Source organism: Nocardioides panacisoli, from assembly GCF_039537325.1.
Lineage (GTDB): Bacteria > Actinomycetota > Actinomycetes > Propionibacteriales > Nocardioidaceae > Nocardioides > Nocardioides panacisoli.
Genome location: NZ_BAABAH010000015.1, coordinates 1 through 55386, shown reverse-complemented (window position 1 = coordinate 55386; position 55386 = coordinate 1). Strand labels below are relative to the sequence as shown.

At 72.3% G+C, this 55386-nt stretch carries 54 protein-coding genes and 1 tRNA gene (1 of these 55 only partly in view); 31 read left to right on the top strand and 24 right to left on the bottom strand.

The genetic code is table 11. The features are described 5' to 3' along the window. Together ABD709_RS17505 and ABD709_RS17500 are read left to right on the top strand one after the other, a co-directional pair. Positions 1-784, top strand: the 3' portion of a protein-coding gene (locus tag ABD709_RS17505) for a dihydrolipoamide acetyltransferase family protein (protein WP_344777787.1). 632 nt of this gene lie to the left of the window's left edge; 784 of the gene's 1416 nt are visible here — the last part of the coding sequence; its start codon lies beyond the left edge, outside the window; the stop codon is at positions 782-784. A gap of 64 nt (positions 785-848) precedes the next feature. Next, entirely contained in the window at positions 849-1913 is a 1065-nt protein-coding gene (locus tag ABD709_RS17500) for a serine/threonine-protein kinase (protein ID WP_344777785.1), read from the top strand. A gap of 10 nt (positions 1914-1923) precedes the next feature. On the opposite strand, the gene ABD709_RS17495 is transcribed toward ABD709_RS17500, so the two are convergent. Then, positions 1924-3435 carry a hypothetical protein gene (locus tag ABD709_RS17495; RefSeq protein WP_344777783.1) on the bottom strand — a complete coding sequence of 504 codons (1512 nt, stop codon included), beginning with the start codon at positions 3433-3435 and terminating at the stop codon, positions 1924-1926. A gap of 217 nt (positions 3436-3652) precedes the next feature. Here ABD709_RS17495 and ABD709_RS17490 point away from each other — a divergent pair, with 217 nt between their 5' ends. The 11 genes from ABD709_RS17490 (at position 3653) to ABD709_RS17440 (ending at position 17462) form a co-directional block, all read left to right on the top strand. Continuing rightward, a complete protein-coding gene (locus tag ABD709_RS17490; protein ID WP_344777781.1) occupies positions 3653-4909 on the top strand; it encodes a choice-of-anchor P family protein in 1257 nt (418 codons plus the stop codon). 191 nt (positions 4910-5100) lie between these two features. Beyond that, complete coding sequence (locus tag ABD709_RS17485) at positions 5101-8004, top strand: (Fe-S)-binding protein (RefSeq protein ID WP_344777901.1); 2904 nt, start codon at positions 5101-5103, stop codon at positions 8002-8004. A 10-nt stretch (positions 8005-8014) separates the two neighbouring features. Then, complete coding sequence (locus ABD709_RS17480; protein WP_344777779.1) at positions 8015-9676, top strand: DUF885 domain-containing protein; 1662 nt, start codon at positions 8015-8017, stop codon at positions 9674-9676. A 28-nt stretch (positions 9677-9704) separates the two neighbouring features. After that, entirely contained in the window at positions 9705-11339 is a 1635-nt protein-coding gene (locus tag ABD709_RS17475) for an AMP-binding protein (protein WP_344777777.1), read from the top strand. Between the two features lie 78 nt (positions 11340-11417). Then, complete coding sequence (locus ABD709_RS17470; RefSeq protein ID WP_344777775.1) at positions 11418-11894, top strand: SigE family RNA polymerase sigma factor; 477 nt, start codon at positions 11418-11420, stop codon at positions 11892-11894. After that, on the top strand, positions 11884-12867 hold the full coding sequence (locus tag ABD709_RS17465; protein WP_344777773.1) for a PASTA domain-containing protein: 984 nt from the start codon (positions 11884-11886) through the stop codon (positions 12865-12867). Before ABD709_RS17470 ends, ABD709_RS17465 begins: the two co-directional genes overlap by 11 nt. A 70-nt stretch (positions 12868-12937) precedes the next feature. Further along, the gene (locus ABD709_RS17460) at positions 12938-13474 is read left to right on the top strand and encodes a toxin-antitoxin system HicB family antitoxin (protein ID WP_344777771.1); all 537 of its coding nucleotides are present in this window, start codon (positions 12938-12940) and stop codon (positions 13472-13474) included. Between the two features lie 19 nt (positions 13475-13493). Beyond that, positions 13494-14333, top strand: a complete 840-nt coding sequence (locus ABD709_RS17455) for a DUF4097 family beta strand repeat-containing protein (RefSeq protein WP_344777769.1) — start codon at positions 13494-13496, stop codon at positions 14331-14333. Positions 14334-14440: 107 nt separating this feature from the next. After that, positions 14441-14575, top strand: a complete 135-nt coding sequence (locus ABD709_RS17450; protein WP_344777767.1) for a hypothetical protein — start codon at positions 14441-14443, stop codon at positions 14573-14575. Positions 14576-14626: 51 nt separating this feature from the next. After that, the gene (locus tag ABD709_RS17445) at positions 14627-16525 is read left to right on the top strand and encodes a CocE/NonD family hydrolase (protein WP_344777765.1); all 1899 of its coding nucleotides are present in this window, start codon (positions 14627-14629) and stop codon (positions 16523-16525) included. A gap of 58 nt (positions 16526-16583) precedes the next feature. After that, positions 16584-17462: an SDR family oxidoreductase gene (locus ABD709_RS17440; RefSeq protein ID WP_344777763.1), complete on the top strand. Its 879-nt coding sequence runs from the start codon at positions 16584-16586 to the stop codon at positions 17460-17462. Here the strand turns inward: ABD709_RS17440 and dcd are convergent. Then, the gene (gene dcd / locus ABD709_RS17435) at positions 17437-18012 is read right to left on the bottom strand and encodes a dCTP deaminase (protein WP_344777761.1); all 576 of its coding nucleotides are present in this window, start codon (positions 18010-18012) and stop codon (positions 17437-17439) included. The two genes, ABD709_RS17440 and dcd, sit on opposite strands and share 26 nt — an antisense overlap. 48 nt (positions 18013-18060) lie before the next feature. Between dcd and ABD709_RS17430 the strand changes: the two genes are divergently transcribed. Further along, the gene (locus ABD709_RS17430; RefSeq protein ID WP_344777759.1) at positions 18061-18828 is read left to right on the top strand and encodes an SGNH/GDSL hydrolase family protein; all 768 of its coding nucleotides are present in this window, start codon (positions 18061-18063) and stop codon (positions 18826-18828) included. 43 nt (positions 18829-18871) lie between these two features. Then, positions 18872-18944 (top strand) — tRNA-Gly (locus tag ABD709_RS17425). 182 nt (positions 18945-19126) lie between these two features. On the opposite strand, the gene ABD709_RS17420 is transcribed toward ABD709_RS17425, so the two are convergent. After that, complete coding sequence (locus tag ABD709_RS17420; protein WP_344777757.1) at positions 19127-19354, bottom strand: hypothetical protein; 228 nt, start codon at positions 19352-19354, stop codon at positions 19127-19129. Positions 19355-19407: 53 nt separating this feature from the next. Between ABD709_RS17420 and ABD709_RS17415 the strand changes: the two genes are divergently transcribed. Continuing rightward, positions 19408-20040 (top strand): DUF2461 domain-containing protein, encoded by a 633-nt coding sequence (locus tag ABD709_RS17415; protein WP_344777755.1) that lies wholly within the window; start codon positions 19408-19410, stop codon positions 20038-20040. Positions 20041-20043: 3 nt separating this feature from the next. Here the strand turns inward: ABD709_RS17415 and ABD709_RS17410 are convergent, their stop codons facing one another. The 3 genes from ABD709_RS17410 to ABD709_RS17400 form a co-directional block, all read right to left on the bottom strand. Then, entirely contained in the window at positions 20044-20901 is an 858-nt protein-coding gene (locus ABD709_RS17410) for a hypothetical protein (RefSeq protein ID WP_344777753.1), read from the bottom strand. Beyond that, a complete protein-coding gene (locus tag ABD709_RS17405; RefSeq protein WP_344777751.1) occupies positions 20898-21386 on the bottom strand; it encodes a SigE family RNA polymerase sigma factor in 489 nt (162 codons plus the stop codon). The genes ABD709_RS17410 and ABD709_RS17405 overlap by 4 nt, the downstream gene beginning before the upstream one ends. A 109-nt stretch (positions 21387-21495) precedes the next feature. Further along, complete coding sequence (locus ABD709_RS17400) at positions 21496-21951, bottom strand: nuclear transport factor 2 family protein (protein ID WP_344777749.1); 456 nt, start codon at positions 21949-21951, stop codon at positions 21496-21498. Positions 21952-22358: 407 nt separating this feature from the next. Between ABD709_RS17400 and ABD709_RS17395 the strand changes: the two genes are divergently transcribed. Further along, complete coding sequence (locus ABD709_RS17395; protein WP_344777747.1) at positions 22359-22517, top strand: hypothetical protein; 159 nt, start codon at positions 22359-22361, stop codon at positions 22515-22517. Between the two features lie 11 nt (positions 22518-22528). On the opposite strand, the gene ABD709_RS17390 is transcribed toward ABD709_RS17395, so the two are convergent. Then, a complete protein-coding gene (locus ABD709_RS17390) occupies positions 22529-25144 on the bottom strand; it encodes a hypothetical protein (RefSeq protein WP_344777745.1) in 2616 nt (871 codons plus the stop codon). Between the two features lie 118 nt (positions 25145-25262). Next, positions 25263-25721, bottom strand: coding sequence for an RrF2 family transcriptional regulator (locus ABD709_RS17385; protein WP_344777743.1), 459 nt, complete (start codon positions 25719-25721; stop codon positions 25263-25265). 191 nt (positions 25722-25912) lie between these two features. Between ABD709_RS17385 and ABD709_RS17380 the strand changes: the two genes are divergently transcribed. After that, the gene (locus tag ABD709_RS17380; RefSeq protein ID WP_344777741.1) at positions 25913-27784 is read left to right on the top strand and encodes an acyl-CoA dehydrogenase; all 1872 of its coding nucleotides are present in this window, start codon (positions 25913-25915) and stop codon (positions 27782-27784) included. Here ABD709_RS17380 and ABD709_RS17375 read toward each other — a convergent pair. Then, positions 27781-28653 (bottom strand): LysR family transcriptional regulator ArgP, encoded by an 873-nt coding sequence (locus tag ABD709_RS17375; RefSeq protein ID WP_344777739.1) that lies wholly within the window; start codon positions 28651-28653, stop codon positions 27781-27783. The genes ABD709_RS17380 and ABD709_RS17375 overlap by 4 nt on opposite strands. Before the next feature lie 70 nt (positions 28654-28723). Here ABD709_RS17375 and ABD709_RS17370 point away from each other — a divergent pair, with 70 nt between their 5' ends. Genes ABD709_RS17370 through ABD709_RS17360 form a run of 3 tightly spaced genes read left to right on the top strand, consistent with a single transcriptional unit; the run spans position 28724 to position 31111 of the window. After that, entirely contained in the window at positions 28724-29326 is a 603-nt protein-coding gene (locus tag ABD709_RS17370) for a LysE/ArgO family amino acid transporter (RefSeq protein ID WP_344777737.1), read from the top strand. A 28-nt stretch (positions 29327-29354) separates the two neighbouring features. Continuing rightward, positions 29355-30191, top strand: coding sequence for a maleylpyruvate isomerase family mycothiol-dependent enzyme (locus ABD709_RS17365; protein ID WP_344777735.1), 837 nt, complete (start codon positions 29355-29357; stop codon positions 30189-30191). Next, positions 30188-31111 carry an oxidoreductase gene (locus ABD709_RS17360; RefSeq protein ID WP_344777733.1) on the top strand — a complete coding sequence of 308 codons (924 nt, stop codon included), beginning with the start codon at positions 30188-30190 and terminating at the stop codon, positions 31109-31111. The genes ABD709_RS17365 and ABD709_RS17360 overlap by 4 nt, the downstream gene beginning before the upstream one ends. Before the next feature lie 278 nt (positions 31112-31389). On the opposite strand, the gene ABD709_RS17355 is transcribed toward ABD709_RS17360, so the two are convergent. Beyond that, positions 31390-32184 (bottom strand): crotonase/enoyl-CoA hydratase family protein, encoded by a 795-nt coding sequence (locus ABD709_RS17355; protein WP_344777731.1) that lies wholly within the window; start codon positions 32182-32184, stop codon positions 31390-31392. A 611-nt stretch (positions 32185-32795) separates the two neighbouring features. On the opposite strand from ABD709_RS17355, the gene ABD709_RS17350 reads away from it, so the two are divergent. Continuing rightward, a complete protein-coding gene (locus ABD709_RS17350; RefSeq protein ID WP_344777729.1) occupies positions 32796-33065 on the top strand; it encodes a hypothetical protein in 270 nt (89 codons plus the stop codon). 12 nt (positions 33066-33077) lie between these two features. Here ABD709_RS17350 and ABD709_RS17345 read toward each other — a convergent pair whose 3' ends face one another. Next, the gene (locus tag ABD709_RS17345; RefSeq protein ID WP_344777727.1) at positions 33078-34310 is read right to left on the bottom strand and encodes a fatty acid desaturase family protein; all 1233 of its coding nucleotides are present in this window, start codon (positions 34308-34310) and stop codon (positions 33078-33080) included. A gap of 9 nt (positions 34311-34319) precedes the next feature. Beyond that, entirely contained in the window at positions 34320-35459 is a 1140-nt protein-coding gene (locus ABD709_RS17340; protein ID WP_344777899.1) for a ferredoxin reductase, read from the bottom strand. An 83-nt stretch (positions 35460-35542) separates the two neighbouring features. On the opposite strand from ABD709_RS17340, the gene ABD709_RS17335 reads away from it, so the two are divergent. Continuing rightward, positions 35543-36727: an RsbRD N-terminal domain-containing protein gene (locus tag ABD709_RS17335; protein ID WP_344777726.1), complete on the top strand. Its 1185-nt coding sequence runs from the start codon at positions 35543-35545 to the stop codon at positions 36725-36727. Between the two features lie 6 nt (positions 36728-36733). After that, a complete protein-coding gene (locus ABD709_RS17330; protein ID WP_344777724.1) occupies positions 36734-37624 on the top strand; it encodes an SGNH/GDSL hydrolase family protein in 891 nt (296 codons plus the stop codon). Between the two features lie 6 nt (positions 37625-37630). Here ABD709_RS17330 and ABD709_RS17325 read toward each other — a convergent pair whose 3' ends face one another. Further along, entirely contained in the window at positions 37631-39112 is a 1482-nt protein-coding gene (locus ABD709_RS17325; protein WP_344777722.1) for an amidohydrolase, read from the bottom strand. A gap of 38 nt (positions 39113-39150) precedes the next feature. On the opposite strand from ABD709_RS17325, the gene ABD709_RS17320 reads away from it, so the two are divergent. Continuing rightward, entirely contained in the window at positions 39151-40785 is a 1635-nt protein-coding gene (locus tag ABD709_RS17320) for an alpha/beta hydrolase (RefSeq protein ID WP_344777720.1), read from the top strand. On the opposite strand, the gene ABD709_RS17315 is transcribed toward ABD709_RS17320, so the two are convergent. The 4 genes from ABD709_RS17315 to ABD709_RS17300 form a co-directional block, all read right to left on the bottom strand. Then, complete coding sequence (locus ABD709_RS17315) at positions 40764-41813, bottom strand: hypothetical protein (RefSeq protein ID WP_344777718.1); 1050 nt, start codon at positions 41811-41813, stop codon at positions 40764-40766. The two genes, ABD709_RS17320 and ABD709_RS17315, sit on opposite strands and share 22 nt — an antisense overlap. Continuing rightward, positions 41810-42145, bottom strand: a complete 336-nt coding sequence (locus ABD709_RS17310) for a PadR family transcriptional regulator (RefSeq protein WP_344777716.1) — start codon at positions 42143-42145, stop codon at positions 41810-41812. The genes ABD709_RS17315 and ABD709_RS17310 overlap by 4 nt, the downstream gene beginning before the upstream one ends. 79 nt (positions 42146-42224) lie before the next feature. After that, positions 42225-43091, bottom strand: a complete 867-nt coding sequence (locus ABD709_RS17305) for an HpcH/HpaI aldolase/citrate lyase family protein (RefSeq protein WP_344777714.1) — start codon at positions 43089-43091, stop codon at positions 42225-42227. After that, complete coding sequence (locus tag ABD709_RS17300) at positions 43088-44173, bottom strand: HpcH/HpaI aldolase/citrate lyase family protein (RefSeq protein ID WP_344777711.1); 1086 nt, start codon at positions 44171-44173, stop codon at positions 43088-43090. The genes ABD709_RS17305 and ABD709_RS17300 overlap by 4 nt, the downstream gene beginning before the upstream one ends. 93 nt (positions 44174-44266) lie before the next feature. Between ABD709_RS17300 and ABD709_RS17295 the strand changes: the two genes are divergently transcribed. Beyond that, positions 44267-44569: a hypothetical protein gene (locus ABD709_RS17295; protein ID WP_344777709.1), complete on the top strand. Its 303-nt coding sequence runs from the start codon at positions 44267-44269 to the stop codon at positions 44567-44569. Here ABD709_RS17295 and ABD709_RS17290 read toward each other — a convergent pair. After that, entirely contained in the window at positions 44502-45071 is a 570-nt protein-coding gene (locus tag ABD709_RS17290) for a DnaJ family domain-containing protein (protein ID WP_344777707.1), read from the bottom strand. The genes ABD709_RS17295 and ABD709_RS17290 overlap by 68 nt on opposite strands. Before the next feature lie 100 nt (positions 45072-45171). Between ABD709_RS17290 and ABD709_RS17285 the strand changes: the two genes are divergently transcribed. Continuing rightward, positions 45172-45813, top strand: coding sequence for a dihydrofolate reductase family protein (locus ABD709_RS17285; RefSeq protein WP_344777705.1), 642 nt, complete (start codon positions 45172-45174; stop codon positions 45811-45813). Between the two features lie 16 nt (positions 45814-45829). Here ABD709_RS17285 and ABD709_RS17280 read toward each other — a convergent pair whose 3' ends face one another. The 3 genes from ABD709_RS17280 to ABD709_RS17270 all read right to left on the bottom strand — a co-directional run bounded on the left by ABD709_RS17280 (position 45830) and on the right by ABD709_RS17270 (position 48985). Further along, positions 45830-46309 carry an SRPBCC family protein gene (locus tag ABD709_RS17280; RefSeq protein ID WP_344777703.1) on the bottom strand — a complete coding sequence of 160 codons (480 nt, stop codon included), beginning with the start codon at positions 46307-46309 and terminating at the stop codon, positions 45830-45832. Positions 46310-46403: 94 nt separating this feature from the next. Beyond that, positions 46404-48338: an ABC transporter ATP-binding protein gene (locus ABD709_RS17275; protein ID WP_344777700.1), complete on the bottom strand. Its 1935-nt coding sequence runs from the start codon at positions 48336-48338 to the stop codon at positions 46404-46406. Continuing rightward, positions 48338-48985: a nitroreductase family protein gene (locus ABD709_RS17270; RefSeq protein ID WP_344777698.1), complete on the bottom strand. Its 648-nt coding sequence runs from the start codon at positions 48983-48985 to the stop codon at positions 48338-48340. Before ABD709_RS17270 ends, ABD709_RS17275 begins: the two co-directional genes overlap by 1 nt. Positions 48986-49085: 100 nt before the next feature. On the opposite strand from ABD709_RS17270, the gene ABD709_RS17265 reads away from it, so the two are divergent. The 3 genes from ABD709_RS17265 (at position 49086) to ABD709_RS17255 (ending at position 53751) form a co-directional block, all read left to right on the top strand. Next, complete coding sequence (locus ABD709_RS17265; RefSeq protein WP_344777696.1) at positions 49086-49241, top strand: hypothetical protein; 156 nt, start codon at positions 49086-49088, stop codon at positions 49239-49241. A gap of 65 nt (positions 49242-49306) precedes the next feature. Continuing rightward, the gene (locus ABD709_RS17260; RefSeq protein ID WP_344777694.1) at positions 49307-52267 is read left to right on the top strand and encodes a helix-turn-helix transcriptional regulator; all 2961 of its coding nucleotides are present in this window, start codon (positions 49307-49309) and stop codon (positions 52265-52267) included. 62 nt (positions 52268-52329) lie between these two features. Further along, positions 52330-53751 (top strand): cytochrome P450, encoded by a 1422-nt coding sequence (locus ABD709_RS17255; protein ID WP_344777692.1) that lies wholly within the window; start codon positions 52330-52332, stop codon positions 53749-53751. Here the strand turns inward: ABD709_RS17255 and ABD709_RS17250 are convergent. After that, the gene (locus ABD709_RS17250) at positions 53732-54196 is read right to left on the bottom strand and encodes a DcrB/PsbP domain-containing protein (protein ID WP_344777690.1); all 465 of its coding nucleotides are present in this window, start codon (positions 54194-54196) and stop codon (positions 53732-53734) included. The two genes, ABD709_RS17255 and ABD709_RS17250, sit on opposite strands and share 20 nt — an antisense overlap. 125 nt (positions 54197-54321) lie before the next feature. Here ABD709_RS17250 and ABD709_RS17245 point away from each other — a divergent pair, with 125 nt between their 5' ends. Further along, entirely contained in the window at positions 54322-54693 is a 372-nt protein-coding gene (locus tag ABD709_RS17245) for a VOC family protein (RefSeq protein ID WP_344777688.1), read from the top strand. On the opposite strand, the gene ABD709_RS21475 is transcribed toward ABD709_RS17245, so the two are convergent. Continuing rightward, positions 54663-54953: a nitroreductase/quinone reductase family protein gene (locus ABD709_RS21475; RefSeq protein ID WP_425575163.1), complete on the bottom strand. Its 291-nt coding sequence runs from the start codon at positions 54951-54953 to the stop codon at positions 54663-54665. The genes ABD709_RS17245 and ABD709_RS21475 overlap by 31 nt on opposite strands. Positions 54954-55090: 137 nt before the next feature. Continuing rightward, the coding region (locus ABD709_RS17240; protein WP_344777686.1) for an HNH endonuclease signature motif containing protein at positions 55091-55386 on the bottom strand (296 nt) is incomplete at its 5' end.

The following is a 55386-nucleotide window of genomic DNA, read 5'->3' as shown; positions in this document are numbered from 1 at the left end:
CACCCGCGCGGACGTCGAGGCGGCGACGTCGGAGGTTTCGAGGCTCGGCGCTGGGGCGCCTCGCACCTCAACCACCGACGCCGAGGGCAGGGAGACCCGCGAGCCGATCAAGGGTGTGCGCAAGATGATGGCGGCGGCGATGGTGCAGTCGGCCTTCACGGCACCCCACGTGACCGAATGGGTCACCATCGACGCCACCGCGACCGTCGAGCTCGTCGAGCGGCTGCGCAAGCGGACCGAGTTCCGCGACGTGAAGGTGTCGCCGCTGCTCGTCATCGCCCGCGCGGCGATCCTCGCGATCCGGCGGTCGCCGGTGATCAACTCGACGTGGGACGACGCCGCCGAGGAGGTCGTGGTCAAGCACTACGTCAACCTCGGCATCGCCGCGGCCACACCGCGCGGGCTCGTCGTGCCCAACGTCAAGGAGGCGCAGGACATCTCCCTCGCCGGGCTGGCCCGGGAGCTCGAGCAGCTCACCGCCACCGCCCGGGAGGGCCGCACCCAGCCGGCCGAGATGGCCGGCGGGACGTTCACGATCACGAACGTCGGGGTGTTCGGCGTCGATGGCGGTACGCCGATCATCAACCCCGGCGAGTCGGCGATCCTCTGCATGGGCGGCATCAAGAAGCAGCCCTGGGTCGTGGGCGACGCGGTGGTGCCGCGGGACGTGATGACGCTGTCGCTCTCCTTCGACCACCGCCACATCGACGGCGCCACCGGCTCGCGGTTCCTGGCCGACGTGGCCGGGATCGTGTCCGACCCCGCCACCGCCCTCCTGTTCTGAGGGCTCCGACGAGACCTGGGGACGGCCGCTCGCACGGCGGCCGTCCCGGGGGTAGAACCGGTGCGTGCCCACCACGGTCGGTCCCTACCGGCTCGTCCGCGAGCTCGGGCGCGGCGGCATGGGCGTCGTGTTCGAGGCGGTCGACGACGCCCTCGACCGTCGGGTGGCGCTGAAGCTCATCGCGCCGCAGCTCACGGCGGTGCCGGGCTTCCGCCGGCGCTTCATCCGGGAGGCCCGCGCGCAGGCGTCGCTGGACTCGCCGCACGTCGTGACGGTCTATGCGCACGGCGAGGTCGACGGCCGCCTGTTCATCGCCACCCAGCTGCTCCCGGACGGAGACCTCGGCGCCCTGCTGCGCGTGCGCGGCCGGCTCCCTGCCGCCGTCGCGGCCGACCTGGTCGGTCAGGTCGCCGCCGGGCTCGCCGACGCCCACGCGGCCGGGTTGGTCCACCGCGACGTCAAGCCGGCGAACGTCCTGCTGCGCGTGCGGGAGGGCGGGATCGCGGCGTACCTCACGGACTTCGGGATCGCCTGCCGGGTCGGGGCGCCGGGTGCTCCCGGGGCCGGTGCGGCCGGGACGCCGAGCTACATGGCCCCCGAGCTGGTCGCGGGCGGCAGACCGGCGCCGACCAGCGACGTCTACTCGCTCGGCTGCCTGCTGCGGACGGCGCTCGGACCCGGCCGGCGGAGCCGGAGGCTCGATCGGGTCCTGCGGTCCGCGCTCGCCACCGACCCGTCCGAGCGCTACCCCGACGCGGCGGCGATGCGGGACGAGCTGCGCGCGCTGGCGCGGCGGCGGACGCCGTACGCCGCCGTGCTGGCGGCAGCGGTCGCGGTCGCGGTCGCGATCGTGGTCGGCAGGAGCGGGTCGGTCGGCGGTGGCGACAGCGCGGACGAGCACGGCGTCACGACGGAGATCGCGCACGTGCTGGCCGAGCAGGGCACGGTCGACCGCGTGGACGCGGACTGCGTGGCGCGATACCTCGTCCGCACGCGCGGGATCGCGGGCCTGGTCGCGGGCGGCCTCCTCGACGCCGACCACCACGTCGGCACGACCAACAGCGACGACCTCGACCCGGCCGTCCTCGGCGACCTCCTGGCCGCCGGTCGGTCGTGCATCCTCGGCTAGCGCCGGGGCGTCAGCGGTCGGCGACCCGCACCAGGCCCGCCAGGGTGGCGACGTACGCCGTCCCGTCCGGGCCGAGGTAGATCGCCGCGTAGTGGTTGTTCCACTGCACGCCGGTGCCGGTCAGCCGGCTCCAGACGACGTTGCCGGTGCGGATGTCGAGCGCGGTGAGGTACCAGGCGTCGATGCCGTCCCTGCGGGCCGGTTTGGTGTAGGCGTAGAGCAGCCCGTTCCCGAGGGATGCCTTGGCCACCGACGTCGGAGCCGAGACGCGGTCGTTGGTCCAGGCGACGTGGCAGCCGTCGGCGTCGATGTCGACACGCGCGAGGCCCGGTGTCGTCGTACGGCCGAGCATCGTGGACTGCACGCCGCTGTAGCCGTAGTTGTTCTCGATGATCAGCGAGCTCCCTGCGGCGACCAGGCTGTTCTCCGTGGTGCTCGCGCCGTCACGCAGCACCGGCACCGAGCAGTGCAGCCGGTCCGCGACGCCGCTGCGGCGGTCGTAGACCAGGATGTTCGTGCGCGGGTCGGCGTTGTCGGCGATCGCCACCCACCGGTCGCCGAGGAGCGTCGGCGAGGTACCGGAGCCCTGCGAGAGCATGCCCGGCTTCACCCGGCTGCCCCGGTCGTAGACCTCGCGCCAGGTCACCTCGGGCGTGCCGTCGGGGGCCGCGTCGAAGCGGTACATCGCGTGGGTGGAGACGGCGTACATCCCGCCGGTCTCATCGCCCGACACCGAGTTGAAAATGCCCTCGCCCGCGGGGAGCCGCAGGGAGTGGACCGCGCCGGTCGCGCGGTCGAGGGTGCCGACGACGCCCTGCTGGCTGAACCACCAGACCAGGCCGTTCCAGTCGACCCCCGTCGCTACCAGGCAGTCGTCCGCCGAGAGCTCGGAGGCGGCCGACCAGTCGTGGACCCGGGTGAGCGCCCCGTCGTCGGCGACCGCGATCTCGGCGATGCCGTCGTCGGTGGTCGTGGCGAAGGCATGGTCCTCGTCGTCGAGGAAGAAGTAGGTGCCGCCGCAGATGTCGGTGAGCGGGTTGGCGCCGCTGGTCAGGTCGCGCTTCGAGACCTGGAGGCGGTCCACCGGGTCCAGGGTGACCGGATCGATCACCATCATCGTGAAGCCGTCGAGTCCGCCGCAGAGCCCGACCAGCCGGCCGTGGGAGTCGAAGGCGACCGTCGCGCACTCGCGGACGCCGTAGCTGCGGGACGTCACCTGCGGCCGACGGCCGAGCGGACCGCTGACGTCGTAGGCGTCGGTGCTGTAGGGGTCGTCGTGCATGCTGCTGGTGCCATTGGGTGCGAGGAACGGGTTCTGCGGCACCGGCGGCGCGGCGACGGGGTGCGGGACGGCGGCATGACCGAGGAACCGTGGCACCAGCAGGTCCGTGGGCAGCGACGGGATCGGCAGGCCCGAGCCCGCCCCCGGAGCGGGCACGGCAGGTGCGGAGGGGGCAGCGAGGAACGCGAGCGCGACCGTCGCGAGGACGGCGCCGACCCGCGCGAGCGGGAGCACGCGCATCCGCGGATTGTAGAACGAGTTCTACCGCCGGGGGAGCGCTTCGGTCGGTCCGCTCCCGGCCGTCGACGAAGCCGTGTCCTTCTCGCGTGTCGGGGGTTGTCCCATGAGTAACAGCCCGCGAACGCTACGATACGTCTGCAAAATCAGTCTCGCGGCGCCCGGCAGGGGGAGGCGTCCGAAACATCACTCCCCGTCCGATGCTCTCCAAGGAGTCCTCATGCGAAGGCTCGCAGCTCTGCTCAGCCTGCTCGTAGCCCTGACCGGCGCCCTCGTCGTCGGGTCCACTTCTCCGGCTTCCGCCGAGAAGCGCCCCGTCGGGTTCGGTATGGCTGCGTTCGGTTTTGGCGCCAAGATCAAGGGTGGCGACCTGCCGATCGGGTCCGGCCCGATCGCCCGCGCCATCGTCGCCTGCAACAACGTGGCCGGTATCACCCGTGACAACGCGACCGCCTCGGTCGACCTGCCCGGCCTCGGCACCATCGAAGGTGTCGAGACCAAGGTCTGGACGCGCAAGAGCGGCGACACCGTGTCGACGTACGCCCGGCACACGATCGCCGACGTCGTCCTCTTCGAGAACGTCGCCGGCAAGCTCACCATCACCGGCATCAGCTCGTGGGTCCGTGCCTGGCACGACGCCACCGGCTTCCACACCGACGCCAAGACCAACGTGCTCGGCCTGAAGTACAAGCCCCCGGGCCTCCCGGCGCAGACCCTGCCGCTGCCCAGCCTCGGCCAGCCGATCAAGATCCCCGGTGTCGCGACCATCGGTCTCGGCGGCAGCACCCAGGTGCACGGCAAGCACCGCGCCCTCTCGGAGGCCACCGGCCTGCGGGTCCACCTCGACGCCACCAACACCACCGTCGCCCTCGCTCGCGCGGTGGCCCGGATGGGTGAGGCGCCCGAGGGTGTCTTCGGCGGCATCGCCTACGGCCTGAAGGCCAGCGTCCTCGGCGACATCGTCGGCGTCGGCGCCACGCCGCAGGTCTTCATGCCCTGCGCCGGCACGGACGGCCAGGTGCTCTCCTCCTCGATCGTCTCGGTCCCGATCCCCGGCGTCCTCGACGCCGGCGTCGGCGAGGTCAGCGAGAAGACGATGCACACCGCCAAGGCCAACTCGGCCTGGGAGAAGGCCACGATCGCCGACGTCGACCTGCTCGGCGGCGCCGTGCACATCGAGGGCGTCCAGGCCAGGGCGTTCGTCAAGCGGATCAAGGGCAAGCGCGCGCTGATCCGCAACGCGATCGGCACCCACACCGCGGTGATCACGATCAACGGGACGTCCTACGACCTCGACCAGCTCACGGCCAACCCGATCGAGATCCCGGGCCTGGTCAAGATCGAGGGCAATCTCGTCAAGAAGCTCAAGGGTGGCCTCGAGGTCACCGCGCTCCGCGTGACGCTGCTCGACGGTTCCGGCGCCGTGGTCGACCTGGGCGTGGCCCGGACGCGCGTCGGCCGGGTTCCGCACAGCTGACCGTCGGTCCTGCACAACTCCATACGTAGTTCCTGCGGAAGCGGGGGGTGGCAAGGGTCACCTCCCGCTTCTGTTACTGACCAGTAGTATTAGCCCGCCCCTCGGGTGTGGCGAGCGCTTTGTAGGCTGCTGACCGCCCCTTCCGGGACCGGCACACCGTCCCTCGCGACTTGGAGTACGTCTTGAGCGCCATGACCCTCACGCTGATCCTCGGACTGCTGCTGAACGCGGCGATCCTGCCGTTCGCAGCCAAGCGGGTCTGGTTCCTCTACCGGCTGATCAGCAACGGCCAGCCAGCGCCGGACCGCGTCGAGAACGTCACCAAGCGCGCGGCCGGCGCCATCGGCACCCAGCTGCGCGAGGTGCTCGGCCAGCGGCGGCTGCTGAAGTGGACGATCCCGGGTGTCGCGCACTCCTTCGTGATGTACGCGTTCCTGATCCTCGCCTCGGTCTACGTCGAGGCGTACGGCGCGCTGATCTCGCGCAACCCGGACTGGCACTTCCTGATCCTCGGCACCTGGGGCCCGCTCGGCTTCCTCCAGGACCTGATCGCGGTGCTGTGCCTCGTCGGCCTGGTGATCTTCTACTTCATCCGGGTCCGCAACGAGCCCAAGAAGCTCGGCCGGGAGTCGCGCTTCTCGGGCTCGCACCTCGGCGGCGCCTACCTCGTGCTGTTCATGATCTTCAACGTCATCTGGACGATGTTCTTGTTCCGTGGCGCCGTCGAGGCGCACTCGCCCGCCGGTGTGGGCTACGGCAAGGCCGCCTTCGTGTCCTACCTCCTCGGGCAGGTCCTGCCGGACAGCAACCTGCTCATCGGCATCGGCCTGCTGCTGCACATCGGCGTCATGCTGGTCTTCCTGCTCGACGTGCTGCACTCCAAGCACCTGCACATCTTCGTGGCGCCGCTGAACGTCATGTTCAAGCGTCCCGACGCCCTTGCGCGGGAGGACGGCCGGACGGTCGCGCTGGGCGCGGTCAAGCCGATGATGAACGACGGCAAGCCGGTCACCCTCGACGACGTCGACGACCTCGACGAGGACGCCACGCTCGGCGTCGGCACGATCACCGACTTCAGCTGGAAGGCGAACCTCGACTTCGCGTCCTGCACCGAGTGCGGCCGCTGCCAGTCGCAGTGCCCGGCCTGGAACACCGAGAAGCCGCTCTCTCCGAAGATGCTGATCATGAACCTGCGTGACAACGCGTTCATGTCGGCGCCCTACCACCTCGCGAGCGAGGACAAGCGCGGCTCGCTGCCCGAGAGCGTCGTCCACGAGGCCGAGCGGATCCTGGTCGGCGAGACCGAGGGCGACCCGACCGAGCCCAGTGGCGGCGCGGTCATCGACCCGGACGTGCTGTGGTCGTGCACCAACTGTGGTGCCTGCGTCAACCAGTGCCCGGTCGACATCGAGCACATCGACCACATCACCGACATGCGCCGCTACCAGGTGCTCGTCGAGTCGAACTTCCCGTCCGAGCTCAACGGCCTGTTCCGCGGCCTGGAGAACAAGGGCAACCCGTGGAACATGTCGTCCACGGCGCGGATGGACTGGGCGAAGGACCTGCCCTTCGACGTGCAGGTCGTCGGTGAGGACATCGAGTCGCTGGACAGCGTCGACTGGCTGTTCTGGGTCGGCTGCGCCGGCGCCTACGAGGACCGCGCGAAGAAGACCACCCGCGCCGTCGCCGAGCTGCTGGACATGGCAGGCGTGTCGTTCGGCGTACTCGGCAACGGCGAGACGTGCACCGGCGACTCGGCACGCCGCGCCGGCAACGAGTTCGTCTACCAGGGGCTGGCACAGCAGAACATCGAGGTGCTGACCGAGGCGAAGGCCAAGAAGGTCGTCTCCACCTGTCCGCACTGCATGAACACCCTCAAGAACGAGTACCGCGACCTCGGAATCGAGCTCGAGGTCATCCACCACACGCAGCTGCTCAACCGGCTCGTGCGGGAGGGCAAGCTGACGCCGATGAAGGAGGGCGACGGCGCCCACCAGCGGTCGATCACCTACCACGACCCGTGCTTCCTCGGTCGTCACAACCAGGTCTATGCGCCCCCGCGCGAGCTGCTGCAGATCATGCCCGGCGCCCAGGTCGTCGAGATGGAGCGCAGTGGCGAGCGGTCGTTCTGCTGCGGCGCCGGCGGTGCCCGGATGTGGATGGAGGAGACCCTCGGCAGCCGGATCAACGTCAACCGGACCAACGAGGCGGTCGGCACGGGTGCGGACCAGATCGCGGTCGGCTGCCCGTTCTGCCGGGTGATGCTGTCCGACGGCCTGCTCGAGGCGCAGGCCGAGGGCACGGCCCGCGAGGAGGTCGAGGTCCTCGACGTCGCGCAGATGCTGCTGGCCTCGGTGAAGGGCGAGGTCGCCACCCGCGCCAGGGCCGGCGAGAAGGTCGCCGTGGCGACCAAGGCCGAGCCGTCCGCGGGTGACGTCACCGTCACCGAGGACACGGTCACCGAAACCGCCGACGCCGGCCCCGCTGCCAAGGCGTCGGGCGGGTCCTCGCTCTTCGACGCAGCGGCGGAGGACGAGCCGGACGAGCAGCCCGCGTCCACGGGCGGCTCGCTGTTCGACGCCGCGCCGGCCGAGGAGGAGAAGCCGGAGCCGAAGGCCGAGCCGAAGTCGGAGCCGAAGTCGGAGGAGCCCGCCGCGGGTGGGTCGCTGTTCGACGCGGTGAGCGACGAGCCGGAGCCCGCCGCGGAGGCGGAGCCCGAGGCGGACCCGGAGCCCGAGCCCGAGGCGAAGCAGTCCGAGCCGGCTCCGAAGCCGACCGAGGAGGCCGTCGCCGACGCCCAGGCGAAGGGCGGCGTCGAGGGCGCTGCGCCCGAGTCGGCCAGCATCTCCGAGAGCGGTTCCCTGTTCGACCTCGCGTCGGACGAGCCGGACGCCCCCACCGCCAAGGCGGAGCCCGCCCCCGAGCCGGAGCCGGTCGCCGAGACCGAGCCGGTCGAGGACGAGGCCCGCGCGGAGGAGGCGGCCGCGACCGAGGAGCCTGCCGCGGAGGAGGAGCCTGCGCAGTCCTCGGGCGAGACCAACGAGCCGCGCACCGACGTCAAGATCAACGAGTCGGACTCCCTGTTCGACCTGTAGAACTGTCGGGGTGACCGAGAACCCCGGAGACATCGCGAACCTCGCCGACGAGTACCAGGCCTTCCGCTACCGCCAGAGCCCGCTGTGGGCGCACATGACGGGGGAGTACTCCCTCGCCGGCAGCTACACGGACGTCAGTCGCGCTGCGGAGGACGCGACGATCGCCGAGGCCCGCAGCTTCGCGGAGCGGGCCGAGGCGGTCGAGGAGTCCGCCCTCGGCGAGCAGGAGCGGCTCTCCCGCGCGATGCTGGTGTGGGACGCGACCTCGACCGCCGAGGTGAGCGCCCTGCGCTCGGCGGAGTACGGCGCGAACCCGATCTTCGGCGCCCAGGCCTCGCTGGGCACCTACTTCCCGAAGCTCTCGATCCCGACGGCCGAGGTGGCCGACGCGATGGTCGACAAGCTGGGCGCGATCGCGACGTACTTCACCGATCTCGCCGACCGGCACCGGGACGGCGTCGACAGCGGCCGGACGCCCGCCGCGTTCGCGGTCGCCGACACGATCAGCCAGCTCGACGAGTGGCTCTCGTCACCGCTCGACCAGGACCGGCTGCTGGCGATCGCGCCGACGCCCGAGGACGTCGACCGGGACGCGCTGCTCACCCGGATGCGGACTGCGGTCGAGGAGCGGGTCCGTCCCGCCGTGGCGACCTACCGCGCCGTCCTGCGCGACGAGGTGCTGTCCCGCGCCCGGGACGACGAGCGGGTCGGGCTGGTCTACCTGCCCGGCGGCGAGGAGGCCTACGCGACGCTCACCCGCTACTACACGACGACCGGCCTGACTCCTCAGGAGATCCACGAGATCGGGCTGGAGCAGGTGGCCTCGCTGGCCAGGGAGTACGCCGACCTCGGCCCGAGCGCCGTGGGCACCGACGACGTACCGTCGATCCTGGCCGCGCTCCGCGACGACCCGGCGCTGCACCACACCGACGCCGATGAGATCGTCGAGGCGTCCAAGGCCGCGATGGCCAAGGCGCGCGCGGCGATGGGGGACTGGTTCGGGCGGCTGCCGAGGTCGGACTGCGACGTCGAGGCGACGACGAGCGGCGCGATCGCCTACTACTTCCGGCCGGCGCTCGACGGCAGCCGCGGCGGGGTCTTCTTCATGAACGTGTCCGAGCCGGAGGGCTGGGGACGCTACGAGATCGAGTCGACCTCGTTCCACGAGGGCATTCCCGGCCACCACCTGCAGATCGCGATCGCCCAGGAGCTGGAGGACCTTCCGGACTTCCGCAAGACGGCCTTCGTGACGGCGTACTCGGAGGGCTGGGGGCTCTACACCGAGCGGCTCGCCGACCAGATGGGGCTGTACTCCTCGCCGCTCGACCGGATGGGCATGCTCGCCGCGGACTCGATGCGCGCCTGCCGCCTGGTCGTCGACACCGGCATGCACGCGATGGGCTGGAGCCGCCAGCAGGCGATCGACTTCATGCTGGCGAACTCCGAGAAGTCGGTCGGCCACGCCACCGCGGAGATCGACCGGTACGCCGTCACCCCGGGACAGGCGCTGTCCTACATGATCGGACGGCTCGAGATCCTGCGGATCCGCTCCGCCGCGGAGGCGCGCCAGGGTGCGGGCTTCGACATCAAGGCCTTCCACGACGCGGTGCTCGAGTCGGGTGCGCTGCCCCTCGGGCTGCTCGCGGAGCACGTCGCCGCACGCCTACCGTGAGCCAACCCGGGTGGCGTAGGAATGAGGCATGACGGAGTCCTACGCAGCCGGTGAGACGACGACGCCGCTCCTCGAGGAGACGATCGGCCGGAACTTCGAGCGGACCGTGGCGACCTGGCCGGACCGCGAGGCGCTGGTCGAGATGGCGTCGGGCCGCCGGTGGACCTGGCGCGAGCTCAACCACGCGGTGGACGAGGTCGCGCGTGGCCTGATCGCCTACGGGATCGAGCGTGGCGACCGGGTCGGGATGTGGGCGCCGAACTGCGCCGAGTGGACGATCACCCAGTTCGCGACCGCCAAGATCGGCGCGGTGCTGGTCAACGTCAACCCGGCCTACCGCACCCACGAGTTCTCCTACGCCGTCAACCAGTCCGGGATGCGGCTGCTGATGGCAGCGAGCAGCTTCAAGACCAGCGACTACCGCGGGATGGTCGAGGAGACGAAGGCCGAGTGCCCCGGCCTCGAGCGCGTCGTCTACGTCGACACCGACGACTGGGCTGCGCTGGTCGCCGCCGGCCAGGAGCAGGCGGCCGACGTGGTGGACCGGCGGTCCCACGACCTCGGTCCGGGCGACCCGATCAACATCCAGTACACCTCCGGCACCACCGGCTTCCCCAAGGGCGCCACGCTCAGCCACCGGAACATCCTCAACAACGGCTACTTCGTGACCGAGCTGATCGGCTTCACCGAGGAGGACCGGCTCTGCATCCCGGTGCCCTTCTACCACTGCTTCGGCATGGTGATGGCCAACCTCGGCTGCAGCACCCACGGCGCGACCATGGTGATCCCGGCTCCCGGCTTCGACCCTGCCACCACGCTGCGGACCGTGCAGGAGGAGCGGTGCACGGCGGTCTACGGCGTACCGACGATGTTCATCGCCATGCAGAGCCACCCGGACTTCGCGAGCTTCGACCTCTCCTCGCTGCGCACCGGGATCATGGCCGGCGCCGTCTGCCCGGTCGAGGTCATGAAGCGCTGCGTCAACGAGATGCACATGAGCGAGGTGTCGATCGCCTACGGCATGACCGAGACCTCGCCGGTCTCCTGCCAGACCCGTCGCGACGACGACCTGGAGCGTCGTACGGCGACCATCGGCCGGGCCGCCCCCCACGTCGAGATCAAGATCGTCGACCCGGTCACCGGCGACACGCTCGAGCGGGGCGAGCCGGGCGAGTTCTGCACCCGCGGCTACTCGGTGATGCTCGGCTACTGGGAGGACGAGGAGAAGACCCGCGAGGCGATCGACGCCGAGGGCTGGATGCACACCGGCGACCTCGCGGTGATGCGCGAGGACGGCTACTGCAACATCGTCGGCCGGATCAAGGACATGGTGATCCGCGGGGGCGAGAACATCTACCCGCGCGAGATCGAGGAGTTCCTCTACACGCATCCGGACGTCGAGGACGTCCAGGTCGTCGGCGTCCCCGACGAGAGGTACGGCGAGGAGCTGTGCGCCTGGATCAGGATCCGCGCCGGCGCCGAGCCGCTCGACTCCGACGCGGTGCGGGAGTTCGCCACTGGCCGGCTCGCGCACTACAAGATCCCGCGCTACGTGATGCTCGTCGAGGAGTTCCCGATGACGGTCACCGGCAAGATCCGCAAGGTGCAGATGCGCGAGGAGTCGGCCAAGGCGCTCGGCCTGGTCGCGTCCGGGGGAGAGTGACCTCCAGGTCACTCTGGCCCTGACGGGAACCGATCGGCCGGCCAAGCGGTCAGGATGGGTGACCGACAAGGAGCCCGGATGGACTTCAGCGCCTACGTCGCGCGGCGGCGTCCCACACTGGTGCGGACCGCCGTGCTGCTGGGCTGCCCGTCCGGCGACGCGGAGGACGTCGTCCAGACCGCGCTGTTGAAGTGCTATAGGTCGTGGCGGCACGTCAGCCGGGCGGACGGTCCGGACGCCTACGTGCACCGGGTGCTCGTCACGACGCTGATCGACGCACGTGCGCGCAGGTGGAACGGGGAGCTGCCGGCCGACGTCCTTCCCGAGCCCTCGCCCGCCGACGACACGGCGTGGGCGAGCGGCATCGCCGTACGCCGAGCGCTCGGCGCGATGTCGCAGGAGCACCGCGAGGTCCTCGTCCTCCGCTTCTTCGCCGACCTCTCCGAGCGTGACACCGCGGCGGCGCTCGGCGTCGCTCCCGGCACGGTCAAGTCCCGTACCGCCCGCGCCCTCCAGGCGCTCGCTCCCTTCGTGGAGGCCCCCGATGCCTACTGAGAACGACGCTCGCGAGCTCCTCGCCCGCGCGGCCGCCACCATTGTTGTTGACCAGAGCGCACCGCTCAGCCTCGCCGGCCTACCCGAGCCGACCCGGCCCCGCTGGCCCCTGCTCCTCGCCACTGCGGCAGCGGTCGTCCTCGTCCTCGGTGGTGGTTGGCTGGTTGCCACTCACCTCGGCAGCGGCGACAGTCCGCCGCTTCCCGCCGACCACCCGGTGGTTGAGCACGAGCACGCCTACGCCTCCGACGAGATGCCCTCTTTGGTCGCCTACACGACGGCGGAGGCGCGCGCGACCCTCGCGGGGCGAGGCGTCGACCTGACGGTCCGGAAGGGTCACAGCTGCACGGTGCCGGCCGGGTACGTGGTCAGGACGACTCCCGCCCAGGGCATGCGGCTCCACGGGGGTGACGCGGTGCGGCTGGACGTCAGCGGCGGGCCCGGCCTGGGGTCGTGCACCGTCACTGCGAGCACACAGAAGTGGAGTCGCGTCCTCGGTCTGATCCGGTTCGCCCGCGGCCTCGGTGGGCCACCTGCCTTCTCGGACGACATCGTCACGGCGGCCGGAGGCATGGTGGAGCACCTCACGGCCACCGAAGCCGCCGATCCCGGCAGCTGGACGCTGTGCGACCAGAATTCGTGCCACTCGGTGCTCGCGGCGATCGCGCAGCTGACGACGGTCCCGCACCACCTGCACGTCGAAGGTCCGCCTCGGGACCGGTTCTTGAGCCCGCTCCTCGACATCGGACGGTCGCCGAACGCCGGCCGGGGCGATGCGGTCACGATGTGCGTCCAGGAGCGGTCGGCTCTCGACAGCAGGCCGTCGGGCGTGACGCCGATCTATGTCTCTTTCGACCCCCCGGTGGATGGTCGCGCAGCCGGGTGGTGCCCCCCGATCGAGATCGACCTCGCAGCCGACGGGTCCATTGCGGGTGTCGAGCTCCTGCACCCCATTGCTGCTGGCACGAGCTGACGGCACCGCGGGGCACATTGACATCACAACTGCCTTGACATGACATCATGATGATGTCATCGTGATGCACATGGACATCACCCCGTACGTCGAGAACCTCCGCCGCGACCTGATGTCCGCGGCCGAGGGGATCAGCGACGAGGCGCACCGGGTCGCCGAGCGGCTCGGGTTCGCGCTCGACCCGTCGGCCCGGCTGGCGCTGATGGAGGCGATCAGCCAGGCGGCGGCGGAGATCACCGCGGCGATGTCGAACGGCAGCGTCGACGTACGCCTCAACGGGCGCGAGCTCGACTTCGTGGTCGACGCGGGCACGCAGGCGTCGACGCCGCCGAGCGCACCTGTTCCGCCCCCGCCGCCGCCCCCGCCGGGCGACGAGGAGGGCCTTGCCCGGATCACGCTCCGGCTCCCCGAGTCGGTCAAGACCAAGGCCGAGGAGGCCGCCGCCGCGGCGGGCCAGTCGCTCAACACCTGGCTGGTGAACCTGGTCCGCGGCGCCACCCGCGACGCGGCGATCCACGTCGACGTCGACCTGTCCAGCCTCCCGTTCGGGAACGACTTCCCGTTCGGCAACAAGCGTGGCAACCGCCGGATGACCGGCTGGCTCTGACTACCCCCAGGAGATGACGATGAGCACCACCACTCACCCGGTCGAGCGCGGCTTCGACACCCCCGGCCCGATCGACCTGTTCGTCGAGAACGGCAGCGGCTCGGTCACGATCACCGCGACCGAGACGCAGCGGACGACCGTCCACGTGGCAGGGAAGTACGCCGACCAGGTCACGATCTCGCAGGACGGCGACGGCGTCTCGGTCGTCGCGCCCAAGCTGCGCGGCAGCTTCTTCGGCAACGACACCAAGCTCGACATGGACGTCTCGATGCCGACCGGCAGCCGGGTCGTCGTCAAGACCGCCAGCGCGGACATCGAGGTGAGCGGCACCGTCGGTGCCACCAAGATCAAGAGCGGCTCCGGCGAGGTCGTCCTCGATGTCGTCGACGACGTCGCGGTGGTCGACACCGGTTCCGGTGACATCCGGGTCGAGGAGGCGCGCGCCGAGGTGCGGATCCGCAGCGGGTCCGGTGACGTCGCCATCGGCAGCTCGTCGACGGCTGCCGTGTCGACGGGCTCCGGCGACGTCCAGCTCGACCGCACCTCCGGGCCGGTGGTCGTCAAGACCGGCTCCGGCGACCTCCAGGTCGGCGAGGCCTACGGCGACGTGGCGATGAACACCGGCTCCGGCGACACCGTGATCCGCGCCGCCCGCCGCGGCAAGATCAGCAGCAAGGGCGCCTCCGGCGACGTCCGGATCGGCATCCCCGAGGGCACGCCGGTCTGGACCGACATCCGCACCGTCACCGGCCACCTGAGCTCCTCCGTCGAGGGGGTCGGCGAACCCGAGCCGGGTGCCGACTCCGTAGAGCTCCGGGCCACCACGGTCTCCGGCGACGTCGTCCTCGTGCGGGCCTGAAACCCCCGTCAGTCCGAGGATCTCGCGCCAGCTCCGCTGTCGGTGGCCACTGCAAGAGTGGTCACCAGGAACCACCACGAACTCACTGCCCGGGAGGAGGAACCGACATGATCGAACCGACCACTGAGCTCCGGGTGCGTCAGGAGATCGCCGACCGGGTCGCGCGCGCCAGCCGCCGCCGACTCGAGTCCCGGGCGAAGTCCGGCCGCAAGTCCCGCCGCCTGGGTTACGACGCGCTGTAACCCGTTCCCCGCCTCCCTCGTTGGCAGTTCCGGAGCCAACGAGGGAGACGCATGACCAGCCACGCCCGCCGCCCGCACGACCGCCTGCTGAGCGCCGCCGCCACCGCCGCGGTCCTGCTCGCGGGCCTGACGATCCCCGTCGGCGGGGCGCAGGCCGCAGCCCCCCCGGCCGCGGCGCCACGGCCGGCGGCCGTCGACGGCTGGCAGCCCCGCCCCGAGCAGTACGCGAGCACGGTCACCCGCCACGACCTGACGATCCCGATGAGCGACGGCGTGAAGCTCAGGGCCGACCTCACGCTCCCGGCGGACGCCGACGGCAACGCGACCGACCAGCCGGTCCCGGTCCTGGTCACCATCACCGCCTACAACAAGACCGTCCTCGAGTCCGGTGGCGGAGCGGTGCTGTCCGGCGGCGACCCCGACTACCTCGTCAAGCACGGGTACGCCGAGCTGGTCGTCGACGCCCGCGGCACCGGCACCTCCCAGGGCGTCTGGCAGGCGTTCTCGGCCCGGGAGAACAAGGACTCGGGCGAGGTCGTCGCCTGGGCGCACAGCCAGCCGTGGAGCGACGGCGACGTCGGCATGATCGGTGCGTCCTACATGGGCATCAGCCAGCTGTTCGCGGCCGGTGACCACCCGCCGGGCCTCAAGGCGATCTTCCCGCAGGTGCCGGCCGCCGACGTCTACCGCGACGTCGTCGCCTCCGGCGGCCAGATCGACGTCGGCTTCATCCCGCTCTGGCTCGGCCTGGTCACGATGACCGGCCTGATCCCGCCGGCCTACACCGCCACCGAGCCTGCCGACGCGCTCGGCGTACTGGTCGACCACCTGATCGGCGGCGGGACGTTCACGCTGCCGCTCAGCATCCGGGCGCTCACCGGCGGCGACGCGGCGTACGACGGCCCGTTCTACCGCGAGCGCTCGCCGATCGAGGTCCTCGACGACGTGACCGTGCCGACCTTCCTGATCGGTGGGGAGTACGACCTGTTCCAGCGCGGCACCCCGCTCGACTTCGAGAAGCTCCAGGCCAACGGTGCCCCGGTGCGGATGATCCTCGGGCCGTGGGACCACCTGCAGGGCTCCTCGGGCGCAGAGGTCGCGGACGCCGGCTACGGCACCCTCCCGGAGCTGCAGCTGCGGTGGTTCGACCACTGGATCAAGGGCCTGGACACCGACCTCGACGCGATCCCGCCGGTGACCTACTACGAGCAGGGCACCGGGGACTGGGTGCACGCGAACAAGTTCGTCGACAACGACCTGCACGCCCGCTCCTACGCGCTGTCCGGCACGTCGGCGATGGGCGGGGTGTCCGGTGGGCTGACCACGGCCGCGCCGGTCGCCGGTACGTCGACGATGGTCCCGCTGCCGGTCTCCGGCATCTGCACCCGCTCGGCCAACCAGTGGACCGCCGGCATCATGAACATGATCTGGCCGGACAACCCCTGCCTCACCGACAACAAGCTCAACGACCTGTCCGGGCTGACCTTCCAGACCGCGCCGGTGACCCAGGAGGTCAGGTTCCAGGGGCCGATCAACGCCCACCTGTTCGTGTCCACGACGGGCGGGGACGGCATGCTGTCCGTCGCCGTGGAGGACGTCGCGCCGGACGGCTCGGTGCACCGGATCACCGGCGGCTGGCAGGTCATCTCGCAGCGCAAGCTGGTGCCGTCGAGGTCGCGCTACCTCGACGGCCGGCTGATCCAGCCGTGGCACCCGTTCACCAAGGCGTCGAAGGCGCGGCTCGCGCCCGGCACGATCGCCCCCGTCGACGTCGAGGTGTTCCCGACCGGCGCCGCGATCGAGCCGGGGCACCGGCTGCGGGTGACCGTCCAGGGCTACGACCTGCCGCACCTGCTCGGTCCGCTGCCCGACGTGCTGCCGCAGGCCCTGCCGATCAAGCTCTACACGGGGCCGGCGCACCGATCGGTTCTCACGCTGCCGGTCCGCTAGGTGGGACCGGGCTGCTTGCCCTCGACAACTAGAACCTGTTCCAGTTGGATGTGACGCCATGGGGACCTACGCCGTCAGCGGGGCAGCATCCGGCATCGGAGCGGCGGTCGCCGCGCGGCTGACCGGCGACGGGCACCGGGTGATCGCCGTCGACCTGAAGGAGGGCGACGTCCGGGCGGACCTCTCGACCGAGGACGGCCGCCAGGCCGCGATCGCCGAGGTCCGGCACCTCGCCGAGGGCCGGCTCGACGGTGTGGTGCCGTGCGCCGGCCTCGGGCCGGTCACCGGGCTGGACCCGGCGCAGCTGGTGTCGGTCAACTACTTCGGCGCGATCGCGCTGGTCGAGGGGCTGCGGCCGTTGCTGACCGACGGGGGTGCGGTCGTCGTGCTCTCCTCGAACTCGGTGACCGCCCAGCCGGGCTGGTCGGGGGAGGTGGCCTCCGCCTGCCTCAAGGGCGACGAGAAGGCGGCCCGGGCGGCCGCCGCCGAGAGCGAGCCGGTGCACGTCTACCCCGCCACCAAGGCAGCCGTCGCCTACTGGGCGCGGCGCGAGGCCGTGAAGGCCGAGTGGGGCGGCGCCGGCATCCGGGTCAACGCGGTCGCCCCCGGGCTGATCGAGACGCCGATGTCCGCGGCCATGAAGGCCGACCCCAAGCTCGGGGTGTTCGTGAAGGCCTACCCGTCGGCCCTGGGCCGCGGCGGCCGCCCCGAGGAGATCGCCGACCTGATCGCCTTCCTGCTCTCGCCGGCGGCCAGCCTGCTCGTCGGCTCGGTGGTGTACGCCGACGGCGGCACCGATGCGCTCCTCAACCCGGTCTGGCCGGTCGGGAAGGACGTGTCCAAGATCGCGGTCGCGCTGATGGACAAGGTCTCGAGCGGGGTCGCGGTCGCCAAGTCCCTCGGCCGGCGCGCTAGATCTGCGTCCGGTGGAAGTTGAGGTAGGACCGCGACGGCGTCGGGCCGCGCTGGCCCTGGTAGCGCGAGCCGTACTTCTCCGAGCCGTAGGGGTGCTCCGAGGGTGAGGTGAGCCGGAAGAAGCAGAACTGCCCGATCTTCATGCCCGGGTAGAGCTTGATCGGCAGCGTCGCCACGTTGGCGAGCTCGAGCGTGACGTGTCCGGAGAACCCGGGGTCGACGAAGCCCGCCGTGGCGTGCGTCAGCAGGCCCAGCCGCCCCAGGCTCGACTTGCCCTCGACCCGCGCGGCGACGTCGTCCGGCAGCGTGACGGCCTCGTACGTCGACCCGAGCACGAACTCGCCCGGGTGCAGGATGAAGGGGTCGTCGCCCTCCGGCTCCACCACCCGCGTGAGGTCCGACTGGTCGGCGGCGGGGTCGATGTGCGGGTACTTGTGGTTCTCGAAGACCCGGAAGAACCGGTCCAGCCGCACGTCGATCGAGGACGGCTGGAGCATCGCCGGGTCGTAGGGGTCCATCGCGATCCGTCCGGCGTCGATCTCCTGGAGGATGTCGCGGTCGCTCAGCAGCACAGCGGCACCCTATCGGGACGTCCCCCGGAGCCTGGGTCAGAATGAGGCGTGAGCTTCCAGAGGTACGTCGCCCTGGGCGACTCCTTCACCGAGGGCGTCGGCGACCCGGACCCCGACCGCCCCAACGGCTGCCGGGGCTGGGCCGACCGCGTCGCGGAGGTGCTCGCCACCCGGGACCCGCAGTTCGGCTACGCCAACCTCGCCATCCGCGGCCGCAAGCTGCCCGCGATCATCGACGAGCAGGTCGAGCGCGGCCTGGCGCTCGGGCCGGACCTGGTGACCATCCACGGAGGCGGCAACGACGTCCTCCGGCCGAAGGTCGACCTGGACGCGCTCGCGGCGACCTACGACGAGGCGGTCGCCCGGCTCGCGTCGTCGGGCGCGAGGGTCGTCGTGTTCACGATCGCCGACCCCGGCCTGAACCCGGTCCTCAAGCTGATCCGCGGCCGCACCGCGGTCTTCAACGAGTGGGTCCGCGAGATCGCGGACCGGCACGGCGCCACCGTCGTCGACATGTGGCGGATGCGCGGCTGGAAGGTCGCCGAGGTGATGGCCGACGACCGCCTGCACCTCAACCCGGTCGGGCACCAGGCGATCGCGATCGCCGTGCTCGACGCCCTCGGTGTGCCGCACGCGCTGGAGCCGCTGCCGGCGCCCGTCGTGGCGGTCCTCGACCGACGCGCCCAACGGCAGGCGGACCTCGCGTGGGCGCGGACGCACCTCGCGCCGTGGGTCCAGCGCCGGATCACCGGGCGCTCGTCCGGCGACGGCGTCGAGCCCAAGCGGCCCTCGCTCGCACCGATCATCTTGGGCTGAGGCGCATCGGGTAGCATTCCCCCGCGCCTGGTTGCAGGCGCACGCGGACGTAGCTCAGTTGGTAGAGCGTCAGCTTCCCAAGCTGAATGTCGCGAGTTCGAACCTCGTCGTCCGCTCTGACCTTGATTGCGCGAGCGTGCCTCCGCTGCGCCGGCCGATCGCCTTCCTCGCTCCGGTCGCTCGTTCCTCGCTCTCTACGCTCGGACGTCGACAAGGCCGGCTCCGCTCCCGACACGCTGCCGCGCCGCGGGCGAGGTCCGCACGGTGCCGGACTCGCTGGCGGCCAGGCCTGGATCTCCTACCCGTAGAAGCCGGACTCGGCGTCGGCGTCGTCGGGGATCGTGTCGGCGTCGGCGCCCTGCGCGCCGGTGTCGTCCCCGTCGCCGTCGCCGTTCTCGTCGCCGTTGTTGACCCGCTCGCCCTGGGCGGGCTGCTGGGTGTCCGGGGTCACGGCGGTCGCGGAGTCGCCGTACTCCTTCTCCTGCTGGATCTTCTCCTGCTCGGGCTCGCTGCTGTGGCTCGTCATGACCGAGCAGTACCCGTCCCGACCCGCGGAACCCGGGGCCGTACCCTCGCGTGGTGGAGTTCACCGGATTCCCCGTCGCCGCCCTCGACTTCTACGACGACCTCGAGGTCGACAACACCAAGTCGTTCTGGGACGCGCACAAGGCCGTGTACGACGACGCGGTGCGCGCGCCGATGGTCGCACTGACCGACGCGCTGGCCCCGGAGTTCGGCGAGGCGAAGGTGTTCCGTCCCTACCGCGACGTCCGCTTCGCCAAGGACAAGACGCCGTACAAGACCCACCAGGGCGCGTTCGTGGCGGTCGCCCCGGCGACCGGCTGGTACGTCGAGGTGGCGGCGCCCGGCGTGCGCGTGGGCGGCGGGATCTACCACGCGGGCGGCGCCCAGCTCGGCGCGATCCGGGAGGCGATGGCCGACAAGCGCGCCGGCGCGGTGCTCCAGCGGATCCTGCGGGACCTGGAGAGGGGCGGCTTCGAGCTCGGTGGGGAGCGGCTGAAGACCGCGCCGCGCGGCTACGAGAAGGACCACCCGAGGATCGAGCTGCTCAAGATGAAGAGCGTCCTCGGGTCCAGGAAGTACGGCTTCGAGCCGTTCGTGCACACCGCCGAGCTGCTGGACAAGGTTCGCGACGACTGGCGCCGGCTCCGGCCGCTGGTCAGCTGGCTCGCCGAGCACGGCGAGGCGTGACGGCTACCGCTCGAACCAGATGTCGCTGGCGACGAGCTCCCCGAGCTGATCCGGGCTCAGCGCGGAGCCGAAGTCCTCGGCACGGACCTGGAACCTGTCGACCGTGCTGAGATCGGCTGTCGAAGCCGTGCCCTGTCCAGCCGCGTCCCGGGTCCCCGTGTGCAACCAGCTGCCGTCCGGCAGCTGCGTGCAGCCGGTGAGGTCGGGAGTCCTCAGGCACGGGTTGCCGCTCAGGAACTCGGCGTAGTAGCGGTCCCAGCAGTCCGCATCGGTCACGCACTCCCTCTCGCGGCTGGCGCTGACCCAGTTGAGGCAGCGAGCCGACTGGCCGTCGTGCGCGGTCATGTTCCGCAGCGCCTCGATCGTCGCGACCCCGTGCCCCTCGGGGAACGCCGACTCGTCGCAGCCCTGGGGCCTCGGTCCGGGATCCTCGGCGAAGTACGCGGGCGGGAGCGAACGCTCCGCCTCGAGCTCGACGCGGTCCCCGTTGAACCGCAGCGAGACGTCCACACCCCCGCCGTCCTCGTAGGCCGTGACCTTCAGGTCCGTGACGTCGCCGTCCGGCAGGGCGTCCGCCAACCCGGCGCGGATCGCGTCGCTGGCGGCGAGCTTGCGCGGCCCAGCAGAACCGCTCGGCTGGGTGGTGGTGCTGTCGACCCCCCTGTCCCCGCCGCCGTCCCATCCCGGGACGGTCGCGGTCACCACCCCGACGAGGGCCACCACGGCGGCCGCGCCCCCGATGCGCCGGCGCCTGATCGACCTCCGACCCCTCCTGGTTGCGGCGGCCACGATCGTGGCGACGTCGGGCTCCAGCCGGTCGGCGGACCGGGCGAGGACGTCGGTCATCTCGTGCTCGTTCATCGGGTGCTCCTCTCCCGCATCCGCGCCAGCGCGCGCATGCTCCGGTTCCTGACAGCACCAGGAGAGAGGTCGAGCAGCCTGGCCACCTCGTCGACCGGTCGGTCCTCGAGGTAGCGCAGCACGACCACGGCACGGTCGACGCGCGGGAGGCCGGCGAGTGCGTGGCGCAGGGACAGCCGGAGGTCGGCGGCCTCCGCGTGGTCGGCGGCGGCGCCCTCGGGCAGGTCGGCGTACGGGGTCTCGGTGCTGCTCCGCTTGCGACGCGAGCTGAGGAACGTCCGCGTCAGTGCGGTGTGCGCGTACGCCGCCGGGTTCTCGAGCCGGGGCGCGAGCCGCTTGTGCATCCGCACGTAGACCTTGGCCAGCGTGTCCTGGACGAGGTCCTCCGCCTCCTCGCGGCTGCCGGTCAGCAGCCATGCCGACCGGTACAGGTGCGGGATCCGCGCGCGAGCGAACTCCTCGAACGGCGGCACGGGCTCGATCATGTCTCTCCTGGGTCGTCGTGACACCCAGTACGACGCAATCCAGCCGCGCCGCGTCACAACGTCCTGCGGATCGCACGTCGGGGCGCGCGATCCGCAGGACGTTCGTGCGTCAGTCGGCCTTGGTGAAGGTCGCCATCGTCCGCTCGGGCTCCCAGAACGCCTTCATCGACGTCACCCGGCCGTCGTCGTCGATGACGTAGACCATGATCAGCTCGGTCACCGTGTAGCTGCCGTCCGGGAACGACGTGCGGATCCGCCCGATGTTGGCGCAGGTGTTGCTCTCGGGGTTGGCGAAGGACTCGTAGATGTCGAACTCGAACTTCGCGATCGGGGCGATCGCCTTCTCCCAGAACGCGGAGATGCCCGCGTGCCCGTGGTGCCCGGTGCCCTCGGGGTCGAACATCGAGCGACCCACCGGGTCCTCGAGCACGCAGTCCTCGGCGTACACGGTCAGCCACTCGGCGAGGTCGCCCTTCGCGACCGCCGAGTAGGACCGCTGGGACGCGGCGCGGGCCGGGTGCGGGTCGTTCGGCGCGGTCCACGTGATGGCGTCGGAGGTGATCATGCGGGGATCGTACGGCGAAAAGTGGAACATGTTCTAGTCACCCGAGCCGTTCCGGCTCGTCATCTCGTGGTCGACGAGATGTCACCGCGCACTCATCGGGACGGTCGATCCTGTGAGCATGCCCAAGAAGCGCAAGGCGTACGTCCACGTGGGTGTCCCTGGGGCCGGAGACATCATCGAGACGGCGCTGGTCCGGCACCGCGAGGCCCTGTTCGAGCTCGGTGTGCTCGCGCCGGCGAGGTCGACCGACGAGTCCTTCCGTGCCGCCGTGGAGGTGACGCGGACGCACCGGGCGTGGGGGTTCGGACGCAAGGAGGTCGAGGGGCAGTGGGCGACGCTCTACCGGCGCGCGCACAAGGGCAAGGCGACGGTCGTGCTCAGCCAGCCCCTCCCTGCGGCTCGACGGCGTGCCGGAGCCGGTGACGGTCCGCCGGCTCACGTCGATCGACGACGCGCGCCGCGAGATCGAGCGGCTCACCCGTCGCAACGACTGCCTCGAGAACCAGCTCGCCGTCGTCGACAGGAAGCGGAAGAAGCTCAAGCGCCGGCTGTCCGAGGTCGCCTGAGCGGCCTGCCCTCAGCCGACGTGCACCGTGAGCGGAGTCGCGCTGGACCCCGTGTAGCCCGCGACCTCGCCCACGACGGCCGTCCAGGTGCCGGTGGCCTTCGGGGTGACCCGCTGGGAGAACGTGCCGTTCGCGGCCGTCGTCGGTGAGGCGACCAGCGTCCGGGTGCTCGCGCCGTCGGCCTTGAAGTAGATCGACACCTTCACGGCGCCCGCCGGCACCGGCGCCGCGCCGTACGCCTTCGTCACCGTGCCCGAGAGCGTGACGGTGCCGCCGGACGGGACGGTCGCCGCCGACGCCGAGGCGGTGACGGCCGTGGTCCAGGTGCCGGCCTTGACCGGACCCACCTCGACCGTCGCCCCGGGCTGCCCGGCCACGGCGGTGAAGGACACCGACAGGGTCCCGGAGACCCGCAGGGGCACGAGGGTGGTGAAGGCGCCGGTCGCGGTCGTCGTGGCCGAGCCGATCTTCACGGTCGCGCCACCGCCGGCTGGGGCGACGAGGATCCCCACCGTCTTGCCCGCCAGCGGCGTGGTGCTGCCGCCGGCGACCCGCTGCAGCGTGCCGGTCACCTCGACGCTGGTGCCGTAGCCCACGTCGGTCGGGCTCACTGCCCCCGTCAGCGCGGTCTCCGGCAGCCGGACCGTCAGGCTGCCGGCGGTCGCGGTGGCGGCCGCGTAGGAGGTCGACGCGGTCAGGGCGACCGAGACCGTCCCGCTCGCGGTCGGCTTGACCGCGAGCGAGTAGCTCCCGTCGGCGCCGGTCTTCACGGTTCCCAGAGACAGCACCTTGCCGTCGCCGGTGGTCAGCCGCACGGCCAGCGACACGCCGGCCGCCGCGACGGGAGTGCCGGCGGACGTCGCGGTCAGTCGTCCCGAGACCGTGACCGGGTCCCCGTAGTAGACCGAGGCCGGGTCGGCGGCGGCAGTGAGGGACGTGGCGCACTTGGCCGGTACGGCGACGAGGGCGGCCGGTCCGCCGGCGGCGTACACGGTGCCGGCGGACGTCTGTGCCTTGTAGGTGGTCGACACCGTCGCGGTCTGGCTGGTGCTCGCCGTGCCCTCGGCGGTGGTGGTCGCCGTACCGGCGGCCACGGCCGACGTCATGGCCTCGGTCTTCTTGGTGAACGTCGCGGCCAGGCCCTTGACGGGCTGGCCGCTCGCGTCGTCCACGACGGTGGCGGCCAGCGCGAACGGGGCCCCGGAGCACACCGCCGCGCTGCCCCCGTTCGCCGGTGTCTGGCCGGCCGCGCTCAGGGCGACAGTGACCGGCCGGGCGGTGCCGGTGGCGAAGGTCAGCGGACTTGCGACGGCCTTCGTCGCGCCGGTCGAGTCGACGAGGGTCGCCGTGACGGTCGCCGCCGCCGCGCTGGTGGCGTTGCAGGTGACCTCGGTCTGCAGCTCGGTCGGCGCGCTGAACGTGCAGTCCGCGCGGGTCGACTTCCACGTGACCGAGGCGAGAGTCCGCCCGGCGGGGAGCGACGGTGCGACGGACGCCTGGGTCGCGAGACCCGGCACCGCGGGGTTGTTGACGGCGATGGTCGCCCCGAGGACGGTCGGCGTACCGGCGGAGCCGCCGCCGGTCCCGTCGCCGCCACCGATCAGGAACCTCGAGTCCGCGGCGTTCCAGTGGCCGTCCAGGTAGCTCCCGGGGTCGGGGTAGGTCGAGAAGTAGTCGTCGTTGGAGCAGTCGTAGAAGTACTCCCGCTCGGAGGGGCAGACCTGGACCATCGCGTGGTTGCCGCCGTCGGCGTAGCACATCGTGTCCGACTCGTCCCAGCAGTGGCCGGCGTGCGTCGAGTGCGGTGCCGAGTCCTGCACGCCGCCGAGGGTGTGCAGCAGCTCGTGCGCCTCCACCGAGTGGTCGCGGGCGCCGTCGCCGAAGCCCCAGCAGCCGGAGTCGATCCGGGCGTACTGCGGGTAGAAGCCGTTGTTCGGGTTGGCCTGGCTCTCGCCGTCGCCGGGATAGAGGGTGGCGACGCCGCAGAGCGCGGTCGCATCGGTCCACATCAGGTACTTGCGGGCCGGGTCGGTGTAGCCGAGGGCCTGGACCGCGCTGATGGTGGCGCCGAACGACGACAGCGAGCCGTTGGGCACGGTCACGTTGAGCACCTTGGCGACGCAGCCGCCCCCGCTCGGCTCGGTGACGTAGCGGACGTGCCGCACGCCGCCGGTCAGGGCCGCCGAGCGGTTGATCACGTCGTCCACGCCGGCGGCCCACAGCCGGAAGCTGGCCTGGAGGGCGGCGTAGCGGTTCGTCGAGCCGGCCTCGACGACGTACATCGCCTGGACGCGGTAGCCCGAGGTGCCGTCGCCGTCGCACGGCACCGCGGGGGTGGCCACGTTGACCGACTGCGGGGCGGCCACGCCGAGCTGCTCGGCCGCCTCGTAGGCCTGAACCCCGGCGCCGTCGCGCTGACGCAGCAAGGCGGTGGGCACCGGCTGGTGCGGGTCCACGCCGGGAGGTGCCACGTCGTCGTGCGCGCAGGCGCCGGGGAGGACCAGGGAGAGCTCGCCCGCCCCGGGGCACCGCGGTGGGTAGTGGTGGGCGTGCGGCACGGCGAGGGCCGCCCAGCCCACCAGCAGCGTCCCGAGAGCGAACGACAAGAACAGCCGGCGCAGGGCCACGGCGTCACCTTCCTGGCATGGCCTGCCGGCAGCGTCCCTGCCACCGGTGCGTCACGCCAGGACGCGCGGCCGATTCCTCACGGTTCGGCAGGAAGCACGCCGACCTGAGCGGTGCGCCCTAGTGGGGCTGCCAGGCGTCCTCGTCGGCCGTCCGCGCGGTGACGGCGTCGGGGAGCTGACCGTCGGCCAGCCCCTGGATCGTGACCTGCTCGAAGACCTCGCGGAGCGAGCGGCGGGCGGCGATCCAGACGTACTGCAGGACCTCGGCCGACTCGTTGTAGCTCACGGCCTCCGGCCGCAGGCCGTAGACGGACACGAGGGGGCCGTCGACCGCGCGGATCACGTCGGCGACGGACACGTCGGCCGCCGGGCGGCCCATCCGCCAGCCGCCGGACTGCCCGCGCTGGGACATCACGATGCCGGCGCGGCGGAGGTCGGCGAGGATCGCCTGGAGGAAGCCGTGCGGGATCTCCTGCAGCCGGCCGAGCTCCTCGGCGCTCACCGCCTTGCCGTCGGCGCGACCCGCCATCTCGATCAGCGCGCGGAGCGCGTAGTCGGACTTGGCGGAAACTCGCATGGGTCCAGTGTGTCAGATAGCTCGATCGGTTCAGTGGACATGCACGCCTCTCCACGGAGTTGCGGCGCTCACCTCTGCTTGCAAGTTGTTAGCGCACCCCGTAGGCTTTTGTTACTGGCGAGTAGGCTAATCGTCATCTCACCCGGACATGGCGGCGTCGCCGCCTGACACGACCAGAAACGGTGGAACACGTGAGCCACTACAAGAGCAACCTGCGCGACATCCAGTTCAACCTCTTCGAGCTGCTCGGCCGCGACGAGATCCTCGGCGCCGGCCCGTTCGAGGAGATGGATGTGGACACGGCGAAGGAGGTCCTCGCCGAGATCGACCGCATCTCCCGGGAGGACCTCGCCGCGTCCTTCGTCGAGGGTGACCGGAACCCGCCGGTCTTCGACCCCGCGACCAACACCGCGCCGGTTCCCGAGGGCTTCAAGAAGTCCTACGACGCGTGGATGGAGTCCGGCTTCTGGAGCCTGCAGGCCCCGCCGGAGGTCGGCGGCACCGCCGCCCCGCCGAGCCTCGTGTGGGCGACCGCGGAGCTGATCCTCGGCGCCAACACCCCGATCTGGATGTACGGCGCAGGGCCGTTCTTCTCCAAGGTCGTCTACGAGAACGGCAACGACCGCGACAAGCGGATCGCCGAGATCATGGTCGAGCGCCTCTGGGGCGCGACGATGGTCCTCACCGAGCCGGACGCCGGCTCCGACGTCGGCGCGGGCAAGGCCTTCGCCACCGCCAACGACGACGGCTCGTGGAACATCTCCGGCGTCAAGCGCTTCATCACCAGCGCCGAGTCGGACCTGCAGGAGAACATCATGCACCTGGTCCTCGCGCGCCCGAAGGGCGTCGAGGGCGTCGGTGGTCCGGGCACCAAGGGCCTCTCGCTCTTCCTCGTCCCGAAGTACCACTTCGACCACGAGACCGGCGAGCTCACGGGCGAGCGCAACGGCGCCTACGTCACCAACGTCGAGCACAAGATGGGCATCAAGGTGTCCAACACCTGCGAGGTCACCTTCGGCGACCCGCAGGTCGGCGGCGGCGAGCCGGCCAAGGGCTGGCTGCTCGGCGAGGTCCACAACGGCATCGCGCAGATGTTCGACGTGATCGAGAACGCGCGGATGATGGTCGGCACCAAGGCCATCTCCACGCTGTCGACGGGCTACCTCAACGCGCTCGAGTACGCCAAGGAGCGCGTCCAGGGCCCCGACCTCACCCAGGCCTCCGACAAGACCGCCCCCAAGGTCACCATCACCCACCACCCCGACGTCCGCCGGTCGCTGATGACCCAGAAGGCGTACGCCGAGGGCATGCGCTCGCTGGTGCTCTACACCGCCGCGTGGCAGGACAAGGTGATGCTGGCGAAGGCGGCCGGCGAGGAGGACAAGCTGGCCGAGACGGTCAACGACCTGCTCCTGCCGATCGTGAAGGGCTACGGCTCGGAGCGCTCCTGGACGCTGCTCGGCACCGAGTCGCTGCAGACGCTCGGTGGCTCCGGCTTCCTGCAGGAGTACCCCATCGAGCAGTACGTCCGTGACGCCAAGATCGACACCCTCTACGAGGGCACCACGGCGATCCAGGGCCAGGACTTCTTCTTCCGGAAGATCGTCAAGGACGGCGGCAACGCGCTGGGTCACCTCGCCGGGGAGATCAAGGGCTTCATCGACTCGGAGGCGGGCAACGGCCGGCTCAAGAACGAGCGGGAGCTGCTCGCCAAGGCGCTCGAGGACGCCCAGGCGCTCGTCGGCCACATGGTCAACGACCTGATGTCGGCCGACGCCAGCTCCGGCGGCGAGCTGCGCAACGTCTACAAGGTCGGCCTCAACAGCACCCGCCTGCTGATGGTCCTCGGTGACGTCGTCGTCGGCTGGCTGCTGCTCCGCGGTGCCGAGGTGGCGCTGGACAAGCTCTCCGGCGACGTCGGGGGCGACAAGGCCTTCTACGAGGGCAAGGTCGCGGCGGCGCAGTTCTTCGCGACCCAGGTGCTGCCGAAGGTCTCCGCCGAGGTCGCCATCGGCCAGGCCACCGACCTGGCGCTGATGGACCTCGACGAGGCCTCCTTCTAGGACCGCAGGTGGGCCGCCGCCGCGCGACGCGCGGCGGCGGTCAGCCGGTCCAGGGCGGGAGAGTCGATCCGCCACCGCTGCCAGTACAGCGGCACGTCGACGTGCGCGCGGGCGTGCAGCCGGACCAGGCGTCCCTCGGCGAGGTCGGGGAGCAGCTGCGGCTCGGGGATCGCCGCCCAGCCGAGCCCGCGGCGGACCGCCTCGTGGAAGTCGGCCGAGGTCGGCACCTCGTGCACCACCGGCGGCAGGCCGAGGCCACGGTCGCGCAGGAGCTCCTGCTGCAGGTCGTCCTTGGCGTTGAACACGACGACCGGCATCCGGGCCCAGTCCGGTCCGCGGCCGGTGCGCCAGCGCTCGGCGAACGCAGGGGTGGCCGCCGGCGCGTAGCGGAGCACCCCGAGCCGCTCGACCGAGCAGCCCTGCACCGGTGCCGGGTCGCTGGTGACGGCGGCGAGCGCCTCGCCGCTGCGCAGCAGGCCGGCGGAGTAGGCCTGGTCCTCGACCCGCAGCCGCAGGGCGGCCCCCTCCCAGCCGGCCGCCTCGTCGAGGACGTCGCGGAACCAGGTGGCGAGGGAGTCGGCGTTGACGGCGACGGCCGTCGCCACGGGGCCGCCCTCGCCGAGGGCGGCGCGCGCCTCGTCGTACAGCAGGCCGGTCTGCCGCGCGAGCCGCACCAGCGTCTCGCCGGCCACGGTAGCCCGGCAGGGCGTCCCGCGATGGACCAGCACCTGCCCGGCGGCCGACTCGAGGGCCCGGATCCGCTGGCTCACGGCGCTGGGCGTGACGTGCAGGGCGCGCGCGGCGGCCTCGAACGTCCCCAGGTCGGCGACGGCGACCAGAGCCTCGAGCTGGGCCGGCTGCGGGGTCATGAAGCGATGCTAAACGATCTGAAGAAACATTCGCTGGTCTGAACCGTGGACCGGGCCTTAGCTTCGAAGCGTGATCACCGCTGCCGCCGCCGGGCTCGCGACCGGGCTGACCCTGATCGTCGCCATCGGCGCCCAGAACGCGTTCGTGCTGCGCCAGGGCCTCGCGCGCCGGCACGTCGGTGCGGTGGTCGCGGTCTGTGCTCTCTCCGACGTCGTGCTCATCGGGGCGGGTGTCGTGGGGATCGGCACCATCGTCGAGCGGGCGCCGGTCGTGCTGACCGTGCTGCGCTGGCTCGGTGTCGCGTTCCTGGCGGCGTACGGCGTCCGCTCGCTCCTCTCGGCGCGCCGGGCGGACGGCCTCGAGGCGGCGTCCCGCGGGGCCAGCACCCGGGTGAGCGCGATCGCGACGGCGGCCGCACTGACCTACCTCAACCCGCACGTCTACCTCGACACCGTGCTGCTCCTGGGGTCGGTCGCGAACCAGCACGGGGTCGACGGTCGCTGGTGGTTCGCGGTCGGCGCAGCGACCGGGTCGGTGATCTGGTTCTCCGGGCTGGGGTACGGCGCGCGGGCCGCGCACGGCCTGCTCGCCCGGCCGCGGGCCTGGCAGGTGCTCGACCTCGCGATCGGCGTCGGGATGCTCTGCTTCGCCGGTGGACTGGCCATCGGGTAGCGGCCTGCAGCCTCGCTACAGTGCCCGCATGAACGACGACGCCGGCCGTGGCCAGGACCGTTTGCGGCAGTACGTCGACACCTGGTGGCAGGCGATCGGCGACTTCACCGCCCTGATCGACGGGCTGCCCGAGAGCGCGGCGCCGATGGCGACCGACCTCCCCGGGTGGGACGTGGCGGCGATCGTCGCGCACGTCGCCCACCTCGAGCACCTCTCGGTCGGGGGCGCGCACGACGAGGTGCCGGGCATCGAGATCGGCGCGCCGGCCCACGTCCGCAGCATGATGTCGGTCTTCACCGAGCAGGGCGTCCACGCCCGTCGCGACGGGTCGATGGCCGACGCCGTCGCCGCGATCCGGCGCGACACCGCCCGGCGCCGCGAGCAGCTGGCGGCCGGTGTCCCCGACCCTGCCGCGCCAGCCGACGGCGTCTTCGGCGCGATCGGCTGGACCTGGGGCACGTTGCTCCGCAACCGGCCGCTCGACGTGTGGATGCACGAGCAGGACGTACGCCGGGCGGTCGGCCTCCCCGGCGGGATGGACACCGCGCCCGCACGGCACTCGGCCGACTACCTGACCGAGTCCTTCCCGGTCGTGGTCGGCAAGCGCGTGCAGCCGCCGTCCGGGACCTCCGCTGTCCTGGAGGTCGAGGGCTCCGAGCCGGTCGCCGTCGAGGTCGATGCGAACGGGCGCGCCCAGCGGCTCCCCGAGGTGCCGGCCGAGCCCGACGTCCGGCTGTCGACGGACCGGGAGACCTTCATCGTGGTCGCCGGCGGCCGGCGCGCTCCCGCCGAGGGCGAGTTCCGGATCGAGGGCGACCAGGCGCTCGGTCAGCAGATCGTCGAGCAGCTGGCCGTGACACCGTGAGCTGGAACCCGACCCAGATCCCCGACCAGACCGGCCGGACGGCGATCGTCACCGGCCCGAGCCTGGGCGGCCTCGGCCACCACACTGCGTTGGAGCTGGCGCGCAAGGGCGCCCGCGTCGTGCTGGCCGGACGCAACCCCGCCAAGGTCGACGCCACGGTCGCCGCCATCCGCGAGGAGGTCCCGGACGCCGTCCTCGAGACGCTCCCGCTCGACCTCTCCGACCTCGCCGCGGTCCGGAGCGCCGGGGCAGCAGCGGAGCGGTTCGGGGCGGTCGACGTACTCGTGAACAACGCGGGCGTGATGGCCCCGCCCTACGCGCGAACCGAGGACGGTCTCGAGCTGCAGATGGCCACCAACCACTTCGGACCGTTCCTGCTCACCGGCCTGCTGCTCCCGCAGCTCGCGGCCAGCGGTGCCGGCCGCGTGGTCACGGTCTCCTCGCACATGCACCGCACGGCGCCCCGGGCTCCGCTCGGCGACCCGCTGGCGCAGGAGGGCCACTACTGGCGGTGGCCGGTCTACGGGCAGACCAAGCTCGCCAACCTGCTGTTCACCGGTGAGCTGCAGCGTCGGCTCGACGCCGCGGCGCTGCCGGTCAAGGCGCTGGCCGCGCACCCCGGCTTCGCGGGGACGCACCTGGCCGCGAACGGTCAGTACGGGCGTGCCGAGGGCGGGATCGCCTCGATCCTCGATGCCTCGGTCAAGGCGATCTCGCAGTCGGCCGCCGCCGGCGCCTGGCCCTCGCTGATGGCCGCGACGGCCGACCTTCCCGGCGACTCGTTCTGCGGCCCGTCCGGCCCCGCGCAGATGGGCGGCACGCCGCGCCTGGTCGGCCGGTCCCGGCTCGCCCGCGACCCCGACGCCGCCCGCCGCCTCTGGGAGCTCAGCGAGAAGACCGTCGGCCTCTCCTATCCCTGACCCCGTTGATTCGAAGGTCTGTCAGGGTTGATTCGATGGTTCGTGGAGGTTGAATCGAGGATTGGTAAGGGTCGAATCGAAGGTTGATCGGCGTTCGTTCGACGATTCGTCGTGCTCGGCGTACGCAGACCCTCGAATCAACCTCTAGAGACCCTCGAATCAACCTCTAGAGAACCTCGAATCAACCTCTAGAGAACCTCGAATCAACCTCTAGAGAACCTCGAATCAACCTGTAGAGGCCTTTGATTCAACGCCGATTCGAGGGGTGCGTCGGCGGATCAGCGGCCGCGAGGGCCGTAGACCGGCTCGGACTTCGTGAAGGCGGCCTCGCGGGCTGCTTTGGTGTTGCGGGCGACCAGGAGGAAGGCCTGCTCGAGCCGCTCGCGGGCGAAGGTACGTCGAGCGGACGCGTTCCAGGTGTCGTTGTACAGCCGCTTCGCGGCGCCGAGCGCGTCGGGGGAGCGGTTCGCCAGCTGCTCGGCCATCCGCTGCGCCTCCGCGAGCGGGTCGTTGGAGAGCCGGGTGACCAGGCCGAGATCGGCGGCGCGCGATCCGTCGATCACCTCGGCGCTCATCGTCAGCCACTTCGCCTGGTCCATGCCGACCTGCTCGGCGAGGCTGCGGATCCCGGACATGTCCGGGATCAGCCCCCACTTGCCCTCGAGCACCGACCAGCGCGAGTCGGGCGTCGCGACCCGGAAGTCCGCCGCGAGTGCGATCTGGACGCCGCCGCCGAGGCAGTGACCGTGCACGGCAGCGATCACCGGCACCGGGATCCGGCGGAACGCCCAGGGCGCCTCCTGGAACGTGTTGGTCCCGCGCCACGGCCGGGGGACGAACGCCTTGGCGATGCCGGCGGGGTTCCGCAGCACCGTCGCGAAGTCGAGGCCCGCGCAGAACGCGTCGCCCTCGCCGGAGATGATGACCGCACGCAGGTCCTTGTCCCTGCGGAGCCGCTGGGCCGTGTCGACCAGGTCCTCGAGCAGGTCGAGGGTCAGCGCGTTCAGCTTCTCGGGCCGGTCCAGCCGGACGTGGGCGATCCCGTCCACGACCTCGCAGGTCACGTAGCTCATGGTCCAAGGGTATTCGACCGGGCACCGGCGGTCGGCGCCTGCTCCGCGGTCGAGCAGCGCCCGGGCGAAGACGATGCCGAACCCCCGGGTAACCCTCAGCCCGGCCCCCCGGGCAGCCGCCGCGGACCGGGGGGCTACCTCTCCTGTGCCTCGGCGCTGTTCGGCGCAGGCTCGAGGCGTCGACCGACGGCGAGCGCGAGCTCGTCGACAAGAGGAGGAGCACCATGGGGAACGAGAAGGTCAGGGCAGGAGTGGCCTTGGGCCTCGCTGCTGCCGCTGGCGCGTTGGCGTCGAGCGGCATCACTGCCTACGCGGCGGCTCCCGATGCGAGCGGCTCCATCCACGCTTGTTACCGGACATCGGGCGGTGACCTGCGGTTCGTGAGCGCGAGCGCGTCGTGCCACGACAACGAGAAGGCTCTGACGTGGAGCAAGCGAGGGCCCAAGGGTGCAGTCGGCCCCGCGGGGTCGCCCGGGCCGGCGGGACCCGCTGGAGCAGACGGCCCCGCGGGGCCGACCGGACCGGCAGGGGCGGACGGAGCCGACGGGCCGGCGGGGCCGGCGGGACCGGAGGGGCCCCAGGGCCCGCCGGGGCCGGCGGGCGTCGGCATCGTGGCGCCGGTCGTTGTTCGCTACGCCGACTTCTCCGGCAACAGCGGGCAGGCGTCGGGAAGTGCTCAGTGCCTCTCCGGGGAGCAGGCCGTCGGCGGGGGCTACTACGCGGGCGGCAACGGGCTCAACGGGCCGCCCGTCGTGAACGCGCCGGTGCCGGGCACCGACGGCGATCCGGCCACGGGGTGGCAGGTGACGATCCTGGCCTCCGGCGGCAGCGCGTTCCTGACGGCGCGGGTCTACGTGCTCTGCCAGCAGACCGGTGCCTGAGCGGGCCCGCGCTCAGGCGGCGGCCAGCTGCTGGGCGCGCCGCTCGAGGCCCAGCTGCACGACCCGTCGGGTCCGCCGGTCGCCGCGCACCAGCTTGTAGAGCACCCCGAGCTGCTGCGGCAGGTTCTTGGCGTTGGTCGTGGCGAGCCAGCCGTTCGGGAAGGACAGCCGGACCACCTTGTGCCAGGCCGAGTAGACCTGCGGGACGAGCGGTCGCGAGCAGTAGTTGAGGCCGTACTTGTCGAACACCGCGCGGACCTTGGGTGCGACCTCGGCGTACCGGTTGCTCGGCAGGTCCGGGAACAGGTGGTGCTCGATCTGGTGCGACAGGTTGCCGGTCAGGATGTGCATGGTCTTGGAACCCGAGATGTTGGCCGAGCCGAGCATCTGCCGGACGTACCACGCACCGCGCGACTCGTCGTCCGGGATCGACGCCCGCTCGAACGTCTCGACGCCCTCGGGGAAGTGGCCGCACATGATGACCGAGTGCGACCAGAGGTTGCGCACCACGTTGGCGACGAAGTTGGCGGCCAGGGTCGGCAGCAGCGAGCCGGTCGGCGCGGACAGCAGCGGGTGCACCACGTAGTCCTTGGTCGCCTGCTTGCGGACCTTGGCCAGCGTCGCCTTGACGCCCTTGCGGAAGTGCTCGGGGCGCTTGTCCTTGGGCATCTTCAGGTGCCGGCCGAGGTCGAGGTCGTAGGCCGCGATGCCGTACTCGAAGAAGCAGGCATTGACGAAGTTCCACAGCGGCTGACCGAGGTGCATCGGCGTCCACCGCTGCTCCTCGTCGACCCGCATGATGCCGTAGCCGAGGTCGTTGTCCTTGCCGATGATGTTCGTGTACGTGTGGTGGATCTGGTTGTGCGAGTGCTTCCAGTTCTCCGACGGCGTCGCGTTGTCCCACTCCCACGTGGTCGAGTGGATCTTGGGGTCGCGCATCCAGTCCCACTGGCCGTGGAGGATGTTGTGGCCGATCTCCATGTTGTCGAGGATCTTCGCGAGGGACAGGCCGACGGTCCCGACCACCCACGCCGGCGGCAGGGCCGAGAAGAGCAGCACGGCGCGCGAGCCCAGCTCGAGCTTGCGCTGCAGGTCGACCATCCCGCGGATGTACGCCGCGTCGCTCTCACCGCGCGCGTCGACGACCTCCTGGCGGATCGCGTCGAGCTCGGCGCCGATGGCCTCGATGTCGGCCTCGGTGAGGTGGGCGATCGGGTTCTCGGGCTTCTTCGTCACGGTCGTCATGGGTCTCCCTCAGTGGTTGATCCGGCACGCGCCGGCGGCGGTGTTGATGCAGGTCTGGATGGGGACGCCGTCCCTGTGGGTCTCCCCGGGTACGGCGACGGTGAGCTCTCCGGTGCGCAGGTCGCGCACGGCGCCCTCCTTCAGCGGCAGGACGCAGGCCATGCAGATGCCCATCCGGCAGCCGCTGGGCATCAGCACGCCGGCGGCCTCCGCGGCGTCGAGGATCGGCGTGGCGCCGTCGACCTCGAGGTCGGTCCCGGTCTGCTCGAACGCGACCGTGCCGCCGCTGGCGTCGGGGCCGGTGGCGAGCACGACCGGCCGGAACCGCTCGGTGGTCAGCGCCAGCCCGCGCTCCGCGTGGTGCTGCTCGAGCGCGTCGAGCAGCCCCGCGGGACCGCAGGCGTAGGCGAGCCGGTCGGCGAAGTCCGGCACGAGTGCGTCGAGCGTGTCGACGTCGAGCAGGCCGTCGCGGTCGTCGTACCGCTCGACCAGCGTGATGTGCCCGGCCTCGGCGTGCGCCCGGAGCTCGTCGCGGAAGATCGCGGTCGACTCGCTCTGGTTGACCGAGACGAGCACGATGTCGGCCTCGACGGGCGTGGCGCGCAGGAACAGGTTGCGCAGCATCCCGATCACCGGAGTGATGCCGGACCCGGCGGTCACCATCAGCAGCTTGCCCGGGAGCGGCGTCGGCAGGGTGAACTCGCCCTCGGCCGGGGCCAGGTGGACCAGCTGCCCGGCGCGCGCGTCGTGGACGAGGTGCCCGGAGACGACGCCACCCGGGATCGCCTTGACGGTGATGCTGATGTTGCGGTCGGCGCGGGGGCCGTGGGTCAGCGAGTAGGTGCGCCAGAGCCGTACGCCGTCCACGTCGACGCCGAGGCGGACGTACTGACCGGGGACGTGACCCGTCCACCCCTTGCCCGGCTTGATCAGCACGGTCGCCGACTCCGGGGTCTCGGCGGTGACGGAGACGATCCGGCCGCGCAGCTCCGTGTCCTTGCGGAGCGGGTGGAAGTGGTCGAGGAGGTCGTCGACGGTCAGCGGGCTGACCGCGGCGTCCGCGACGGCGCGGAGCCGGTCGCGCAGCCCGCGGGAGGGCCCCGCGCTGCGGGTCAGGGTGGGGACACTGAACGAGCTCACGCCTTCCATACTCCCTGCGCCGAGGGCTAAAGTCATGACAACCGATGGTGAATCGGGTCGAGCAAATTGTCCTCTGCGAACAAAGGCGCGCCATGGCCCACCGAGACGATCCGCAGCTGCGGCTGCCCGGGCCGGTCGTCAGCGCGATCCGCGTCGAGCTCCCGCGGATCGCCGACGAGGTCGTCGAGCAGATCATCGCCGAGGTGCCCGCCTACGAGGACGCGTTCAGCGGCCCGATGGGCGAGACGATCCGGACCGCCGTGCAGGTCGCGCACGGCGGCTTCCTGTCGCTGGTCTCGGGCCGCAGCGGCGGGGGCGACGTCCGCACCCTGACCCGCTCCGCCGTCGACGGCGCCTACCAGCTCGGCCGCGGCGAGGCCCGCAGCGGGCGGAGCACCGATGCGCTGCTGTCGGCGTACCGGATCGGCGCCCGGGTCTCCTGGCGGGAGTTCTCCGAGCAGGCCGTCGCGCTCGACCTGGAGCCTCGGGTGCTGGTGTCCTTCGCCGAGCTCGTCTTCGCCTACATCGACCAGCTCTCGGCCGCCAGCGTCGCGGGCCACAACGACGAGTCGGCGACCGCCGGCCGCGTGCTCGAGCGGCTGCTCGAGCGCGTCGTCCGGCTGCTGCTCGCGGGGTCGCCCGAGCCGACCGTGCTCGCGGCGGCCGAGCGCGCCGAGTGGGTCGTCCCGACCACGCTGACCGCGATCATCGCCCCTGAGGCGCGGGTCGCGCCGCTGCTGCAGACACTGCCCCGGCGCACCCTGGCGAGCGCCGACGTGGCCGAGCTCGATGCCGCCGCGCTGCTCCTCGTCCCGGACGCGCACGGCCGCCGGCGCGCGGCGATGGTGCGGTCGGTGGCCGGGCAGGGCTGCGTGATCGGCCCGCCCCGTCCCTGGCTCGAGGCGCGGTCCTCCTATGCCCGGGCCCTGCGCGCGCGGGCGCTGGGTCTGGAGGGCGACACCGAGGAGCACCTGCCGCGGCTGGTGCTGACCGCCGACCCCGAGGCGCTCGCCGACCTGCGCGAGCGCGCGCTCGCGCCGCTCGCGGACCTGCGGCCGGCCACCCGGGCCAAGCTCGCCGAGACGCTGCGCGCCTGGCTGCTCCACCAGGGCCGCCGCGAGGAGGTCGCGGCGGCGCTGTTCGTGCACCCGCAGACGGTCCGCTACCGCGTCGGCCAGCTGCGGGAGGCGTACGGCGACCGGCTCGACGATCCCGCGACCGTGCTGGCGCTGACCCTGGCACTCGGCGTCCACGCCGAGGACGCGTCCGTAACCTAGACCCCGATGCCCACTCGTCTCCCGCTCGCGGCCGTCGTCCTGGTCGCCGCGTCGCTCCTCGTCGCCGGCTGCGACTCGAACGAGCCGGCGCCGGCGCCGGCGCCGAGCCCCGGTGTGGTGGGCCCGGGCGACGAGTACGTCGCGATGGGCGACTCCTACACCTCCGGCCCGCGGATGGGGCACACCCAGGCGGGCTGCCTGCGGGGCAGCAAGAGCTACCCGTTCCTGGTCGCCGACGAGCTGAAGCTGGACCTCACGGACGTCAGCTGCGGCGGCGCCACCTCCGAGGCGGTCTGGAACTCCTACACGCCGCCGCACGGCACCACGCAGCCGCCCCAGGTGTCCGCGGTGACCGACTCGACGGCCCTGGTCACCTTCAGCTTCGGCGGCAACGACGAGCACCTCTACTCCAAGTTCCTCGCCGTGTGCGTGACGCCGGGGAGCGACGAGGCGCTCCGCGGCTCGCCGTGCACCCGGATCGACAAGAAGGCCTACGGCTACGTGCACGGTGTGATCTCGCGGACCCGCGACCGGCTGGTGCACTCCCTCAACCGGGTGGTGACGGCGGCGCCGAACGCTCAGGTGGTCGTGGTCGGCTACCCGCGGTTCGCGCCGGAGCACCCGTGCGCGGAGTTCCCGATCGCCGAGGGCGACGTCGCGCTCGCGCTCCGGCTGAACAGGGGGCTGGTGCGGGCGCAGAAGCACGCGGCCGAGGAGGCAGGCGCGGACTACGTGGACCTGTTCGCCGCGACCGAGGGCCACGACATGTGCGCGAAGGACCCGTGGCTGGCCGGCATGGAGCCGACTGCGCCCGCGGCGCCGTACCACCCCTACCAGAAGGAGCAGCAGGTCGCCGCCGACCTCGTGACCGAGCTGGTCAGGAAGTCGCAGCCCTAGCGGCGGTCACGACACCGGACCGCCGTGGACGATCCGGCCGGCGACGACGGTCAGCTCGACGTCGGGTCGGGGCACCTCGAGCGGGTCGTGGTCGAGCACGACCAGGTCCCCCCGGGAGCCGGCGCCGACCGCCGGCTGGCCGTCGACCGAGGCGGCGAGGGCCTCCCGCCGGGTGAGGGCCTGCTCGGGGTGCCAGGCCGGCCGGGCGTCGCCGGTACGGCGGACCGCGGCGTCGACGGCCAGCCAGGGGTCGAGCGGCGAGACCGGCGCGTCGGACCCGAGGGTCAGGGTGGCGCCGGCGTCGAGGAGCCGCCGGAACGCGAAGCAGCGGTCCGACCGGCCCGGCCAGATGGCCTCGGTCAGGTCGCGGTCGTCGACCAGGTGGTGCGGCTGGACGCTGGCCCGGAGCCCGAGCCGCGCGAGCCGCTCCTCGTCCCCGTCGGCGAGCAGCTGCACGTGCTCGATCGACCCGCGGGCGCCGGTCCGCTCGTAGGAGTCCAGTGCGCGGGCCACGGCTGCGTCACCGATCGCGTGGGTGGCCACCTCCCATCCGTGCTCGTGCGCGCGGCCGAGGTGGGCCAGCAGGTCGTCGGCGGACAGGTTGGGCGCGCCGGACGGAGCCACCGGGTCCCCGCCGACGGCGTAGGGCTGGCAGCACCACGCGGTCCGCGTGTTCAGCGACCCGTCGCTGATGATCTTGAGCGGGCCGGCCCGGAGCAGGTCGACGCCCGGCAGCAGCGCGTCGCCGGTGCGCAGGCCCTCTCCGAGCGCCTCGTCGAGGCCCTCCGGGTAGACGGCCGCGCGGATCCGCAGCAGGTCGCAGCCCTCGTGCCAGCGCTCCCGCCAGCCGGGGATGCCGCCGGCGAACTCGAGGTCCACGATGCCGACGACCCCGAGCGCGGCCGCGCGATCCAGGCTCTCGCGGTAGTCGGCCGGCCCGTCGCCGCTCGCGGAGAGGTGGGCGAGCCGGCCGTACGCCGCGAACCACTCGTCCTCCCGCACGACGTTCTCGCGCAGCGGCAGCTCGAGGGCCGCCTGGGCCGCGGTGTTCAGCCACGCGTGGTGGCCGTCTCCGGCGACCAGCACCACCGGCGTCACCCCGGACACGGCGTCGAGCTCGGCGACCGTGCCCAGCCGGGCCCAGCCGCCCGGCCGGTGGCCCCAGCCGACCACCGGGCGTCCCGGCGCCTCCGCGACCTTGGCGGCGACCAGGGCGACGGCCTCGTCGGCCGAGGTCACCGCACCGGTGTCGAGCCGTTGCCGAGCGAGCGTCCACTGGCCGAGGTGCGCGTGCGCGTCCCAGAGGCCCGGCATGATCCAGCGACCGTCGACGCCGTACTCCTCGACGCCGGCAGGCCGCTGCAGCGCGGGACCGACAGCCGTCACCTCGTCACCCTCGACGAGCACGTCGACCGGCCGGTCCGGCACCTCCTCGCCGGGCCGCAGCGGCACCAGCCGGGCGCCGCGCAGGAGCAGTCCCGTCGTCATGCGCGCAACCGTACGGCCCGGTCATCTAGAGTCGCCCGGTGCGTCGTTCGCTCGGGTTGCCCCTGTTCCTCGTCCTCCCCGTCCTGGCGGTCCTTGCGGTCGCACCGCCCGGCCCGGCCCACGGCGCGGCAGCCGCGGCACGAGCAGGGGACCAGGTGGACATCCCGGTCCCGACCCTCACCTGGAAGACCTGCCCCGGCGATGCGAGCCGGACCGCGCACGGCCAGACCGTGGAGTGCGCGACCGTGGACCTGCCGCTGGACTACGACGACCCGACCGGTGCCACGACGCCGGTCAGCGTCGACCGGGTGCCGGCGAGCGGGCGGCGGATCGGCAGCCTGTTCGTGAACCCGGGCGGCCCGGGCGGCTCGGCCCGGGACTTCGCGAGGTACGCCGGCTACCTGATCGGGCCGGGGATCCGGCGGCACTTCGACGTGATCGGCGTGGATCCGCGCGGGATCGGGGCCCCGCCGTACGCACTGTGCCGCTATCCCTCCGAGGACGCGCCGCCCGGGCTCGCCGTCCCCTACCCGGTCACGCAGCACCAGGCGGGGCGCCAGATCCGGGCCGACAGGATCCTCGACGAGGACTGCGCCTCCGGGCGGAACGCGATCGTCGACCACATGTCGACGGCCGACTACGTCCGCGACATCGACGTGGTGCGGCAGGCCGTCGGTGACGAGCAGCTCAGCTACTACGGGATCTCCTACGGGAGCATGGTCGGCCAGACCTACGCCGCGATGTTCCCCGACCGGGTCCGGGCGATCATCGTCGACGGGGTCCTCGACCCGATCGAGTGGACCGCCGGCCGCGACCCGTCCGTGCCGTCGACCTATCGGCTCGGGAGCGGGCACGGCGCCCACGAGGCCCTGGTCTCGGCGTTGAGGGAGTGCGACCGGGTCGGTCGCGACCGGTGCTCGATCGCCGGCCACGCCGAGCGGATCTGGCAGCGCACCTACCGGCTCGCGCGGCACGGCCGACTGCGCGTCGACGGGCACCGGCTGGTCACGCAGGACCTGGTCAGCACCGCGCTCGGAGCGCTCTACCAGGCGCCGGCGATCAAGCGGCAGCTCGTGCGGTTCCTGCACGACGTCGCCGAGCAGCGCCGGCACCGCACGGCGCGGGCCTCGCGCGCCCTCGCCTCCGACTGGGCCGACCTGGTCCGGGTCCGCGACCGGCAGCAGGCCGCCGGCCCCTACGGCTACGCGCCACCGGGCCGCGCGCTCACCAACCGGGTGACCGACGTGGGCTTCGAGTCCGTCGTGTGCTCGGACGCCGTCAACCCCACCGATCCGTGGGCCTGGCAGCGCGCGAGCCGCACCGCCGACACGGCCCAGCCGTGGTTCGGCCGGCTGTGGACCTGGGCGAGCTCGCTGTGCGCGCGGTGGCCCGGCGCCGGTGGTGACGACGCCTACCGCGGACCGTGGCGTACGACGACCTCCACCCCGCTGCTCGTCGTCGGCAACACCCACGACCCCGCCACGCCGATCCAGGGCGCGCGGACGGCGACCCGGCAGTTCGCCGGATCGGTGCTGCTGACCCTGGACGGCTGGGGTCACGGCGCGCTCAACACCAGCGCGTGCGTCCGCACGTGGATGGCGGCCTACCTGATCGACCAGGAGCTGCCGCCGGCCGGCACCGTGTGCCGGCCCTACCGGCCGCTCTTCCCCTGATCCGGGCCGGCCTGGCGCCGCCCGCCCTCGAGCGGAGGCAGTGAAGCCAGCGGGAACGGTGGGCGACGAGCCGTCGCCGCCTCGGCGCGGGTGTCGCACAGGCCGCGGTCCAGGCTCGCCTCGGGGAGCGGGAACAGCTCGTAGGTGGCCGTGTCGCCGTTCCACGCCGGGCAGCCGGTGCGGCGGGCGTCGCCGCGTCCCGTGGTCGAGTCCTCGGGACGGACCGTCACCGGGTTTCCGTCCTGGTCGACGAGCCGGATGCCCCTGACGGGCCTGCCGTCGGCGTCGTAGGCGAACAGGTTGTGCACCCTGCTGCCGTCGAGCTCGAGGCCCTTGTGCTGGCGCTGCGCGTCCATGTAGCCCTGGGTGTAGTCGTTGTAGCCGCCGTCCCAGGCGCTCGAGCCCAGGTAGGCCGGCATCGGGATCGACCACGTGAGCGGCGCCAGGACCGCGACGCCGTTGAGGGCGAGGAGCGTGAACCGGGCGGCGCTGCTGCGCTCGCCGGTGCCGGGCCACAGCCGGCCCATGCCGATCAAGGCGCTGACGGCGGTCCCGACGACGAGGAGGAGCGCGCCGAGGCCCGGCACGCCGAGGCTCGGGACCAGGCTGACCGGCTCCCATCCGCCCGCGGCGACGTCCAGGGCCGTGACGGCGATCCAGGCACGAAGGACCCACCAGGCGGGCCGTAGTGCTGCGACGACCTCCCACGCGGGCGCGACGTGCGGCCGCGCGACCGTGCGGTCGAAGCGCGACCGCGCCCTGTCGAGCAGGCTGACCGGCGACCCCGAGGAGAGCCTTCCGCGGAGGCGCCGCCGGCGCTCGGGCAGCCCGGCTGCCGAGCGGAGCTCCGCCGCGTAGGTCGCCGGGTCGCCGAGCTCCGCCCCGTCGGTCACCTGGTCGGTGAGATCGGCCTCGAGGCCGCCGAGGAGCTCGTCGCGGGTCTCGTCGTCGAGGTCGGCCAGCAGCCGCCGTACCTCCTCGACGAACGCGGTGACGTCGGGCCGGGCGAGGAAGTGGGTGTCGCTCATGAGCTGGCTCCTGTCGAGCGGGGAAGGAGGGAGGAGACGGTGTCGGCGAAGGAGGTCCACTCCTTGGCCTGGCCGGCGAGCTGGTCGCGCCCGGCCGGCGTGATGCCGTAGTACTTCCGGTGCGGGCCCTCGTCGGAGGGGACGACGTACGACGTCAGGGCGCCGGCGGCGTAGAGGCGGCGCAGGGTCCCGTAGACGGAGGCGTCACCGACCTCGGTGAGACCTCCGCCGCGAAGCCTGCGCAGCACGTCGTAGCCGTAGCCGTCCTCGCGCTCGACCACGGCGAGCACCGCGAGGTCGAGCACCCCGCGGAGGAGCTGGGTGGTGTCCATGCGTCGCACAGTACTACGGCTCGCGTAGTAGTACGGCGAAAGGAAGCCCGCACCGGCGTGTCCGGTGCGGGCCTCGGGGTCAGGCCTCGATCGCCTCGATCGCCGCAGCGATGTCCAGCGTGCGCCGGGCGGACTCGACGTGCAGGTTCTCGACCATCCGGCCGTTGTAGGTGACGACGCCGGAACCCTTGCCGTCCTCCCAGGCCTGGATGAGGCCGCGCGCGTTCTCGATCGCCTCGTCGCTCGGCGCGAAGCCCTTGTTGGCGCCCTCGATCTGGCCGGGGTGGATGATCGTCTTGCCGTCGAAGCCGAAGGCCCGGCCCTGCTCGACCTCGGCGAGGTAGCCGTCGAGGTTCTTCACGTCGTTGTAGACGCCGTCGAGCACGACCTTGCCGGTCGCCCGGGCCGCGAGGACCGCGAGCTGCAGGCTGGTCACGATGTTCGTGCGACCGACGACGTGGTCGACGTACAGCTCCTTGACCAGGTCGTTGGTGCCGAGCACGAGGACGTTCAGCCGCTCGGACGCGGCGGCGATCTCCTCGGCGTGCAGGATGGCGTACGGCGACTCGATCATCGCCCAGAGGCTGGTCGACTCCGGCACGCCCGCCGCGTCGAAGGCGTCGACCAGGCCGAGCACCGCGTCGACCGAGTTGACCTTGGGCACGACGATCGCGTCGGGGGCCGCCTCGGCGGCGGCCTTCAGGTCGTCGTCGTGCCACTCCGTGTCGGCGCCGTTGACGCGGATCGTCAGCTCCTTGGCGCCGTACTCGCCGCTCCGCACGGCGGCTGCGGCGTTGAGCCGGGCCTGCGGCTTGGCGTCGGGCGCGACGGCGTCCTCGAGGTCGAGGATCAGCGCGTCCACGGGCAGGGTCTTGGCCTTCTCGAGCGCCCGCTCGTTGGAGCTGGGCATGTAGAGGACCGAGCGGCGGGGCCGGAAGTCGGTCATGCCGGCACCTCGATGGCGTCGTACTGCTTCTTGAGCTCGGGGTCGATCTCGGCCAGCTTCTCGGCGAGGTCGACGAGCACCAGGCACTGCTTGAGGGAGGCGTCGTCCTCCATCTTGCCGTCGATCATCACCGCGCCGGTGCCGTCGCCCATCGCGGCGACCACGCGGCGCGCGTGGGCGATGTCCTCGACGCTGGGGGAGAAGACCTTGTTCGCGATCGCGATCTGCTTCGGGTGCAGTGACCAGGTGCCGACACAGCCGAGCAGGAAGGCGTTGCGGAACTGGTCCTCGCACGCCACCACGTCGGCGATGTCGCCGAAGGGGCCGTAGTAGGGATAGATCCCGTGCGTCGCGCAGGCGTCGACCATCTTGGCGATCGTGTAGTGCCACAGGTCCTGCTGGAAGACCGCGCGCTGGGCGTCGATCTGCGCGTTGCCCTCGGCGTCGCGCGGCGGGTCCTGGCGCACGAGGTAGCCGGGGTGGCCGCCGCCGACGCGGGTGGTCTTCATCTTCCGGTCCGCGGCCAGGTCGGCCGGGCCGAGGCTGAGCCCCTGCATCCGCGGGCTCGCGCCGCAGATCTCCTCGACGTTGGCCATGCCGCGGGCCGTCTCGAGGATCGCGTGGATGAGGATCGGGCGGTCCAGGCCGGCCTTCGCCTCGAGCTGGGCGAGGAGCCGGTCGACGTAGTGGATGTCCTCGGCGCCCTGCACCTTCGGCACCATGACGACGTCGAGCTTGTCGCCGATCTCGGGGACGAGCGTGGTGAGGTCGTCGAGCACCCAGGGGCTGTCGAGCGCGTTGATCCGGGTCCACAGCTGGGTAGGACCGAAGTCGGTGGCCTTGGCGATCCGGACCAGGCCCTCGCGGGCGGCGACCTTGTTGTCGGCCTTGATCGCGTCCTCGAGGTTGCCGAGCAGCACGTCGACCGTGCCGATCATGGCCGGGATCTTGGCGGCCATCTTCTCGTTGCTCGGGTCGAAGAAGTGGATCGCCCGGCTCGGGCGGGCGGGGATCTCGCGGAGCGGCGCGGGGGCGCCGACGGCCAGCGGGCGGAAGAAGTCCTTGGGGCTCTTGTGACTCACGCCGGCTGACGTTACCGGCGGGTCAGGTCTCGCGGTATGACGCAGGTCTCGGCGAGACGGCCCGGCGTCGGTGGGCGGTCGTAGCCTCGACGCATGACGCCCGAGGAGGTCGACGACTTCGCGCGGTCGCTGCCCGGTTGCAAGCGCAAGGGCACGGCGGCGCACCCGGCCTGGTACGTCGACGACCGGCTCGTCGCGCGGCTGGTCGACGACGGCGAGCTGCTGGTGCGCGCCGGGTTCGCCGACCGCGAAGGGTTCGTCAGCTCCCACCCGGAGACGTTCGGCGTGCCGCCGCGCTACGAGAAGCACATGAAGGTGCAGGTGCTGCTCAGCGGCGACGACGCAGCCATCCGGGCAGCCATCCGCGCCGCCTGGGAGCTGCAGCGGCGGCACTAGCCGCGGCTGCGGCGCGGGCCCGCGCCCGGCGTACCTCCCGGCGCTCGCGCCAGCGGGCCATGGTCTCGTCGACGTCGCGCGGCATCGTGATCAGCGGCGGGCCGTCGGCCGGCGTGTACCGCGCACGGATCACGCGGGCGTTGAAGTCCTCGATCTCCCGACGCACGTCGCCCTCGAAGGCGATCCCGTCGAGCCGCGCGTCGAGCTCGGCGTCGTCCTTGCGAAGCTGGAGGCTCGGCGGCAGCACGGCGATCCGCTCGCGCTCGACCAGCTTCTTCAGCCACCAGTCCGGGTCGTGCTGGACCCCGAGGCCCTCGATCGGCTTGCCCGCTCCGGGGAGGTCGTCGAACTCCCCGCGCTCCATCGCCCGCTGCACCTGCAGGTCGACCCAGGTGTGCTGCTGGGCGATCCGGGCGCGGGCCGCCGCCTTCTCGGCTGCGCGCCGGTCGCGGGCCCGCGCGGGGTCCTCCCGCGGGCCGGGGTTCTGGGAAGGTTCGGCCATCGTGCTCACCTCTCCACAACGATAACCAGAGCGGGGGAGCCGATGATTCCGCCGCCGGGCGACGGTCTCATCGTCCAACCCACCACACGAGGAGCCTGCGATGTCCCTGGTCCGGATCCACAACTTCTCCGTCTCCCTCGACGGCTTCGGCACGGGCGAGGGTCAGTCGCTCGAGTCGCCGTTCGGGCACGCGGGCCAGCGGCTGCACCCGTGGATGTTCGCCACCAGGTTCGGCCGGGAGATGCTGGGCCAGGAGGGTGGCGGCCGGGGCGCCGACGACGCGTTCGCCGCGCAGTTCATGCCGGGGATCGGCGCCGAGATCATGGGCGCGAACAAGTTCGGGCCGCCGGGCTGGCAGGACGACGCGGACTGGAAGGGCTGGTGGGGACCCAACCCGCCGTTCCACACGCCGACGTACGTGCTCACCCATCGGCCGCGGCCATCGATCGAGATGGAGGGCGGCACCACGTTCCACTTCCTCGACGCCACCCCGGAGGAGGCGCTGGCCGTGGCACGTGAGGGCGCCGGCGGCCTGGACGTCCGGATCGGAGGCGGCGTCAGCGTGGTCCGCGACTTCCTCGCGGCCGGCCTGGTCGACCACGCCCACTTCGCGGTCGCGCCGATCGTGCTGGGTCGCGGGGAGCGGCTGTGGGACGGGCTCGAGGGCCTGGAGTCGTCCTACGACGTCGAGTCGGTCACCACCGCGAGCGGCACGACGCACGTGACGTTCACCCGGTCCTGAGCGATCGGCCCGGCGGTCACCCCTCGGCTGCGGCCTTGATCCGCTCCAGCGTCTCGCGCATGCCGGCGCGCATGGTCGCGGTGAACGACTCCTGGCCGCCGAGGAACCCGTCGGTCAGCTCGAGCGAGAGGTCGGAGATCCCGTCGGGTGCCTCCCGTCGCTGCACGAGGCGGGTGCCGGTGCCCCCCGGACCCGCCGCCTCGAGGGCGAACGACCAGACCACCCAGTTCTCCTCGATCCGGAAGGCGAGAAGCCGCTCGGGCTCGAGGCGCACGATCCGGCCGTGGGTCGTCCACTCCAGCTCGCCGAGCCGGTTTCGGTTGGTGAACTCGGCGCCGAGCGCGACCTCGTCGTAGCCGCTGCGCAGCCGGGTGGAGGTCACCTGCGGGCTCCACTCGGCCATCCGGCGGACGTCGCTCACCAGCGCCCACACGCGTCCCGCGGGCGCCGCGATGTCGATGCTGTCCTCGAGCAAGCGCTCGTACGTCGTGGCCATCGGGTCCTCCGGCTCATCTATGCGACCGATCGGTCGCGTAGGCACGATAGCGCTGCTGCGTGGCGATGACCAGAGGGCTTCGGCCACGCCGGCCCTAGCCGCGCCGCGCGCGGAGCTGCTCCTGCCAGAGCCGGGCGTAGAGACCCTCGGGGTCGGCGAGGAGCTCGTCGTGGGTGCCGCGCTCGACGACCTCGCCGTCGACGAGGCCGAAGATGACGTCGGAGGAGCGGATCGTCGAGAGCCGGTGCGCGATGGCGATCGTGGTCCGGGCACGGGTTGCCCGCTCGAGCGCCTCCTGGACCAGCCGCTCGGTCTCGTTGTCGAGCGCGGAGGTGGCCTCGTCGAGGATCAGGATCGGCGGGTCCTTCAGCAGCACCCGGGCGATCGCGAGGCGCTGCTTCTCGCCGCCGGAGAGCCGGTAGCCGCGTTCGCCGGTGACCGTCTCGTAGCCGGCCGGGAAGCTCATGATCCGGTCGTGGATGTTCGCGTCGCGGGCGGCCTGCTCGATCTCCTCGCGGGTGGCGTCCGGCCGCGCGTAGGCGAGGTTGTCGCGGATGGTGCCGTGGAAGAGGTAGGGCTCCTGGGTCACCATCCCGACCAGGTCAGCGAGCGAGTCGATGGTCAGGTCGCGGACGTCGTGGCCGTCGATGCTCACCGAGCCCTCGGTCACGTCGAAGAACCGCGGGACGAGGTACGTCGTCGTGGTCTTGCCCGACCCGGACGGCCCGACGATCGCGGCCAGCTGGCCCGGCTCGACGACCAGGTTGACGTTGCGCAGCGCCCACGTCTCGACGGGGTCGCGCGACGGCTGCTGGGCGACCTCCTCGGCCACCGGGGGCTCCTCGGCCCGCTGGAAGCGGTCGGAGATCACCGATCCGCTGAGCTCGCGCGGCTCCGGGTAGCGGAACCACACGTCCTTGAGCTCCACCCGCCCCTTGACCTCGTCGACCGGCAGGTCGATCGCGCCAGGGCGGTCGACGATCGCGGGCTCCAGGTCGACGTACTCGAAGATGCGGCGGAACAGGGCGAGCGAGGTCTGCACGTCGAGCGAGACCCGCATGAGCTGCAGCAGCGGCATCTGCAGGCGGCCCTGCAGCGTGGTGAACGCGACGAGCGTGCCGGCGGTCAGCGCGTCGGCGCCGACCGGCAGCCGGCCGGCGATGATCCAGCCCGCGGCGAGGTAGATGACCGCCGGCGTGATCGAGAACGTCGTCTGGACCACCGCGAAGAAGGTCCGGCCGGTCATCGCCTGCTCGACCTGCAGCCGGGTCTGCCGGCGGTTCGCCTCGCGGTAGCGCTCGACCTCGGCCTCGTGCCGGTTGAAGACCTTCGCGAGCAGGATGCCGGAGACCGACAGCGCCTCCTCGGTGATCGCGGTCATCTCCGAGAGCGACTCCTGGGTCTTGCGGGCGAGCCGCTGTCGCCGCTTGCCGACCTGGAGCTGCAGCCAGACGAACAGCGGCATCATGACCAGCGTCAGGATCGTCAGCTGCCAGGACAGCACCACCATCGACACGAACGCTGCGGTCACCGTGACGGAGTTCTGCACGATCGAGGTCGCGGTGTCCGTGAGGACGGTGCGCACACCGGCCACGTCGTTGGCGAGCCGCGACTGGATCGCGCCGGTCTTGGTCGCGGTGAAGAACGCGAGCTCCATCCGCTGCAGGTGCTCGAACAGGTCGCCGCGCAGGTCGGCCATCGCCGAGTTCCCGACGGTGGAGGTCAGCCAGTTCTGCACGATCGAGATCAGCGAGGCCAGCACGGGGATCAGGCACATCGCCGCGACCAGCCAGCCGAGCAGCCCGAGGTGCGGCGGGCTCCCGTCGAGCGGGAAGAGGGCGTCGTCGAAGACCGCGCGGGTCAGGAACGGCACCAGGCTGGTGAGGCCGGCCGCCGCGACGACGGCGACGAGGACCAGCGCGATCTTGCCGCGGTACGGCGCCAGCAGCTGGGCGATGCGCGGCAGCACCGGGTCGCTGCGCTCGAGGTCGCTGCGGGTGAGGTGGTGCGCCTGGATCCCCGGCCTCATCAGGTCTCCACGGGCCAGCCGCTGCCGAAGCGGCCGCGGTGGGCCACCTGCTGCCACGGCGTGCGGCGCCGGCGCATCGGTGAGCCGGCGGCACCGGTGCCGGGCGCGGCCGGGTGGCCGATCGTGATCGCGCCGATCGGCTCGGGCGCGTCGTCGCCGTCCGGGAGGCCCAGCGTCCGGCGGACGGCCTCGATGCGACCGGGCACCAGCCCGAAGAAGCAGGCGCCGAGCCCGGCGTCGGTCGCGGTCTGCAGGATCAGCAGCGACGCCATCGCCGCGTCGAGGTGCCAGTAGGGCATGGACCACCCGGTCCCGTCCCGGCCCGCCCACGCCGAGCTCGCCTTGTCCGGCTCGGCATAGCGGTCCACGTACGCCGCCCTGATGCTGCACGGCACGATCACCACGGGCGCCTTCATCATGCCGGCCAACCACCGGTCCGGGTGGTCGACGGCGTCGCTCTGCGCCGCCCAGAACGCGCGCACCGAGTCCGGGTCGTCGAGGACGACGAACGCCCAGCCCTGGGAGAACCCGGCGCTGGGCGCGTGGGTCGCGTTGGCGAGGGCGCGCTCGACGACCGCCCGGTCGACCGGCTCCTCGGTGTAGGCGCGCACCATCCGGCGCCGCCGTACCACCTCCGCGAACTCCACGACCTAAGGCTAGGAGGGAGGTGCACGCCGGCCGCCTCGTGCCCGATCTAAGGCACCTTCCCGATGTGCGGCACTACCTCAGACGGCGAACCTCGGGGACATGTTCGACAACAGCCTTCTCATCGAGTCCCAGATCGCCTACCGCCGCGAGCTCGTCACCAAGGGCATCGCCCGTAGCCGTCGGGGTCGCTCCCGTGCCGCCTGGGCACGGCGCGTCGCCGCGGCCGAGTTCCCCCGCCGCGACCTCGCCGAGTGACCGCGCTCCGAACCGGGTGGCCCAACCCGGTCCGGCTGTCGGCGTCGGGCGACACAATGGTGCCCGTGGCCGCACACACCAGCCGGACGATGGTCGGGCGCGACAGCGAGATCACGGAGCTGGCGGGCCTCGTCGGTCTCGGGACGCCCGACCGGCCCTGGCGCGGTCGACCCGGCGCCGTGCTCCTCTCGGGGGACGCGGGTGTCGGCAAGACCCGGCTGCTGATGGAGCTGCGCGACCTCGCCCGAGCCGAGGACTGGCGGGTCTACGCCGGCCACTGCCTCGACTTCGGCGAGAGCGCGCTGCCCTACCTGCCCTTCAGCGAGGTGCTCGGGCGGTTCGCCGCCGACCAGCCCGAGCTGGTGGACCGGGTCGCCGCCACGCACCCCGCGATCACCCGGCTCCAGCCCGGGCGCCGGGTCCGCGCGGCCGACGGCGACGCCGGAGGAGCGGTCTCGGAGCCGGGTGCGACGGGTGACCGCTCCGAGCTCTTCGAGGCGTTCCACGCGCTGCTCGACGCCGGTGCCGCCGAGACGCCGCTGCTGGTCGTGATCGAGGACGCCCACTGGGCCGACCAGTCGACCCGCGACCTGCTCGGTTTCCTGTTCACCCGCAGCTTCGAGAACCCGGTGGCGCTCGTGGCGTCCTACCGCTCCGACGACCTGCACCGCCGCCACCCGCTGCGTCGCCAGGTCGCCGAGTGGTCCCGGATCCCCAGCGTCGACCGGCTCCAGCTGTCCCGCCTGTCCGAGCCCGCCGTCCGCGCGCTCATCGCCGAGCTGGCGCCGGTGCGCCTTCCCGAGCGCCAGGTGGCGACCATCGTCGACCGCGCCGAGGGCAACGCGTTCTTCGTCGAGGAGCTGGTCGCCTCCGAGTGCGCCGACGGCCTCCCGAACGACCTCGCGGACCTGCTCCTCGTCCGGATCGACCGGCTCGGCGAGCACGCCCGCCAGGTGGTCCGGCTCGCGAGCGTGGCCGGCCGGCGCGTGAGCCACGCGCTGCTCGCCGCCGCCTCCGACCTCTCGCCGGGCGACCTCGAGGAGGGCGTGCGCCAGGCGGTCGAGATGAACGTCCTCGTCGCGGGCACCGGCACCTACTCCTTCCGCCACGCGCTGCTGGGCGAGGCCGTCTACGACGACCTGCTGCCCGGGGAGCGGGTCCGGCTCCACCACCAGTACGTCGACGCCCTCACCTCCGAGCCCGGCCGGGGCACCGCCGCCGAGCTCGCCCGCCACGCCCGCCGCTCGATGGACCTCGACCGCGCGGCGACCGCCAGCATCGAGGCCGGCGACGAGGCGATCGGCGTCTCCGGGCCCGACGAGGCGGCCCACCACTACCAGCAGGCGCTCGAGCTGCTCGCCGACCCCGACCGGGCCGCGCGCCTCGAGGTGGACCTGTCCAAGCTGGCCGTCAAGGCGGCCGACGCGCTCTCCACCAGCGGGGACAACCAGCGCGCCGCAGAGCTGCTCGCCGAGCACCTCGAGCGGCTCCCCGACGACACCTCGGCGAACGCCCGGGCGCGGCTGCTGAGCGAGTACGCCATGACTCTCTGCTACATCGAGACGCCGCTCGACCAGGTCGCGATCTCCGAGGAGGCGATGGCGCTCGCGCCGGTCGGGGAGAGCCCCCTGCGCGCGAAGGTCCTGTCGACGCACGCGCGGGTGCTGATGAACTTCGACCGCTTCGAGGAGGGGGAGACCGTGGCCACCGAGGCGCTCGCGCTCGCCGAGCGGCTCGGGATGCACGCCGTCGCCTCCGAGGCGGTCACCACCCTGACCAGCATGCGGATCCGGAGCGGGCACGACGGCGACGACCGGCGCCAGCTCCAGGAGGCGCTGGAGGACGCCGTACGCCGCGCGGCGGCCGCGGGCGCCGTGCCCGCCGAGCTCCGGGGCCGGTTCCTGCTCGGCCGCGCCCACCAGGACCACGCGGAGTGGGAGGACGCCGCCCGGTGGTTCCAGTCCGGGCTCGACCGCGGCCTGGCCGTCGGGCTCCCCTGGGCGCCCTACTCCCTCGAGGCGCGGTGGCAGCTCGCCTGGGTCGAGTACATGCGCGGCGAGTGGGACCACGCCCTCGAGCTCGTGGCGGTGGTCGACGACCCGAGCGGACCGCTGATCCCGCGCGCCATCATCGAGCCCGTCCGGCTGGCCATCGAGACCGACCGCGGACAGGACGTCTCGGCCGAGATCGCGCGGCTGCGCAAGACCTGGGCCGACGAGGGCGGCATCGCCGTCTTCGCCGCCGGCCCCGAGATCGAAGCCGCGGGACGGGCCGCCGACGCGGCCGCGGCGCTCGCGGCCTACGACGACGTCGTCGGCCTGCTGTCCGTCATCTGGCACGAGCACTTCGGCGGCCGGGTCCGCCTGGCCGCGCAGACCCTCGACGCGCTGGCCCGCGCGCTGCCCGCGGTGCCGAGCACCGACCGCCCGGCGCTGCTCGACCGCGCGGCCGGCCTCGCCGCCGACGCCGCTGCCGTCGTCGCCGCCGAGCTCGGACCCTGGGGACCCGAGGGGGTGGCGTGGGAGCTCCGCGTCACCGCCGAGCACCTCCGGGTGCGGTGGCTGGCCGGGATCGATGCGCCCGCGCGCGAGGAGCTCCTCGACGCCTGGGCGAGCGCCGTGGCGGCCTACGAGCGGCTCGGGGCGGTCCCGGAGCTCGCCAAGGTGCGGGCGACGTACGCCGGGATCCTCCGGCTGGTCGGCGAGACGGGCCGGGCGCGGGACCAGGGCGACCTGGCCCGCGAGGTCGCGCACCGGCTCCGCATGGCCACGGTGCTCGACGACCTCAAGGCGGCCGGAAACGCGCCCGCTCGGGCGACCGGAGCGGCCTCGCACCAGCTCACCGCGCGGGAGCGCGAGATCCTGGCCCTCGTGGCCGACGGGCGCAGCAACGGCGAGATCGGCAGGCAGCTGTTCATCAGCACCAAGACCGTGAGCGTCCACGTCTCCAACATCCTCGGCAAGCTCGGCGCCGCCGGCCGCACCGAGGCAGCCGCCATCGCCCGCCGCGACGGCCTGCTGCCCTGACGCCTCCCAGTTCCTACCGCGGTCGGACGTACGGCGGCGCCGGTCGGCGTACCGTCACTCGGGTGACAGCCGAGCTGACCGCCACACCCGCCGACACCACCGAGCTGACCCTGGGCCGGCTGCGGAAGATGAGCGTGATCGGCGGGCCCGACCTGCCGCCGGTCCCCGCCGAGGGCCTTCCGCCCGGGCCGAGGTGGCCGGCGATCGTGCAGACCGTCGCGCTGATGCGCTTCCGGCACCAGTTCCACCCGTGGATGCGGAAGCGGTATGGCGACGCGTTCACCGTCCAGCTCGTCCCCGGCGGCCGCCCGCTCGTGCTCTTCGCCGACCCGGACGTCACCAAGGAGATCTTCGCCGCGGATCCGGAGGTCTTCTACGCCGGCAAGGGCAACGCGATCCTCGGCCCGATCATGGGCGAGCACTCGCTGCTGCTGCAGGACTCCGTCGACCACCACCGCGCCCGGAAGCTGGTGATGCCGGCGTTCCTGGGGCACGCGCTGCGCGGCTACAAGTCGATGGTGGCGGAGGTCGCGAGGGACGAGGTCGAGGCCTGGCCGACGGGCGAGCCGTTCCGCGCGCTGGAGCACATGAACGCCCTCACCCTGGAGGTGATCCTGCGCGTCGTCTTCGGGATCACCGACGAGGAGCGGCTCGCGCAGCTGCGGCCCGCGGTCAACCGCACGGTCGAGGTCAGCCCCGCCGTGCTGCTCGGCTGGGCCTACCCGTGGCTGCAGCGGTTCGGCCCCTGGCGCCGTACGGTCGAGAACCAGCTGGTCCTCGACCGGCTGATGTACGCCGAGATCCGCGAGCGGCGCGCGGCCGCCGACCTCGAGGAGCGCCAGGACGTGCTGACCCGGCTGCTGCGGGCCGGCGCCGACGCCGAGGACGACCCCGGCCTCGACGACACCGAGCTCCGCGACCAGCTGGTGACCCTGCTGCTCGCCGGACACGAGACGACGGCGAGCGCGCTGTCCTGGGCGCTCCACGAGGTCGGCAAGTCTCCGGACCTGCTGGCGCGGACCCAGCGCGCGGCGGACGAGGGCGACGACGCCTGGCTCGAGGCGGTCATGAAGGAGTCGATGCGGCTGCATCCGATCATCCCGATGGTGGTGCGGACCCTGATGAAGCCCGCCACCGTCGGCGGCATCGACCTGCCCGCCGGCACCACCGTGGGCCCGTCGATCATCCTCAGCCACGGCGCCGACGCGAACTTCCCCGACCCGGAGACGTTCCGGCCCGAGCGGTTCATCGCCGAGCTCAACGACGGCCAGGTGCCGCCGCTCAACGTCTGGATCCCGTTCGGTGGCGGCGTGCGCCGCTGCATCGGTGCCGGCTTCTCGCTGATGGAGGGCGTCGAGGTGCTGCGCGAGATCTTCTCGAGGTACGACGTGCGGGCGGCCGGCCGCGACGTGCCGAAGGTCCGCAACATCACCTCGGTCCCGCGGCACGGCGCGCAGATCACGGTCACGCCGCGGCGGGCATGACGTCCACGGTCGCCGCCACCGCCTCGAACAGGTCGCAGAACGCCGGGTAGTCCTCGCGCGCGGCGGTGCAGGTCAGCGTCACGCCGAGGCCGTCGACCAGCCACGCCCACTGCTCGCTGAGCAGCTCGAGCGTTCCGAGCCGGTGGCCGAACCGGTGGTAGGCCACCGGCTGCTCGCCCAGGTCGAACTCGTCCCGGTCCTCCAGCGCGAAGGCCGGCAGCTGCCGCGCGAGCGCGGCGATCGCCCCTGCGCGCCAGGTCGCGAGGCTCTCCTCGACCGCGGCGCAGCGCACGACCAGCTCCGGCGGATGACCGCTCGGCGGCGCGGCGCGCGCCCGGGCCGCGACCACCACGCCGTGCTTGAGGTCCTCCCGCCGGTGCCAGCGGGCAGGGACGGTGACCAGGACGTCGCGGCCGGCCGGGGCGCCGGTGGTGTGCATCTCCATGCGGGGAACCTGCGCACGAGCGCCGTACGCCGAAACGTGGCCCCGGCGCGGCTGTGGACGGGAGCGTGGATCCCGTGCAGCGACCGTCACGAGCCCCTGTCGGTGGGCGCGTTTAACGTCGCCGCATGGCTATCGCACGCGACCCCTACTTCGTCCTCGACTGCCCCGACGCCGCCGCGCTCGCGGAGTTCTACGCCGCCCTGCTCGGCTGGAAGGCGGGCGCCGGCCCGGACAGCGACTGGGCATCGGTCAAGGCCGACGACGGCTCCGGCCGGGCGTTCTTCTTCCAGGAGGTCGACGACTACCGCGCCCCCGACTGGCCGGGCCAGGAGGTCCCGCAGCAGATGCACCTCGATGTGGACGTCGACGACCTCGACGCCGGCGAGGAGGCGGTGCTGGCCATCGGCGCCCGGAAGCACGACCACCAGCCCGGCACGACCTTCCGGGTCTTCCTCGACCCCGCCGGTCACCCGTTCTGCCTCTGCCTGGCGGGCTGACTCCGCCCATGCGTCCCCACGGCGTCCCCGCCGGAGGCTCGAACGTTGCGTACCCAGTTCGACTGCTCCCCGAGCATCGAGACCGCGTACCACCTGCCTCGATATCGCGCCACGGCGAGCGGAACCCGAATCGTCGCCCCGGTGGTGCGACCACGCACCTCGAGCACCGCTGCGATGGGCAGCAGCCGCGGGAGCGGTCCCGAGACGAACCGGCGATGGACAGTCCTTGCCGCGTCGTTCGGCCGACCGCCGGCATACATCGCGCGCCTCTTCTCCGCTCTCGAGCCGCGCCTGGAGCCGATCATGGTCAGAGCCTCACACCGCCCGCCCTCGACCGGACACTGCTCAAAGTCACGACCGTTCGGTACGGAAGACCTCGACGACTCATCTTCAGCTCCTACCGCTTGCGGCGGATGAGGAGGTCGCCGTCGGGGAGGGCCTCGTGTTCGTAGCGGGGGTCGTGGATGCGGTGGTGGTGCCAGGAGCAGAGGGTGATGGCGTTGGCGAGGTCGGTGGGGCCGCCTGATGCCCAGGACTTCAGGTGGTGGGTCTCGCACCAGGGGGCGGGGTGGTCGCAGCCTTGGGCGCGGCAGCGGCGGTCGCGGAGTCGGATGGCTTTGCGTTGGGGTGGTCGGTAGAGCCGGTCGGCGCGGCCGAGGTCGAGCACTTCGGAGTGGTTGCCGAGGACGGCGG

Excerpts from the sequence above, each read along its gene's own strand:
- ABD709_RS17495 (WP_344777783.1), bottom strand. The coding sequence starts at position 3,435 with ATGCGCGTGCTCCCGCTCGCGCGGGTCGGCGCCGTCCTCGCGACGGTC.
- ABD709_RS17490 (WP_344777781.1), top strand. The coding sequence starts at position 3,653 with ATGCGAAGGCTCGCAGCTCTGCTCAGCCTGCTCGTAGCCCTGACCGGC.
- ABD709_RS17485 (WP_344777901.1), top strand. The coding sequence starts at position 5,101 with ATGACCCTCACGCTGATCCTCGGACTGCTGCTGAACGCGGCGATCCTG.
- ABD709_RS17475 (WP_344777777.1), top strand. The coding sequence starts at position 9,705 with ATGACGGAGTCCTACGCAGCCGGTGAGACGACGACGCCGCTCCTCGAG.
- ABD709_RS17470 (WP_344777775.1), top strand. The coding sequence starts at position 11,418 with ATGGACTTCAGCGCCTACGTCGCGCGGCGGCGTCCCACACTGGTGCGG.
- ABD709_RS17465 (WP_344777773.1), top strand. The coding sequence starts at position 11,884 with ATGCCTACTGAGAACGACGCTCGCGAGCTCCTCGCCCGCGCGGCCGCC.
- ABD709_RS17460 (WP_344777771.1), top strand. The coding sequence starts at position 12,938 with ATGGACATCACCCCGTACGTCGAGAACCTCCGCCGCGACCTGATGTCC.
- ABD709_RS17455 (WP_344777769.1), top strand. The coding sequence starts at position 13,494 with ATGAGCACCACCACTCACCCGGTCGAGCGCGGCTTCGACACCCCCGGC.
- ABD709_RS17450 (WP_344777767.1), top strand. The coding sequence starts at position 14,441 with ATGATCGAACCGACCACTGAGCTCCGGGTGCGTCAGGAGATCGCCGAC.
- ABD709_RS17445 (WP_344777765.1), top strand. The coding sequence starts at position 14,627 with ATGACCAGCCACGCCCGCCGCCCGCACGACCGCCTGCTGAGCGCCGCC.
- ABD709_RS17440 (WP_344777763.1), top strand. The coding sequence starts at position 16,584 with ATGGGGACCTACGCCGTCAGCGGGGCAGCATCCGGCATCGGAGCGGCG.
- ABD709_RS17420 (WP_344777757.1), bottom strand. The coding sequence starts at position 19,354 with ATGACGAGCCACAGCAGCGAGCCCGAGCAGGAGAAGATCCAGCAGGAG.
- ABD709_RS17410 (WP_344777753.1), bottom strand. The coding sequence starts at position 20,901 with ATGAACGAGCACGAGATGACCGACGTCCTCGCCCGGTCCGCCGACCGG.
- ABD709_RS17405 (WP_344777751.1), bottom strand. The coding sequence starts at position 21,386 with ATGATCGAGCCCGTGCCGCCGTTCGAGGAGTTCGCTCGCGCGCGGATC.
- ABD709_RS17400 (WP_344777749.1), bottom strand. The coding sequence starts at position 21,951 with ATGATCACCTCCGACGCCATCACGTGGACCGCGCCGAACGACCCGCAC.
- ABD709_RS17385 (WP_344777743.1), bottom strand. The coding sequence starts at position 25,721 with ATGCGAGTTTCCGCCAAGTCCGACTACGCGCTCCGCGCGCTGATCGAG.
- ABD709_RS17375 (WP_344777739.1), bottom strand. The coding sequence starts at position 28,653 with ATGACCCCGCAGCCGGCCCAGCTCGAGGCTCTGGTCGCCGTCGCCGAC.
- ABD709_RS17365 (WP_344777735.1), top strand. The coding sequence starts at position 29,355 with ATGAACGACGACGCCGGCCGTGGCCAGGACCGTTTGCGGCAGTACGTC.
- ABD709_RS17355 (WP_344777731.1), bottom strand. The coding sequence starts at position 32,184 with ATGAGCTACGTGACCTGCGAGGTCGTGGACGGGATCGCCCACGTCCGG.
- ABD709_RS17345 (WP_344777727.1), bottom strand. The coding sequence starts at position 34,310 with ATGACGACCGTGACGAAGAAGCCCGAGAACCCGATCGCCCACCTCACC.
- ABD709_RS17340 (WP_344777899.1), bottom strand. The coding sequence starts at position 35,459 with ATGGAAGGCGTGAGCTCGTTCAGTGTCCCCACCCTGACCCGCAGCGCG.
- ABD709_RS17335 (WP_344777726.1), top strand. The coding sequence starts at position 35,543 with ATGGCCCACCGAGACGATCCGCAGCTGCGGCTGCCCGGGCCGGTCGTC.
- ABD709_RS17330 (WP_344777724.1), top strand. The coding sequence starts at position 36,734 with ATGCCCACTCGTCTCCCGCTCGCGGCCGTCGTCCTGGTCGCCGCGTCG.
- ABD709_RS17325 (WP_344777722.1), bottom strand. The coding sequence starts at position 39,112 with ATGACGACGGGACTGCTCCTGCGCGGCGCCCGGCTGGTGCCGCTGCGG.
- ABD709_RS17315 (WP_344777718.1), bottom strand. The coding sequence starts at position 41,813 with ATGAGCGACACCCACTTCCTCGCCCGGCCCGACGTCACCGCGTTCGTC.
- ABD709_RS17310 (WP_344777716.1), bottom strand. The coding sequence starts at position 42,145 with ATGGACACCACCCAGCTCCTCCGCGGGGTGCTCGACCTCGCGGTGCTC.
- ABD709_RS17305 (WP_344777714.1), bottom strand. The coding sequence starts at position 43,091 with ATGACCGACTTCCGGCCCCGCCGCTCGGTCCTCTACATGCCCAGCTCC.
- ABD709_RS17295 (WP_344777709.1), top strand. The coding sequence starts at position 44,267 with ATGACGCCCGAGGAGGTCGACGACTTCGCGCGGTCGCTGCCCGGTTGC.
- ABD709_RS17290 (WP_344777707.1), bottom strand. The coding sequence starts at position 45,071 with ATGGCCGAACCTTCCCAGAACCCCGGCCCGCGGGAGGACCCCGCGCGG.
- ABD709_RS17285 (WP_344777705.1), top strand. The coding sequence starts at position 45,172 with ATGTCCCTGGTCCGGATCCACAACTTCTCCGTCTCCCTCGACGGCTTC.
- ABD709_RS17280 (WP_344777703.1), bottom strand. The coding sequence starts at position 46,309 with ATGGCCACGACGTACGAGCGCTTGCTCGAGGACAGCATCGACATCGCG.
- ABD709_RS17275 (WP_344777700.1), bottom strand. The coding sequence starts at position 48,338 with ATGAGGCCGGGGATCCAGGCGCACCACCTCACCCGCAGCGACCTCGAG.
- ABD709_RS17265 (WP_344777696.1), top strand. The coding sequence starts at position 49,086 with ATGTTCGACAACAGCCTTCTCATCGAGTCCCAGATCGCCTACCGCCGC.
- ABD709_RS17250 (WP_344777690.1), bottom strand. The coding sequence starts at position 54,196 with ATGGAGATGCACACCACCGGCGCCCCGGCCGGCCGCGACGTCCTGGTC.
- ABD709_RS17245 (WP_344777688.1), top strand. The coding sequence starts at position 54,322 with ATGGCTATCGCACGCGACCCCTACTTCGTCCTCGACTGCCCCGACGCC.
- ABD709_RS21475 (WP_425575163.1), bottom strand. The coding sequence starts at position 54,953 with ATGTATGCCGGCGGTCGGCCGAACGACGCGGCAAGGACTGTCCATCGC.